Annotated in this window: 60 protein-coding genes (2 of these 60 running past the window's edge); 26 read left to right on the top strand and 34 right to left on the bottom strand. The window is 65.4% G+C overall.

Annotated features, from left to right (window positions below):
• From ACQR1H_RS07705 to ACQR1H_RS07730, 6 genes are all read right to left on the bottom strand, one after another.
• A protein-coding gene (locus ACQR1H_RS07705) for a F0F1 ATP synthase subunit A (protein ID WP_434907387.1) crosses the window boundary here: on the bottom strand, positions 1-145 show its 5' end (the start). Its footprint begins 542 nt before the window's first position; 145 of the gene's 687 nt are visible here — the first part of the coding sequence; it begins with the start codon at positions 143-145; its stop codon lies beyond the left edge, outside the window.
• Positions 145-435 carry an N-ATPase subunit AtpR gene (locus ACQR1H_RS07710; protein WP_315803753.1) on the bottom strand — a complete coding sequence of 97 codons (291 nt, stop codon included), beginning with the start codon at positions 433-435 and terminating at the stop codon, positions 145-147. Before ACQR1H_RS07710 ends, ACQR1H_RS07705 begins: the two co-directional genes overlap by 1 nt.
• On the bottom strand, positions 432-728 hold the full coding sequence (locus ACQR1H_RS07715; RefSeq protein ID WP_316217026.1) for an AtpZ/AtpI family protein: 297 nt from the start codon (positions 726-728) through the stop codon (positions 432-434). The genes ACQR1H_RS07710 and ACQR1H_RS07715 overlap by 4 nt, the downstream gene beginning before the upstream one ends.
• Complete coding sequence (locus tag ACQR1H_RS07720) at positions 728-1,150, bottom strand: F0F1 ATP synthase subunit epsilon (protein ID WP_316179884.1); 423 nt, start codon at positions 1,148-1,150, stop codon at positions 728-730. Before ACQR1H_RS07720 ends, ACQR1H_RS07715 begins: the two co-directional genes overlap by 1 nt.
• On the bottom strand, positions 1,147-2,574 hold the full coding sequence (atpD, locus tag ACQR1H_RS07725) for a F0F1 ATP synthase subunit beta (protein WP_434907370.1): 1,428 nt from the start codon (positions 2,572-2,574) through the stop codon (positions 1,147-1,149). The genes ACQR1H_RS07720 and atpD overlap by 4 nt, the downstream gene beginning before the upstream one ends.
• Positions 2,575-2,829: 255 nt before the next feature.
• On the bottom strand, positions 2,830-3,753 hold the full coding sequence (locus ACQR1H_RS07730) for a LysR substrate-binding domain-containing protein (RefSeq protein ID WP_316179886.1): 924 nt from the start codon (positions 3,751-3,753) through the stop codon (positions 2,830-2,832).
• Between the two features lie 221 nt (positions 3,754-3,974).
• Here ACQR1H_RS07730 and ACQR1H_RS07735 point away from each other — a divergent pair, with 221 nt between their 5' ends.
• From ACQR1H_RS07735 to ACQR1H_RS07780, 10 genes are all read left to right on the top strand, one after another.
• The gene (locus tag ACQR1H_RS07735) at positions 3,975-5,006 is read left to right on the top strand and encodes an ABC transporter substrate-binding protein (protein WP_434907371.1); all 1,032 of its coding nucleotides are present in this window, start codon (positions 3,975-3,977) and stop codon (positions 5,004-5,006) included.
• A gap of 117 nt (positions 5,007-5,123) precedes the next feature.
• Positions 5,124-6,167: an ABC transporter ATP-binding protein gene (locus ACQR1H_RS07740; protein ID WP_316179887.1), complete on the top strand. Its 1,044-nt coding sequence runs from the start codon at positions 5,124-5,126 to the stop codon at positions 6,165-6,167.
• Positions 6,164-7,045: an ABC transporter permease gene (locus ACQR1H_RS07745; RefSeq protein ID WP_316179888.1), complete on the top strand. Its 882-nt coding sequence runs from the start codon at positions 6,164-6,166 to the stop codon at positions 7,043-7,045. Before ACQR1H_RS07740 ends, ACQR1H_RS07745 begins: the two co-directional genes overlap by 4 nt.
• The gene (locus ACQR1H_RS07750) at positions 7,042-7,851 is read left to right on the top strand and encodes an ABC transporter permease (protein WP_315803746.1); all 810 of its coding nucleotides are present in this window, start codon (positions 7,042-7,044) and stop codon (positions 7,849-7,851) included. The genes ACQR1H_RS07745 and ACQR1H_RS07750 overlap by 4 nt, the downstream gene beginning before the upstream one ends.
• 8 nt (positions 7,852-7,859) lie before the next feature.
• Positions 7,860-8,999 (top strand): NAD(P)/FAD-dependent oxidoreductase, encoded by a 1,140-nt coding sequence (locus ACQR1H_RS07755; RefSeq protein WP_316179889.1) that lies wholly within the window; start codon positions 7,860-7,862, stop codon positions 8,997-8,999.
• 33 nt (positions 9,000-9,032) lie between these two features.
• Entirely contained in the window at positions 9,033-9,329 is a 297-nt protein-coding gene (locus ACQR1H_RS07760) for a (2Fe-2S)-binding protein (protein WP_315803744.1), read from the top strand.
• A complete protein-coding gene (locus ACQR1H_RS07765) occupies positions 9,326-10,729 on the top strand; it encodes an NAD(P)/FAD-dependent oxidoreductase (protein WP_316179890.1) in 1,404 nt (467 codons plus the stop codon). Before ACQR1H_RS07760 ends, ACQR1H_RS07765 begins: the two co-directional genes overlap by 4 nt.
• A complete protein-coding gene (locus tag ACQR1H_RS07770; RefSeq protein WP_316179891.1) occupies positions 10,726-11,859 on the top strand; it encodes an NAD(P)/FAD-dependent oxidoreductase in 1,134 nt (377 codons plus the stop codon). The genes ACQR1H_RS07765 and ACQR1H_RS07770 overlap by 4 nt, the downstream gene beginning before the upstream one ends.
• Positions 11,860-11,866: 7 nt before the next feature.
• The gene (locus ACQR1H_RS07775) at positions 11,867-12,214 is read left to right on the top strand and encodes a RidA family protein (RefSeq protein WP_316179892.1); all 348 of its coding nucleotides are present in this window, start codon (positions 11,867-11,869) and stop codon (positions 12,212-12,214) included.
• Between the two features lie 126 nt (positions 12,215-12,340).
• Positions 12,341-13,732, top strand: coding sequence for a M20/M25/M40 family metallo-hydrolase (locus ACQR1H_RS07780; protein WP_316179893.1), 1,392 nt, complete (start codon positions 12,341-12,343; stop codon positions 13,730-13,732).
• A gap of 413 nt (positions 13,733-14,145) precedes the next feature.
• Here ACQR1H_RS07780 and ACQR1H_RS07785 read toward each other — a convergent pair whose 3' ends face one another.
• Complete coding sequence (locus tag ACQR1H_RS07785; RefSeq protein WP_315803740.1) at positions 14,146-14,271, bottom strand: hypothetical protein; 126 nt, start codon at positions 14,269-14,271, stop codon at positions 14,146-14,148.
• Positions 14,272-14,659: 388 nt separating this feature from the next.
• On the opposite strand from ACQR1H_RS07785, the gene ACQR1H_RS07790 reads away from it, so the two are divergent.
• Both ACQR1H_RS07790 and ACQR1H_RS07795 read left to right on the top strand, forming a co-directional pair.
• Positions 14,660-14,905: a fumarylacetoacetate hydrolase family protein gene (locus ACQR1H_RS07790; protein ID WP_410051947.1), complete on the top strand. Its 246-nt coding sequence runs from the start codon at positions 14,660-14,662 to the stop codon at positions 14,903-14,905.
• Entirely contained in the window at positions 14,890-15,666 is a 777-nt protein-coding gene (locus ACQR1H_RS07795) for a cyclase family protein (RefSeq protein WP_316179894.1), read from the top strand. The genes ACQR1H_RS07790 and ACQR1H_RS07795 overlap by 16 nt, the downstream gene beginning before the upstream one ends.
• Before the next feature lie 218 nt (positions 15,667-15,884).
• On the opposite strand, the gene ACQR1H_RS07800 is transcribed toward ACQR1H_RS07795, so the two are convergent.
• Positions 15,885-16,496, bottom strand: a complete 612-nt coding sequence (locus ACQR1H_RS07800) for an SOUL family heme-binding protein (RefSeq protein ID WP_316179895.1) — start codon at positions 16,494-16,496, stop codon at positions 15,885-15,887.
• Positions 16,497-17,460: 964 nt separating this feature from the next.
• Here ACQR1H_RS07800 and ACQR1H_RS07805 point away from each other — a divergent pair.
• Both ACQR1H_RS07805 and ccoG read left to right on the top strand, forming a co-directional pair.
• Complete coding sequence (locus ACQR1H_RS07805) at positions 17,461-18,255, top strand: fumarylacetoacetate hydrolase family protein (RefSeq protein ID WP_316179896.1); 795 nt, start codon at positions 17,461-17,463, stop codon at positions 18,253-18,255.
• Between the two features lie 533 nt (positions 18,256-18,788).
• Positions 18,789-20,270 carry a cytochrome c oxidase accessory protein CcoG gene (gene ccoG / locus ACQR1H_RS07810; RefSeq protein WP_316179897.1) on the top strand — a complete coding sequence of 494 codons (1,482 nt, stop codon included), beginning with the start codon at positions 18,789-18,791 and terminating at the stop codon, positions 20,268-20,270.
• A gap of 7 nt (positions 20,271-20,277) precedes the next feature.
• Here ccoG and ACQR1H_RS07815 read toward each other — a convergent pair whose 3' ends face one another.
• Positions 20,278-21,216, bottom strand: coding sequence for an acetamidase/formamidase family protein (locus ACQR1H_RS07815; protein ID WP_315803735.1), 939 nt, complete (start codon positions 21,214-21,216; stop codon positions 20,278-20,280).
• 307 nt (positions 21,217-21,523) lie between these two features.
• On the opposite strand from ACQR1H_RS07815, the gene ACQR1H_RS07820 reads away from it, so the two are divergent.
• Positions 21,524-21,898 carry a transposase gene (locus tag ACQR1H_RS07820; RefSeq protein ID WP_316179899.1) on the top strand — a complete coding sequence of 125 codons (375 nt, stop codon included), beginning with the start codon at positions 21,524-21,526 and terminating at the stop codon, positions 21,896-21,898.
• 71 nt (positions 21,899-21,969) lie between these two features.
• Here ACQR1H_RS07820 and ACQR1H_RS07825 read toward each other — a convergent pair whose 3' ends face one another.
• The 6 genes from ACQR1H_RS07825 to xoxF5 all read right to left on the bottom strand — a co-directional run bounded on the left by ACQR1H_RS07825 (position 21,970) and on the right by xoxF5 (position 29,316).
• Entirely contained in the window at positions 21,970-24,303 is a 2,334-nt protein-coding gene (locus ACQR1H_RS07825; protein WP_434907372.1) for a molybdopterin cofactor-binding domain-containing protein, read from the bottom strand.
• A 2-nt stretch (positions 24,304-24,305) separates the two neighbouring features.
• On the bottom strand, positions 24,306-24,758 hold the full coding sequence (locus tag ACQR1H_RS07830) for a (2Fe-2S)-binding protein (RefSeq protein ID WP_316179901.1): 453 nt from the start codon (positions 24,756-24,758) through the stop codon (positions 24,306-24,308).
• Between the two features lie 358 nt (positions 24,759-25,116).
• Positions 25,117-25,680 carry an S-(hydroxymethyl)glutathione synthase gene (gene gfa / locus ACQR1H_RS07835; protein ID WP_315713222.1) on the bottom strand — a complete coding sequence of 188 codons (564 nt, stop codon included), beginning with the start codon at positions 25,678-25,680 and terminating at the stop codon, positions 25,117-25,119.
• A gap of 33 nt (positions 25,681-25,713) precedes the next feature.
• Positions 25,714-26,823 carry an S-(hydroxymethyl)glutathione dehydrogenase/class III alcohol dehydrogenase gene (locus ACQR1H_RS07840; protein ID WP_434848496.1) on the bottom strand — a complete coding sequence of 370 codons (1,110 nt, stop codon included), beginning with the start codon at positions 26,821-26,823 and terminating at the stop codon, positions 25,714-25,716.
• Positions 26,824-26,901: 78 nt separating this feature from the next.
• A complete protein-coding gene (locus ACQR1H_RS07845; protein ID WP_316179903.1) occupies positions 26,902-27,381 on the bottom strand; it encodes a c-type cytochrome, methanol metabolism-related in 480 nt (159 codons plus the stop codon).
• Positions 27,382-27,513: 132 nt separating this feature from the next.
• Positions 27,514-29,316 carry a lanthanide-dependent methanol dehydrogenase XoxF5 gene (gene xoxF5 / locus ACQR1H_RS07850; protein WP_316217013.1) on the bottom strand — a complete coding sequence of 601 codons (1,803 nt, stop codon included), beginning with the start codon at positions 29,314-29,316 and terminating at the stop codon, positions 27,514-27,516.
• Between the two features lie 406 nt (positions 29,317-29,722).
• Between xoxF5 and ACQR1H_RS07855 the strand changes: the two genes are divergently transcribed.
• Positions 29,723-30,670 carry a helix-turn-helix domain-containing protein gene (locus ACQR1H_RS07855; protein ID WP_315803728.1) on the top strand — a complete coding sequence of 316 codons (948 nt, stop codon included), beginning with the start codon at positions 29,723-29,725 and terminating at the stop codon, positions 30,668-30,670.
• 20 nt (positions 30,671-30,690) lie between these two features.
• On the opposite strand, the gene ACQR1H_RS07860 is transcribed toward ACQR1H_RS07855, so the two are convergent.
• The 3 genes from ACQR1H_RS07860 to ACQR1H_RS07870 are packed head-to-tail and all read right to left on the bottom strand — an operon-like array spanning position 30,691 to position 33,657.
• Entirely contained in the window at positions 30,691-31,626 is a 936-nt protein-coding gene (locus ACQR1H_RS07860; RefSeq protein ID WP_316239544.1) for a substrate-binding periplasmic protein, read from the bottom strand.
• A complete protein-coding gene (locus ACQR1H_RS07865) occupies positions 31,626-31,961 on the bottom strand; it encodes a c-type cytochrome (RefSeq protein ID WP_315803726.1) in 336 nt (111 codons plus the stop codon). Before ACQR1H_RS07865 ends, ACQR1H_RS07860 begins: the two co-directional genes overlap by 1 nt.
• 31 nt (positions 31,962-31,992) lie before the next feature.
• Entirely contained in the window at positions 31,993-33,657 is a 1,665-nt protein-coding gene (locus ACQR1H_RS07870) for a methanol/ethanol family PQQ-dependent dehydrogenase (protein WP_434883305.1), read from the bottom strand.
• A gap of 260 nt (positions 33,658-33,917) precedes the next feature.
• Here ACQR1H_RS07870 and ACQR1H_RS07875 point away from each other — a divergent pair, with 260 nt between their 5' ends.
• Both ACQR1H_RS07875 and pqqA read left to right on the top strand, forming a co-directional pair.
• Positions 33,918-34,310, top strand: coding sequence for a hypothetical protein (locus ACQR1H_RS07875; RefSeq protein ID WP_315803724.1), 393 nt, complete (start codon positions 33,918-33,920; stop codon positions 34,308-34,310).
• Between the two features lie 223 nt (positions 34,311-34,533).
• Complete coding sequence (gene pqqA, locus ACQR1H_RS07880) at positions 34,534-34,614, top strand: pyrroloquinoline quinone precursor peptide PqqA (RefSeq protein ID WP_009031067.1); 81 nt, start codon at positions 34,534-34,536, stop codon at positions 34,612-34,614.
• Positions 34,615-34,782: 168 nt separating this feature from the next.
• On the opposite strand, the gene ACQR1H_RS07885 is transcribed toward pqqA, so the two are convergent.
• The gene (locus tag ACQR1H_RS07885; RefSeq protein WP_315803723.1) at positions 34,783-35,091 is read right to left on the bottom strand and encodes an EthD family reductase; all 309 of its coding nucleotides are present in this window, start codon (positions 35,089-35,091) and stop codon (positions 34,783-34,785) included.
• Between the two features lie 214 nt (positions 35,092-35,305).
• Here ACQR1H_RS07885 and ACQR1H_RS07890 point away from each other — a divergent pair, with 214 nt between their 5' ends.
• The gene (locus ACQR1H_RS07890; RefSeq protein ID WP_315713207.1) at positions 35,306-35,518 is read left to right on the top strand and encodes a hypothetical protein; all 213 of its coding nucleotides are present in this window, start codon (positions 35,306-35,308) and stop codon (positions 35,516-35,518) included.
• A gap of 30 nt (positions 35,519-35,548) precedes the next feature.
• Here ACQR1H_RS07890 and ACQR1H_RS07895 read toward each other — a convergent pair whose 3' ends face one another.
• From ACQR1H_RS07895 to ACQR1H_RS07910, 4 genes are read right to left on the bottom strand one after another with little or no spacing between them, the layout of a single operon-like run.
• Entirely contained in the window at positions 35,549-35,896 is a 348-nt protein-coding gene (locus ACQR1H_RS07895; RefSeq protein WP_316179906.1) for a hypothetical protein, read from the bottom strand.
• Positions 35,897-35,932: 36 nt separating this feature from the next.
• A complete protein-coding gene (locus ACQR1H_RS07900) occupies positions 35,933-36,643 on the bottom strand; it encodes an ABC transporter ATP-binding protein (protein WP_315803721.1) in 711 nt (236 codons plus the stop codon).
• Positions 36,633-37,370 carry an ABC transporter permease gene (locus ACQR1H_RS07905; RefSeq protein WP_315803720.1) on the bottom strand — a complete coding sequence of 246 codons (738 nt, stop codon included), beginning with the start codon at positions 37,368-37,370 and terminating at the stop codon, positions 36,633-36,635. The genes ACQR1H_RS07900 and ACQR1H_RS07905 overlap by 11 nt, the downstream gene beginning before the upstream one ends.
• Complete coding sequence (locus tag ACQR1H_RS07910; protein ID WP_316179907.1) at positions 37,370-38,350, bottom strand: ABC transporter substrate-binding protein; 981 nt, start codon at positions 38,348-38,350, stop codon at positions 37,370-37,372. Before ACQR1H_RS07910 ends, ACQR1H_RS07905 begins: the two co-directional genes overlap by 1 nt.
• An 86-nt stretch (positions 38,351-38,436) precedes the next feature.
• On the opposite strand from ACQR1H_RS07910, the gene ACQR1H_RS07915 reads away from it, so the two are divergent.
• The gene (locus tag ACQR1H_RS07915; protein WP_316179908.1) at positions 38,437-38,796 is read left to right on the top strand and encodes a hypothetical protein; all 360 of its coding nucleotides are present in this window, start codon (positions 38,437-38,439) and stop codon (positions 38,794-38,796) included.
• A gap of 20 nt (positions 38,797-38,816) precedes the next feature.
• Here ACQR1H_RS07915 and ACQR1H_RS07920 read toward each other — a convergent pair whose 3' ends face one another.
• Together ACQR1H_RS07920 and ACQR1H_RS07925 are read right to left on the bottom strand one after the other, a co-directional pair.
• The gene (locus ACQR1H_RS07920) at positions 38,817-39,638 is read right to left on the bottom strand and encodes a quinoprotein dehydrogenase-associated SoxYZ-like carrier (protein WP_434872645.1); all 822 of its coding nucleotides are present in this window, start codon (positions 39,636-39,638) and stop codon (positions 38,817-38,819) included.
• A 56-nt stretch (positions 39,639-39,694) separates the two neighbouring features.
• Complete coding sequence (locus tag ACQR1H_RS07925; protein ID WP_434872644.1) at positions 39,695-40,621, bottom strand: quinoprotein relay system zinc metallohydrolase 2; 927 nt, start codon at positions 40,619-40,621, stop codon at positions 39,695-39,697.
• A 161-nt stretch (positions 40,622-40,782) separates the two neighbouring features.
• Here ACQR1H_RS07925 and ACQR1H_RS07930 point away from each other — a divergent pair, with 161 nt between their 5' ends.
• The gene (locus ACQR1H_RS07930; RefSeq protein ID WP_434872643.1) at positions 40,783-41,658 is read left to right on the top strand and encodes a substrate-binding domain-containing protein; all 876 of its coding nucleotides are present in this window, start codon (positions 40,783-40,785) and stop codon (positions 41,656-41,658) included.
• Positions 41,655-42,215: a PQQ-dependent catabolism-associated CXXCW motif protein gene (locus ACQR1H_RS07935; protein WP_316217005.1), complete on the top strand. Its 561-nt coding sequence runs from the start codon at positions 41,655-41,657 to the stop codon at positions 42,213-42,215. Before ACQR1H_RS07930 ends, ACQR1H_RS07935 begins: the two co-directional genes overlap by 4 nt.
• 230 nt (positions 42,216-42,445) lie before the next feature.
• Here ACQR1H_RS07935 and ACQR1H_RS07940 read toward each other — a convergent pair whose 3' ends face one another.
• The 5 genes from ACQR1H_RS07940 to ACQR1H_RS07960 all read right to left on the bottom strand — a co-directional run bounded on the left by ACQR1H_RS07940 (position 42,446) and on the right by ACQR1H_RS07960 (position 47,181).
• A complete protein-coding gene (locus ACQR1H_RS07940) occupies positions 42,446-43,057 on the bottom strand; it encodes a hypothetical protein (RefSeq protein WP_434872642.1) in 612 nt (203 codons plus the stop codon).
• Positions 43,054-43,908, bottom strand: coding sequence for an ABC transporter permease (locus ACQR1H_RS07945; RefSeq protein WP_434872641.1), 855 nt, complete (start codon positions 43,906-43,908; stop codon positions 43,054-43,056). Before ACQR1H_RS07945 ends, ACQR1H_RS07940 begins: the two co-directional genes overlap by 4 nt.
• Positions 43,905-44,720 (bottom strand): ABC transporter ATP-binding protein, encoded by an 816-nt coding sequence (locus ACQR1H_RS07950; protein WP_434872640.1) that lies wholly within the window; start codon positions 44,718-44,720, stop codon positions 43,905-43,907. Before ACQR1H_RS07950 ends, ACQR1H_RS07945 begins: the two co-directional genes overlap by 4 nt.
• Positions 44,717-45,682, bottom strand: coding sequence for a YVTN family beta-propeller repeat protein (locus ACQR1H_RS07955; protein ID WP_315803711.1), 966 nt, complete (start codon positions 45,680-45,682; stop codon positions 44,717-44,719). Before ACQR1H_RS07955 ends, ACQR1H_RS07950 begins: the two co-directional genes overlap by 4 nt.
• Before the next feature lie 317 nt (positions 45,683-45,999).
• Entirely contained in the window at positions 46,000-47,181 is a 1,182-nt protein-coding gene (locus ACQR1H_RS07960) for an ABC transporter substrate-binding protein (RefSeq protein WP_434893863.1), read from the bottom strand.
• 169 nt (positions 47,182-47,350) lie between these two features.
• Between ACQR1H_RS07960 and ACQR1H_RS07965 the strand changes: the two genes are divergently transcribed.
• Positions 47,351-47,830 carry a DUF3280 domain-containing protein gene (locus ACQR1H_RS07965; RefSeq protein WP_316239566.1) on the top strand — a complete coding sequence of 160 codons (480 nt, stop codon included), beginning with the start codon at positions 47,351-47,353 and terminating at the stop codon, positions 47,828-47,830.
• Positions 47,831-48,713: 883 nt separating this feature from the next.
• Here the strand turns inward: ACQR1H_RS07965 and fghA are convergent.
• Positions 48,714-49,559 (bottom strand): S-formylglutathione hydrolase, encoded by an 846-nt coding sequence (gene fghA / locus ACQR1H_RS07970; RefSeq protein ID WP_315803710.1) that lies wholly within the window; start codon positions 49,557-49,559, stop codon positions 48,714-48,716.
• An 85-nt stretch (positions 49,560-49,644) separates the two neighbouring features.
• On the bottom strand, positions 49,645-50,265 hold the full coding sequence (locus tag ACQR1H_RS07975) for a response regulator transcription factor (RefSeq protein ID WP_315803709.1): 621 nt from the start codon (positions 50,263-50,265) through the stop codon (positions 49,645-49,647).
• A 154-nt stretch (positions 50,266-50,419) separates the two neighbouring features.
• Between ACQR1H_RS07975 and ACQR1H_RS07980 the strand changes: the two genes are divergently transcribed.
• The gene (locus ACQR1H_RS07980) at positions 50,420-51,766 is read left to right on the top strand and encodes an ATP-binding protein (protein ID WP_434907373.1); all 1,347 of its coding nucleotides are present in this window, start codon (positions 50,420-50,422) and stop codon (positions 51,764-51,766) included.
• 200 nt (positions 51,767-51,966) lie between these two features.
• Positions 51,967-52,122 (top strand): hypothetical protein, encoded by a 156-nt coding sequence (locus tag ACQR1H_RS07985; RefSeq protein WP_315803707.1) that lies wholly within the window; start codon positions 51,967-51,969, stop codon positions 52,120-52,122.
• An 81-nt stretch (positions 52,123-52,203) separates the two neighbouring features.
• On the opposite strand, the gene ACQR1H_RS07990 is transcribed toward ACQR1H_RS07985, so the two are convergent.
• A complete protein-coding gene (locus ACQR1H_RS07990; RefSeq protein ID WP_316179915.1) occupies positions 52,204-52,446 on the bottom strand; it encodes a (2Fe-2S)-binding protein in 243 nt (80 codons plus the stop codon).
• Between the two features lie 65 nt (positions 52,447-52,511).
• The gene (locus ACQR1H_RS07995; RefSeq protein WP_315803705.1) at positions 52,512-53,378 is read right to left on the bottom strand and encodes a xanthine dehydrogenase; all 867 of its coding nucleotides are present in this window, start codon (positions 53,376-53,378) and stop codon (positions 52,512-52,514) included.
• 397 nt (positions 53,379-53,775) lie between these two features.
• Here ACQR1H_RS07995 and ACQR1H_RS08000 point away from each other — a divergent pair, with 397 nt between their 5' ends.
• Positions 53,776-53,974, top strand: the start of a protein-coding gene (locus tag ACQR1H_RS08000; protein ID WP_434837715.1) for an SDR family NAD(P)-dependent oxidoreductase. 650 nt of this gene lie beyond the right edge of the window; the window shows 199 of its 849 coding nt (coding positions 1-199); it begins with the start codon at positions 53,776-53,778; the stop codon falls past the right edge of the window.

Consider the following 53,974-nt stretch of genomic DNA (forward strand, 5'->3'; position numbering starts at 1 on the left):
CGGTGGGCCGCAGCGAGAGCGAGCGCGTGGCGAGCCAGCCACCCACGCCGAGGATGGCCATGAGCCCCCAGGTCACGACGACGGGCTCGGTGACTGCGACTGGCCCAATCGTGAACACGGCCTTTGCGGTCAGGGGTGAACCGATCATCGTCGCGTCTCCGGCCGAAGAAGTCCGTTTCGCGCGGTCAGGAGGCCGAGGGTCCCGGCAAGGAGGGGCATCGCTCCAAACGATTTGGTGACGAGCACCATGGCTCCACCTGTCGCAGCGAAACGAAGCAATTGCAGTCCGAGCGAAGAGAATGGCTGGCCACCGATGAGGAAGCGTACGTTCCATCGCAAGGAGGCGAAATGCAGCAGCCCCAGCAGGCCACCAGCACCAATCCAGCCAGCTGCCTCAGCAATGAAGAGATAGTCGTGCATGACGGCATGGCTCATTGCTGATGCATCCATCGCCAGGCCGACCAGCAGCCGGCCGCCACCCCGAGCAAAAGGAGCGGCGCGCTCCAGAAGATGCCTGTCCCGAGCCAACGGTCGATCCAGCGGCCGACGAACAGGCCAATCAGCGCAGGTGCGACGATGATCCAGCCGAGCACGCCGATCTGGCCGACAAATCGCACCACCGATGAGTCGCCATCGCTACGCCAAGACTCCCATCGCGCGCGTCGGTCGCGGACCGCCTTGGTCAATCCATCAGGAGTGGGATCGCCGTTCGGCTTCGAACCGACCATCACGAGCCGCCCTCCATCAAACTGCGCTTGTCGGGACGCAGGTAGTGGACGATCTGCCGGATGGCCTTCATCTGCAGTTGGAGATTCTCCGTTCGGGACGCGCGCTCGGTTTCGCTTCGTTTGCGAAATTCATCGAGCACGATCACTTCAAGGCGATCGAGATCGTCGCCGGCAATCGCCTCGCGTGTGGCGATGGCGATCTCGGCGCCGCCGGTCACGGAAAGCACGCCCCGCCGCACCGCACAGTAGCGTAGGCGCCTGTCGGCGCCTTGCCAACTGACCACCGAGATGTTCAGAGCAGTAAGAAGGTCGGCATGACCTGCGAGAATTCCAAAGCTGCCGCTGTCGTCCTCGGCGCGAACGCTCGAAACGTTTGCTTCGTCGATCACGATTGCAGTCGGTGTGGTGATCAGGAGCCTCATCTCGCCGGCTCCTCGGACTTTTCCTGAGGCTGCCTGGCCCTCGCGTCGTCGATGCCGCCGATCATATAGAACGAACTCTCTGTCCACTGATCGCAGTCACCGCCAAGGATCGCCTGACAGCCCTTGAGCGTCTCTGCCAGGGGAACCGAGCGGCCAGGCACACCCGTAAACGCCTCGGTCACGGAAAACGGTTGAGTGAGAAAACGCTGCAGGCGTCGGGCACGTGCAACAGCCAGCCGGTCCTGAGCGCTGAGCTCTTCGATTCCGAGCAGCGAGATGATGTCCTGAAGTTCTCGATAGTGTGCAATCGTCTCGCGCACCTCTTCGGCGATCCGATAGTGCTCGTCGCCAACCACAGTCGGATCAAGCAGGATGGAGGACGAGTTCAAGGGATCGACTGCGGGATACATGCCCTCGGCGGCCATCGTTCTCGACAGCACGATCATGCTGTCGAGATGACTTGAGATCGCGGTCACCGCCGGATCGGTGAAGTCGTCGGCCGGAACGTAGACCGCTTCGATGGCGGTCACCGAGACGCCCGAAACCGAGGCGATGCGTTCGTGCAACGCGGCGACTTCCGTGGCAAGGGTCGGCTGATAACCGACGCGCGACGGCAAGCGCCCGAGCAGGCCGGACACCTCGCTCCCGGCCTGCACGAACCGGAACACGTTGTCCATGAGAAGCAGAACGTTCTGACGCTTCGTGTCGCGGAAGTATTCGGCGATCGTCAGCGCCGTCAGCCCGACACGCCAGCGGGCACCCGGCGGCTCATTCATCTGGCCGTAAACCAGCACGCTGCGATCGAGCACCCCGGATCGGCGCATTTCCAACAGCAGCTCATGCCCCTCGCGGGAGCGCTCGCCGATCCCGGCAAACACGGAAATGCCCTGGTAACTCTGAACCATGGCGTGGATCAATTCCATCACCACCACGGTCTTGCCGACGCCGGCGCCGCCAAACATTGCGGCTTTACCACCCTGCGGAAGCGGCGCCAGAAGATCGATGACCTTGATGCCCGTTTCGAAGATCGCCGTGGCCGGGCTCCGTTCGCCGAGTGGCGGTGCGGAATTGTGAATCGGCGCGCGCGCCAGATCGTCGGGCAATGCGGGGCCGTTGTCCCGCGTGCGCCCGGTCACGTCGAGCAGGCGCCCGAGCACTGCGTCGCCGACGGGAACGCTGATCGGTCCACCTGTCGATTGCACCCGCGCACCCCGTTTCAGACCGGCAGTTGCCTGTAAGGCGACGCCGCGCACCGTCGTCTCGTCCAGGTGGGCCTGAACCTCAACGATCAGGATTTCGGGCAGGTCCCAATCCACCAGAAGCGCGTCGCCTAGCTTGGGGAGCTCGGCGGCGGGGAACTCCACGTCAACCACGGCGCCGCGGACCGCGAGTACCCGGCCTTCTGATTGTATAGAAAGCGCCATGGTGATCCGTCGGAAAATGTCAGTCTTGCACGTTGCTACCGCGCTGACGGCTCTCAGCCTTGATCAGAATCAACGAGCGACTCCCCCTTTCTTGGGCACACATGATCTTGATCGAACTGCGTCGAACAACGTCAGGGCGTACAACTAGAAGCATCATGACAGAGCTGACGAAGATTCCGATGCAATCAAATCCTGCCGTCAAACCGGCAGAACTCTCGATCACAATTAGCGGGTCCTAGGTTCGCCCACCAGACCTCACCCGGTTTCTCCAGGGATCGACGACCGGCCGAGCTCTTCCAGGGCCTGTCGCACCGACTGGACAAGGTCCAGCGCCACCGGCGAGGGGCTGCGCTGCGGCGGAAACACCGCGGCAAATTCGAAGTCGATGCGCGGCGCGAAGGGCCGCATCACCACGCCACGGCCGTCGAATTCGCGCGCGGTGAACGGATCGCAAATCGAGACGCCCAGTCCCGACGACACCATCCCGCACATGATTTCCGACAAGGTCGTCTCGACCCGCAGCACGCGCCTGACATCCTCGCGATGGAAGATCTGATCGATCAGATGCCGGCTGGTGGAGCCAGACGACAGCGAGATGAAGGTCTCCCCATCGAAGTCGCGCGGCACCAAGATCGTCTTCGCGCAAAGCCGGTGGCCTGCCGGGAGAACGGCGACGCGCGGCAGCGCCGGCAGCTTGATGCTCGGCAGCCCGGCATGGGCGATCGGCACCTCGGCAAAGCCGACGTCGCATTGCGCGTTCAGCACCCAGTCGATCACGATCGGCGAGATCACGCCGAAGAAGGCGAGGTTGAGGTTCGGGCGCTCCTGCAGGAAGTGGCCTGCGAGCCGCGGCAGATAGCCATTGGCAAGCGCGGGGAGCGCGGCAATGCGCAGCGTCCCGGTGCGCCGGCCACGGATCTCCTCAGCGGCCGCGGTGATGCGATCGAGCCCGACGAAGGAGCGCTCGACCTCCATGTAGAGCGCCGTCGCTGCCGCGGTCGGCACCAGGCCGGTGCCGCGCCGCTCGAACAGCTCCATCTTGAGCAGCGCCTGCAGGTCGCGCAGCAGCCGGCTGACCGCCGGCTGCGTCACCGCCATCAGCTTGGCTGCCTCGGTGACGCTGCCGCTCAGCATCATCGCCCGGAAGGCTTCGACCTGCCGCGAGTTGATCCGCGCCATACGTCCTTACATCCATAACATTTACGTATGAATAGGGTGCCATTATTCATTGGACGATCAAAGCCTCTGCTGCGATCTTTTTTGGCAGGGTGAGGGAAGGCTCGTTTTTTAGGCTCTTCAGCTCCGGGTTTCCTGGATCTGCGGATGCCATCGGGCAAGCCGATCTCCCTGGGGCGGTTTTTTTATACCGTCTCGTATCCAAGATGATGGAGATCGGTCCGATGAAGCACCCTAAACTCCTGATGGCGGTCAGCGTCGCCGTCCTGGCCTCGGCCTCGCAGGTCTGGGCTCAGCAGAAGACGCTCTATGTCGCCGGCTATGGCGGCTCGTTCGAGAAGACGATCCGCGAGGAGGTGATCCCGCCGTTCGAGCAGGCCAACGGCGTCAAGGTCGAATACGTCGCCGGCAACTCCACCGACACCCTCGCCAAGCTGCAGGCGCAGAAGGGCAACCAGCAGATCGACGTCGCGATCGTCGATGACGGCCCGATGTACCAGGCGATCCAACTCGGCTTCTGCGACAAGGTCACCGGAATGCCCGGCGATCTGCTCGAGGTCGCGCGCTTCAAGGACGACAAGGCGGTCGCCATCGGCCTCGTCGCCACCGGCCTGATGTACAACAAGAAGGTGTTTGCCGAGAAAGGCTGGGCCGCGCCGACGTCGTGGAACGATCTCAAGGATCCGAAATACAAGCAGCTGCTCGTCATCCCGCCGATCAACAACACCTACGGCCTCAACGTGCTCCTGATGCTGGCGAAGATGAACGGCGGCAGCGAGAGCAATGTCGATGCCGGTTTCAAGATCTTCAAGAATGACATCAATCCCAACGTGCTGGCCTACGAGCCGTCGCCCGGCAAGATGACCGAGCTGTTCCAATCGGGGCAGGCGGTCATCGCGGTGTGGGGCAGCGGTCGCGTGCAGAGCTTCGCCAACACCGGCTTTCCGGTCGATTTCGTCTATCCGAAGGAAGGCGCCGTGAGCCTGCTGACGACGGCGTGCCCGATCGCCAAGCCGTCGGTCTCGCCGCTGGCCTCGAGCTTCATCAAGCTGCTGCTCGATCCGAAGATCCAGCTCACGATGCTGAAGGAATATGGCTACGGCCCGGTCGTGAAGTCCGTCGTGGTCCCCGAGGGCGTCGGCGCGATGGCGCCGATCGGCGAGCGCGCCGCCAAGGTCTATGCGCCCGATTGGAGCGTGGTCAACGAGAAGCGCGAGGAATGGACCAAGCGCTGGAATCGCGAGGTCGAGCGCTAACCGGTTGCTTGTTGCGAGCCTCTCTCGTTGACGGCGGTGTTCTCCCTTCTCCGCAAGGGGAAGGGAAGTGCACCGTGCGCGGAGCGCCAGTATTCCTCGCCCATCTGGATCCAAAGCATGTCCCTCCTCGAGCTCGACCGCGTCGGCAAGTCCTTCGGCCCCAACACGGCCGTCGAAGAGTTCAGCCTCGGCGTCGCCAAGGGCGAGTTCATCTCGTTCCTCGGCCCCTCCGGCTGCGGCAAGACCACCACGTTGCAGATGATCGCGGGCTTCCTCGATCCCTCACATGGTGCGATCCGCCTCGAGGGCAGGGATCTCGTCGCGGTGCCACCGGCGAAGCGCGGCCTCGGCATCGTGTTCCAGAGCTACGCGCTGTTTCCTCACATGACCGCCGCCGAGAACGTCGCGTTCGGTCTGGAGATGCGCAAAGTCGCGCGCAAGGAACGCGAGGAGCGCGTACGATCGGCGCTCGCGCTGGTCGGCCTTGCCGGCTATGAGGACCGTCATCCTCGCCGCATGTCCGGCGGCCAGCAGCAGCGCGTGGCGCTCGCGCGCGCGCTGGTGATCCGGCCGAGCCTGCTGCTGCTCGATGAGCCCCTGTCCAATCTCGATGCGCGCCTGCGCGAGGACATGCAGATCGAGCTGCGCCAGATCCAGCGCGACCTCGGCACTACGACCATTCTCGTCACCCATGATCAGATCGAGGCGATGTCGCTGTCCGACCGCATCGTGGTGATGAGCAAGGGCAGGATCGAGCAGATCGGCACGCCGCAGCAGGTCTACGAGCAGCCGGCTTCCGCCTTCGTCGCGCAGTTTCTCGGCAAGACCAACGAGTTTGCCGCGATGGTGGATTGCGCCTCCGGGCAGGCCAGACTGGTCGCGGGATCGTGGAGCGTGCCGGCGCCGGCCGGCGTCGCCGGCTCCGTCGCCGTCAGCGTCCGGCCCGAGCGCATCGGCTTCGGCGACGCCGGTCTTGCGGGGCGCATCACGAGCCGCATCTTCCAGGGCAATCACTGGCTGTTCCAATGCGACACCGAATGCGGGCCGGCGATCGTGATCCGCCAGAATGACGGCCTGCCGCAGCCGGAGCAGGGCGCCGCGGTGCATCTCGTCTGGCAGGTCTCGGACATGAGCCTGCGCGCCGCGAAGGCCGCAGCATGAGCGCGACCATCGCGTCCAACCCGTCGGAGACGCGCGCCGGCCTGTCGCTGGCGCTGCCGGCCTTGATGCTGTTCCTGGGCGTCGTGGTGATCCCGCTGGCGATGACCGTGATGCTGTCGTTCCACGATTGGGGCCAGTACAAGGGCATCGAGCCGGTGTTCATCCTGAAGAACTGGCGCGAGATCGTGGACGATCCCTACTACGCTGAGATGTTCTGGCGCACCTTCCGCGTCGCGGTGCTGGCGACCTCGATCACGGCGGTGTTCGGCGTGCCGGAGGCCTACATCCTCAACCGCATGCAGGGGCCGTGGAAGGGCCTCTTCCTGCTGGTGATCATCGGCCCGCTGCTGATCTCGGTCGTCGCGCGCACCCTCGGCTGGGCACTCCTGTTCGGCGGCAACAACGGGCTTGCCAACAAGCTGCTGATGACGCTCGGCCTGATCGAGTCACCCATCAGGTTCATGTTCACCGAGACCGGCATGGTGATCGCGCTGGCGCATGCGATGATGCCGTTCATGGTGCTCGCGGTATGGACCGCGCTGCAGCGGCTCGATCCGCAGGTCGAGAACGCGGCGCTGTCGCTGGGTGCAAGCTCGCTGACGGTGGTCCGCCGCATCGTGCTGCCGCAGATCATGCCGGGCGTGCTGTCGGGCGCCATCATCGTATTCTCGCTGTCCGCAAGCGCGTTTGCGACGCCGGCGATCATCGGCGGCCGCCGGCTCAAGGTCGCGGCGACGCTCGCCTACGACGAATTCCTCAATACGCTGAACTGGCCGCTCGGCGCCGCGGTTGCCGTGCTGCTGCTGATCGCGCTCGTCCTGATCGTCGTCGGCTCCAACGCGCTGATCGAGCGCCGCTACCAGGAGGTGTTCCGATGAGCAGGAACGGCCCACTGGCGCTGATCTTCCATGCCGTCTTCGTCGTCTTCATGGTGGCGCCGATCGTCGTCGTGTGCTGGGTCGCGTTCACACCGGAAGGTTTCCTGTCGATCCCGATCACCAGCTTCTCGCTGCGCTGGTTCAGGGCGCTCGCCGACTATCCGGAATTCGTCCACGCCTTCGGCGTGAGCCTGTGGCTCGGCGCGCTGTCGTCGTGCGTGGCGCTCTTGTTCGCGGTGCCGGCGGCGCTGGCGATCAGCCGCTATCGCTTCCGCGGCCGTGACGCGCTGTCGGCGCTGTTCCTGTCACCCTTGATGATCCCGCACGTCGTGCTCGGCATCGCCTTCCTGCGCTTCTTCACCTCCGTCGGCATCGGCGGCACGTTCGTGGCGCTGGTGATCGCCCATGTCGTCGTGGTGTTTCCGTTCGCGCTGCGGCTGACGCTCGCGGCCGCGACCGGCATGGACCGGTCGATCGAGATGGCCGCGATCTCGCTCGGCGCCGACGGCTGGACCATGTTTCGCCGCGTCACCTTGCCCGCGATCCTGCCCGGCATCGTGAGCGGCTGGATGCTCGCCTTCATCCAGTCGTTCGACGATCTGACCATGACCGTGTTCCTGGCGACGCCCGGCACAGAGACCTTGCCGGTGCGCATGTTCCTCTACATCCAGGACAACATCGATCCGCTGGTGACGTCGGTGTCGGCAAGCGTCATCGCCGTCACCATGACCGTCCTGATCCTGCTCGATCGCTTCTACGGGCTCGACCGCGTGCTGACCGCCAAAGGCGGCGACGCCGGACGATAGGAGACCTTATGACGAAAGACTATGACGTCGCCGTCGTCGGCGGCGGCCTGCTCGGCTCTGCGATTGCCTGGGGATTGGGCCGGCTCGGCCAGCGCGTCGCGGTGCTCGACGAGGGCGATATCGCCAAGCGTGCCTCGCGCGCCAACTTCGCGCTGGTCTGGGTGCAGAGCAAGGGCCTGGGCATGCCGGCCTACACCGGCTGGACGGTGCGCGGCTCCAAGGCGTGGCCGAAGCTCGCCGAAGAGCTGAAGGCGCAGACCGGGCTCGACGTGGTGCTGCAGCAGAACGGCGGCTTTCATCTCACCCTCGGCGAGGCCGAGTACGAGCAGCGCACCCAGCTCGTCGCGCGCATGCACAACCAGGTCGGCGCCGCCGACTATCAGATGGAGATGCTGCCGGCGTCCGAGGTGAAGAAGATGCTGCCGCTGATCGGCCCGGAGGTCTCCGGCGGCAGCTTCTGTCCCTATGACGGTCATGTGAATTCGCTGCGCACCTTCCGCGCCCTGCACGCCGGCATGAGGCAGTTCGGCGTCGACTATCTGCCGGAGCGCGCGGTCGGTGCGATCGCGCGGGACGGCAATGAGTTCAGGCTGACGACGGCGCAAGGCGAGATCCGCGCGACCAAGGTCGTGCTCGCGGCAGGAAATGCCAACCAGACCCTGGCGCCGATGGTCGGGCTGTCCGCGCCGATGGGGCCGACGCGCGGCCAGATCGTCGTGACCGAGCGCACGATGCCGTTCCTGCCGCATCCGCTGACCACGATCCGCCAGACAGACGAGGGCACGGTGATGATCGGCGACAGCAAGGAGGACGAGCTCGACGACCGCGTGCAGAACTTTTCCGTAAACGCGGTCATGGCCGATCGCGCCCAGCGCACCTTCCCGCATCTGGCGCGCCTCAACGTCGTCAGAAGCTGGACCGGCATCCGCGTGATGCCGAAGGACGGCTTTCCGATCTACGAGCAGTCGGAGATCCACCCGGGCGCCTTCGTCGCCTGCTGCCATTCCGGCGTGACGCTCGCGGCGAACCACGCCTTCGACATCGCGCGCATGGTCAAGGACGGCGCGCTGGAGCCGGAGCTGGTCGGCGCGTTCACAGCCCGCCGCTTCGACAGCGAAGCGGGAGCGGGCGGCAGTGGCTACTACTGAGAGATGACGGCGCAGGGCGCCATGGAGACGATGATGTTCAAACGAACTGAGGGTGATGCGAGGGGATCGGTGACGATCCATGTCGAGGGCCAGCCGATTGCCGCGCGCGAGGGTGACTCCGTGTCGGCGGCGCTGCTCGCCTCCGGCCTCGACGTCCGGCGCGCCACTGCGGTGAGCGGCGCAAGGCGCCTGCCTTATTGCATGATGGGCGTGTGCTTCGACTGCCTCGTCACCATCGATGGCGTCGGCAACCGGCAAGGCTGTCTCGTGCCGGTCGCCGAGGGCATGCAGATCGAGATCCAGAAGGGCAAGCGGGAGATCGGCAAATGAGCGCGGCGCCGAAGCATGATGAATATGACGTCGTGGTGATCGGCGCCGGTCCTGCCGGGCTGGCCGCGACGGCCGCGACCGCCGGCGCCGGCCTGTCGACCTTGCTGCTCGACGAGAATGCGGGCCCGGGCGGGCAGGTCTGGCGCGCGATCCATGCGACGCCGGTGAAGCGCGAGGCGCTGCTCGGCACCGACTATTGGTCGGGCGCCGAGATCGCGAAAGCCGCGGAGACCAGCGGCGCCGAGATCATCCCTCGCGCCACGGTGTGGAGCCTCGATCGCAATCTCGAACTCGGTGTTTCCATCGGCGGCGGTTCGGCCTTCATCAAGGCGAGGCGAGTCATCATCGCGACCGGGGCGCAGGAGCGGCCGTTCCCGATTCCCGGCTGGACCCTGCCGGGCGTGATGACGGCGGGCGCAGCGCAGACGATGCTGAAATCGTCCGGGCTGGTGCCGGACGGTCCGACGGTGATCGCGGGACAGGGGCCGCTGCTGTGGCTGCTCGCCGCCCAGATCCTGCGGCTCGGAGGCCGCATCGACCGCGTGCTCGATACCACGCCGCGCGCCAACTACATGGCGGCGCTGCCGCATGCCTTCGCGTTCATGACCTCGCCCTATTTCTTGAAGGGTCTGGCGATGGTGCGGGAGGTCACGGCCAAGGTGCAGGTGATCAAGGGCGTCACTGAATTGTCCGCAAGCGGCGACGGCAAGCTCGCTTCCGTCACTTACGCCGCAGGTGGCCAGCGCGAGACGCTGCCGGCCGAGCTGCTGCTGCTGCATCAGGGCGTGGTGCCCAACGTCAACCTGGCGATGGCGGCCGGTGTCGAGCATCGCTGGAACGAGCTGCAGCTCTGCTGGACACCCGTGCTGGACGCTGACGGTAACAGCTCCATTCCCGGCATCGCCATTGCCGGGGATGGCGCCGGGATCGGCGGCGCGCAGGCGGCGCTGTGGCGGGGCCGTATCGCGGCAGCAAGCGCCATCAAGGCGCTGCGGCCCCAGGCACAGGTTCTGGACCATTCAGCGCAGTTGAAACGTGCCGAGCGCGCTCGCGCCTTCCTCGACGTTCTATTCCAGCCGGCAAAGCAGTTCCGTATTCCTCAAGGCGACACCATCGTGTGCCGCTGCGAGGAGATCACCGCCAGAGATGTGCTCGACTCCGTCGCGATCGGCGCCACCGGACCGAACCAGCTCAAGGCCTATCGCCGTACCGGCATGGGGCCGTGCCAGGGCCGGCTGTGTGGCCTCACGGTCACCGAGCTGATGGCGCAGGCGCGCGGCAAGACCCCGCAGGAGATCGGCTACTACCGGCTGCGCGCGCCGGTGAAGCCGATCATGCTGTCCGAGCTCGCAGGCCTGCCGAAGACCGAAGAGGCGACCAAGGCCGTGGTGCGCGGATGACGGTGAAGACGGATGCCATCATCGTGGGTGGCGGCATCCACGGCTGCTCCACCGCGCTGCATCTGTGTCTCGCCGGGCTGAAGCCGGTGCTGATCGAGAAGGATTATGCCGGCCGCCACGCCTCCGGTGTCAACGCCGGCGGCGTGCGGCAGCTCGCGCGCGACGTCGCGGAGATTCCGCTGTCGATCCGCTCGATGGGCATCTGGGAGACCATCAGCGACCTCGTCGACGATGATTGCGGTTTCGAGAGTTTTGGCCAGGTGCTGGTCGCCGAGAACGATTCGGAGCTCGACGCCTGCCGCGTCCGCGTCGCCGATCTCAACGCACGCGGCTTCAGCCATGAGGAGCTGATCGACGGCTCGGAATTGCGTCGCCTCGTGCCTGCCGTGGCGGAGAGCTGTCCGGGCGGCGTTGTATCTCGCCGGGACGGCGCGGCGCAGCCTGCGCGCACCACGACGGCGTTCCGCCGCAAGGCGGAGCAGCTCGGCGCGCTCATTCGCGAGGGCGTGGCTGCGGCGAACATCCGCAAGGACGGCAAGCTCTGGCTTGTCGACGTCGGCTCCGAGACGTTTGCCGCCCCGGTGCTGGTCAACGCCGCCGGCGCCTGGGCCGGACGGATCGCCGCGCAATTCGGCGAGCCGGTGCCGGTCGAGACCATCGCGCCGATGCTGATGATCACCTCGCCGGTGGCTCACTTCATCGATCCCGTCGTCATCCTGCGCGGCCGCAAGCTGTCGTTCAAGCAGTTCCCCAACGGCACGGTGTTGATCGGCGGTGGACACCTCGCCATCCCCGATCAGGACCGCAACGAGACCGTGCTCGACTGGCGCAAGCTGTCGGAGAGCGCGCGCACCGTCGCGGAGCTGTTCGCTGTCATGCGCAGCGCGACCATCGTGCGCGCCTGGGCCGGCATCGAGGCACGCATGCGCGACGACATTCCGGTGTTCGGGCCGAGCGCCGTTCACGACGGGCTGTATCACCAGTTCGGCTTCTCCGCGCACGGCTTCCAGCTCGGCCCCGGCGCCGGCGCCGTGATGGCCGAGCTGATCGCCCATGGCGGCACGCAGACGCGCATCGGCGGTCTCAGCATCGCGCGCTTTCAGACGTCCACTCTTTCATCAACGACATGAGGACATGATGACGATCACCCGCAAGATCCGCTCCGCCATTCATCACCGCATCGTCGAGGCCAACGGATTCGTCTTCATCGGCGGCACCATCGCCGACGATACCTCGGTGTCGATGAGCGAGCAGACCCGCAACATCCTCGGCAAGATCGATGGTTTCCTGAAGGAGGCCGGCACCGACAAGACGCGCGTCGTCTCCGGCCAGATCTTCGTCACCGACCTGTCGAAGAAGAAGGAGATGGATGCGGCCTGGACCGCGTTCTTCGGTGACGACCTGCCGGTCCGCGCCACGGTCGGCGTCTCCGATCTCGGCGGCGGCGCGCTGATCGAGATCGTGGTCACGGCCGTCAAGGGTTGAGCATCGCGCCGCATCGAGCGGTCAATCGATCACGCGCGGGGCTCGCTCCGCGCGTGATTTGCTTTTCGGTCCAATTCGATCGAACATGAGCCTGTCCTTCCATTGCACGCGCCGAAAGCCGACATCATGAATGAAGAGCGAAGCCTGCCGCGTCCATCCGCTGGCCTGAAGGCAGTGTTCGCTCACATCGAGAATCAAAAGCAGGATTTCCTGGCCCGCGTGATGGACTATGTCCGGCATCCCTCGATCAGCGCTCACAATGTCGGCATCGCCGAGGTCGCCGCGCTGCTGGTGAGGATGCTGCGGGAGATCGGACTCGACGCCGAGACGGTGCCGACGGCAGGACATCCGATGGTGCTCGGACGCTGGCAGAAGAAGCCGGGCGCACCGACCGTGCTGCTCTACGGCCACTACGACGTGCAGCCGCCGGATCCGCTGGGGCTGTGGCTGAGCCCGCCGTTCGAGCCGACCATCCGCGACGGCCGCATCTATGCGCGCGGCATCGGCGACAACAAGGGCCAGCATTTCGCGCAGCTCATGGCGATCGAATCCCATCTCCGAGTGCATGGCGAGCTGCCCTGCAATGTGATCTTTCTGCTCGAAGGCGAGGAGGAGATCGGCAGCCCGCGCATCGCCGATTTCGTCGCCGCCAACAGGGACCGGCTGAAAGCCGACTTCGTCGTCACCGCGGACGGGCCGATGCACCCTTCGGGGCGGCCGACCATGACCTATGGCGTGCGCGGCATGTGCTCGTTCGAGCTGCGCGCCAGGCACGCCAGCCGCGACGTGCATTCCGGCAATCTCGGCGGCATCGTGCCGAATCCGATCTGGACGTTGGTCCACCTGCTCGGGACGATGAAGAATGCCGCGGGCGAGATCACCATCGACGGTCTGCATGATGCGATCGTGCCGCCGAGCGAGCTGGACATTGCGGCCGTGAAACGCCTGCCGCTGGATATCGATGCCGCCAAGGCGAGCCTCGGTCTCAGCCATCTCGATGCGCCGCCCGATCGCGGCTACTACGAACGCCTGATGTTCCATCCGACGCTGACCATCAACGGCTTGCACGGCGGCTATGGCGGACCGGGCAGCAAGACGGTGCTGCCCTGCGAGGCGTTCGTCAAATGCGACATCCGCCTGGTCGAGGCGATGACGCCGGACGACGTGCTGGCGAAGGTGGAGGCGCATGTGAAGCGCCACGCGCCGGAGGTGGAGTTCATCCGGCGCGGCGGCATGCTGCCGTCGCGCGTGCCGCTCGATTCGCCCTTTGGCGCGATCGTGCGTGATGCCATCGCGCTCGCCCAGGGCGTCACACCGCTCGAATTTCCGTGCACCGGCGGCAGTCTGCCGGACTACGTCTTCACCAAGATCCTCGGCGTTCCCGCCTTCGTCGTTCCCTATGCGAATGCCGACGAGGCCAATCACGCGCCGAACGAGAACATGACGATCGACTGCTTCTACAATGGCATCCGCACCGGTGCGGCACTGCTCGACCGCGTCGGCGCGCGCGAGCGCTGATGCCGGCGGAACGTCCATCACGATCCCGCGTGCAGTGCGGGAGGCGTCATCGCGCGGCCACGAACGGATGGCAAGCACACGCTGGTCCGTCGCGTTGCGGGCGAATCGGCCGCACGCGGCGAGATCGCGCATGGATTAACGCAGTTGATATCGCCTAGTCTCGGAAGGGATTAGTAAACGCCGCTTCAGGGCTCGGAGCTGCCACATGCACGACCCCGTTGACCAGCCGAGTGATTCGGCAAGTTCCGCTTCGCCATGCGCGCGCGATCAGCGCAGCGCTCCGGAACACCCCGCCGCGGTTGCTGTGATCCAGCTCGACCACGCGCCCGCAATCGAACCTGAGCCCAATGTCGATCAGGCTGCACAAAGCCCTGGCGCTCTCGGTCGGAAACGGTCCGATGGCGCGCATCTTGTCACACCGACGATGTGGCGTTGAGAAGGTTCCGTTCTTGGCGGAGATCGAACTTGCGCCGTTCGGCGACGAGTTCCTGAAGAACACCTTCGCCACCGACGCATTCGATCAGTTTGAGATCGCCCACTATTTGAGATCGCCACCGACAAGTCGCTGCTCGCGTTGCGCCGCGCCGACGATGTCGAGGAGGTCCGCGCGCCGCTCGAGCAGTCGCCGCAGCTGGAGCAACGGATGGCAGAGTGGGTCCACTCCAATGTCGGGAAGGTCACGGAATTCGTGCGTGCGGGAGCGTCAGGCGGCGTAGTCTAACGGTATCTCGGTCGGGATATGGAACCCGGCAGCGCGATGACAACCTCCGGTATCATCCGGATACCCACGACTCTCCTGATCTAGTAAGTAAAACCTAGCCCTTCTTGGGGCGTTTCCTCCCTGGACTTGGGCCGCCTGCACTTCTTGTGTCGGCGGCCTCTTTCTTTCAGGGGCTGGTCGGGCGCTCTGGCCCCGCAATCGGCCCCATGGGTGTTCCGTCCAGATCGTCCCAGCCGTTCAGCAGTTTGAGCTGGCTCCGCAACGGCTCACCGCGGCCGCGCTCGGCCGGCATGCTGTTTTCGTTCGAGGAGCTGATCGCCTATACCAGCAAGGACGAGACCCTGATGCCCGGCGAGTTCATCGGCTCGGGCACGGTCGGCAATGGCTGCGGTTGCCGACGACGACAACCAATAATGACAATCAGAGAGGACCGCCCATGGCCCGCAAGCTGATCGACATCTCCGTGCCCTTGCAGAACGATGTGCCCGCCGATCCGCCCGGCAATCATCCGACCATCACCTATATCGACCATCAGCAGGGCCTGCCGCGCATGCTGCAGTTCTTCGACGGGCTGAAGGCCGAGGACCTGCCGGACGGGCAGGGTTGGGCGGTCGAGCAGGTGAATCTTTCGACCCACAACGGCACGCATCTCGATGCGCCCTGGCATTTTCATCCGACGATGAATCGCGGCGAGCGCGCCTGGACCATCGACGAGGTGCCGCTGGAGTGGTGTCTGCAGCCGGGCGTGAAGCTCGACTTCCGTCGTTTCCCGGACGGCTATGTGGTGACCGCGAGGGATGTCGAGGATGAGCTCGAGCGCATCGGCCACACGCTGTCGCCGCTCGAGATCGTCGTCGTCAATACCTCGGCCGGCGCGCGCTTCGGCCAGGCCAACTACGTCAATTCGGGCTGCGGCATGGGCTACGAGGCGACCATGTATCTGCTCGAGCGCGGCGTGCGCCTGACCGGCACCGACGGCTGGAGCTGGGACGCGCCGTTCGTGTTCACCGCGCAAAGATACGCCGAGACCCACGATGCCGCGCTGATCTGGGAAGGCCACAAGGCCGGACGCCACATCGGCTATTGCCACCTGGAGAAGCTGCACAATCTGGAGCAGCTGCCGTCGACGGGGTTCATGGTGTCGTGTTTCCCGGTCAAGATCGAGCGCGCCTCGGCCGGATGGACGCGGGCGGTGGCGATCATCGAGGGGTGAGGAGGTGATGGCATCTGACTGTCAAATTGCGCCCCTCTTCCAGGGCGTCATGGCCGGGCTTGTCCCGGCCATCCATGTCGTTCGGTATTCCGGGGACGGCGTGGATGCCCGGGACAAGCCCGGGCATGACGGTACGACTTATTAGAAGCGTCCCGGGGCAACGCAGGGAGAGATCAGTCCCCTGACACGCTGCCAAGATTGGAGGCGATAGGAATGAGCTAACAACTACACGCCAGCATCACCTCGTTCCGCCGCAGCATGGGCAAGGTCCAGGGCGGATTGTAGAAGGCGAGCAGCGGTGCGCCGGACACGGCCAGTCCCTTCCGTTGCGCGTAGTCGCGCAGCACGCGGGTTTTCTCGGCCAGGATGCCGTCGGAATAGGAGCCCGAGAAGGTCAACGCGACCATGCGCTGTGCCGGGACGGGCGTCAGCTTGATCCTGCGGTCGGCCGGCGGCGGCAGCGTTTCCAGCGACCAACTCGACGGCATCACGAAGCTGACGCTCCACCGGTCGTTGTTCCCGCCATCCGTCGGTGGTGTGCCGCTGGCCTGCTGCTGCACCGGCGCCGTCATCGCGATCTTCGCCTTCGCACGGTTGGCGCCGAAGATGTAGCCGGCGATGATGCGAAAGCCTTCCTCGATCGCCGGCCTGCGCGCGCCCTGCACCTCCGCCTGCGCGATGATCATCGGCGCATAGGCGCGGATCTCGAACTCGCCGTCGCGCTTCACCACGTCATACTTGGGATGTTCGACCCGGCTCATGATCGGCCCCGCGGCAATGGCGGCGCCGGCCAGGACGAGCACGAGGAGGCTGGTGAGCCCAATCAGCATGCGGCGCCTCCTTGGTGGTGTCGTTTCGGTCATGGCGGTTGCGCCGTCAGGTTTGAGTAACGAGGGAACGCGAGCAAAGGTTCGGTAGATCACGTGCCGGGTGCTTGCCTGCGGGCGATCCTTCGCGACCCCTGCCTGCGGATCCGGATCAGCGATATCTGGGATCACACGCGTTGTGGGGGAGCGCCCCGGGTGACGCTGCGCTCGTCCGTGCTGCGCCTGGGCTGCCGGCAATGCGTGCCCGTCGGGCGACTCGGACCCGGGCGCCGCCAAGAGCGCTGCCCGCAACGCCTCTCATGATCGAAGATCGCGTGTGCGCCCAAAACGAAAAATCGCCCGCGCGTTCAACACGATCACCTCTGTCCAGATCTCGGCGTAAAAATTTCCTTCTTTCGTTTTATCGGAATACATGCTCTCCTCCCTCTATCCCGTCCTCATGCTGAGGGGCGTACGCGTCGTCACGATACGTTGAGGCGGGGAGCGGTGGCCGCGAGCTTGTCAGGTGCTGTTGCGCTGGACGATTGGCAACTCGCGGACGTTCAAGCCGTGTGGTCCTGGCGCCCCGATGCTGGCGCCAAGCTCGTTTGTGACGCGAGCCGTGACAGGCCGTGTCGCGCGGGCGATGGGGGCAATCAAGCCGGTCCCCAGGGAGAGCGCGGAGCAGACGTTAAGACTGCCGCGCAGGGAAGGCCGGGTCTGTCCGGCTGAACCTGTGGTACCTGCCGCCTGCATTTTTTTGAGCAGGCGGGCCACGGGCCTCAGCCGAGGCCCGGCCTTCCCTGCGCCCTCGCGATTCCAGCGAGGGTCTCGAGCATCGCTTCGGGCGCGTGTTGCGCCGCGAGAGCGACGGCGCGTGCGCGCATGGTGGCGCTGGCATACTGGATATGCTTATCAGTTGGGGCGCCCGACAGCGCTCAAGAACAACAGGCCGCCGGTCGCGACGGCTGACCCCAGGAGGACCCCAATGGCAGACACCTCACGCCGCCATCTTCTCGTTGCCGGCAGCGCCGCTGCAGCGGCCGCGATCATGACGGATACTCATCCGGCTGCGGCTCAGGCCGGACCGAAGCCGATCTTCGCCGTTCCGGCGACCACCATTCCGATCGCCGGCGAGCAGGGCGTGTTCCCGGTCCGCCGCATCTATTGCATCGGCCGCAACTACGCAGCGCATGCGATCGAGCGCGGCTCCGATCCGAACCGCGAGCCGCCGTTCTTCTTCCAGAAGCCGACGGATGCAATCCAGAACGTCGCGGTCGGCGAGATCGCCGATCATCCCTATCCGTCCCTGACCAAGAACTATCATCACGAGGTCGAGCTGGTGGCGGCGCTGAAATCCGGCGGCACCAACATTCCCGCCGAGTCCGCGCTCGATCATGTCTATGGCTACGCGCTCGGCCTCGACATGACCCGCCGCGACCTGCAGAACGGCATGGCCGCCGAGAAGAAGCCATGGGAGATCGGCAAGAGCTTTGATCATGCTGCCGTGCTCGGCCCGATCCATCCGGTCTCGAAGGTCGGCCACTTCACCAAGGGCGCGATCTCGCTCGCGGTCAACGGCACGGTCCGGCAGAACTCCGATCTCAACAAGATGATCTGGAGCGTCGCCGAGCAGATCGCGAAACTGTCCGAGGCGTTCGAGCTCAAGGCCGGCGACATCATCTATTCCGGCACGCCGGAGAATGTCGGCCCGGTGGTGAAGGGCGACGTGCTCTTGTGCAAGCTCGAAGGCCTGCCGGACATGTCGATCAAGATCGTCTGAGGATCGTGGATCTTGTTTACGAAGACGAACTTCTCCGCAGTTCGCTTCCCGCCTGTGGCTCATGGTTCGAGACGCGCCGCGAGCGGCGCTCCTCACCATGAGGCGCAAGCGGCGGGGCGGCCGCTGCATACGGGACTATGAACACGCTGTTGGCGTGTTCATGGAGAGGATCACGACTGTGACATGAGGCTCAAGCCTTTGACCGAGCATCCCGCCCTCATCCTGAGGAGCGCGCCGAAGGCGCGCGTCTCGAAGGATGGGCCGAGCAAAGAATGCCGATGTGGCGGCAATACGCTGTCCTCCTGCGGACCGCCGCCCAAAGAGCGGCGGCCGCCATCGTCGTCCCTCCGGATGCTGCGCCCGCCTCCATCGCGCTCGCTGCGCCGCGCCTCTCGTCGCCTGCTGGACGGGAACTATCGTTGTTCCCGCGCAAACAGTCGCTGCCACCCGTTCGCAAGTTTGTGGCCCGACAAAGAGCGTCCCGGCCTCGCCGCCTATCGTCGCCTGCAACAGGCAAGCGAACGAGGGCAGCCGTGGCCATCACCATCGAGATCGATCACGCCAGGACGCGGCGCATGGCGGAGGGACGGGGACAAAGCCAGTCCCAGGCACCAGCGCGCAGCCCGGCACGATCGCCGCGCAAGGCGGGTGGTCCTGTGGTTCCGCAGGGCGTCAAGGGCCCGATCCGCCGGCTCAAATGGCTGATCCTGGTGTTCACCCTGTCGGTCTACTACGTCACGCCGTTCATTCGCTGGAACCGCGGGCCGAATGCGCCCGGCCAGGCCGTGCTGCTCGATTTCGCCCACGGAAAGCTCTATCTCGGCCCAGCCGAGATCTGGCCGCAGGACCTCTACCTCATCACCGCGGCGATGCTGCTGGCGACCTTGATCCTGGTTCTGGTCAATGCGCTGGCCGGCCGTCTCTGGTGCGGCTTCGCCTGTCCGCAGACGGTGTGGACCGACCTGTTCCTGCTGGTCGAGCGCCTGGTCGAGGGCGACCGGCGGCAGCGGCTGAAGAACATCGGCGCGCCGCTGACGGCGAAACGCATCGCGCAGATCGCGGCCAAGCACGCGCTTTGGATGGCGATCGCGCTCGGCACCGGCGGCACCCTGATCTTCTACTTCACCGACGCGCCGGAGCTGGTGCGCGATGTCATCCATGGCGAGATGTCGGCGACGGCGCTGACCTGGACGCTGGTGTTCGCGGGCACGACCTACGGCCTCGCCGGCTTCGCGCGCGAGCAGGTCTGCACCTTCATGTGTCCGTGGCCGCGGCTGCAGGGCGCGATCTGGGATCCCGAAGCCTTCACCGTCAACTACCGTGACTATCGCGGCGAGACCCGGATGTCCGCCAAGAAGGCCGCCGAGGCGAGGTCGCAGGGGCTGCCGGCCGGCGACTGCGTCGATTGCGGCGCCTGCGTCGCGGTCTGCCCGATCGGCATCGACATCCGGCAGGGTCCGAGCTTCGCCTGCATCAATTGCGGCCTCTGCGTCGACGCCTGCGACGGGGTGATGGCCAAGCTCGATCGTCCGCGCGGCCTCATCGACTACGAGAGCTGGCGCAACATCGAGCGCGGCCGCGTCGGCGAGCCGCGTGTGTCGCGGCTGGTGCGGCCGAAGACGATCGGACTCGCGCTGGCCTGCGTCGCGCTGGCCGGCGTCATCGCGGTGTCGTTCGTGACCAAGACCACGGCCGTGCTGTCGGTGCAGCACGATCGTGATCCCCTTGCCGTGCGGCTGTCGGATGGTTCGGTGCGCAACGCCTACACCGTCAAGCTGCTCAACAAGTCCTCGGCCGTGCAGAGCTTCAAGCTCGGGATCAGCGGCGTCGACGCGGCGCTCGCCATCGTCGGCCATGCGGCGGCGGATGCGATCGAGGTCGAGCCCGACGGCTCGGAAACGCTGCGGGTGACGCTGACCATGCCAGAGCCCGAGGATGCCGACGTCACCTTCGAGGCGGTCGATCCGAGCGGGCAGGTCGTGCTGACCGCGCACGACCGCTTCGTCAACCGGTAGAGGAGGCTCAGAGATACGCCTTCGGCAGCAGCATGTGGATGCCCTTGTTGCCGTCGACCAGCTGGGTGACGCGCAGATTGCCGGCCAGCGAGCACAGCATGTAGGCCTGGTTGCGCGACAAATTGGTGCGGGCGCAGACGTGCTTGACCATCTCGCGCACCGCCTGCTTGGCGGCGTCGTCGAGATCCTCGTCGAGGCCGATCGACATCAGGTGGGTGGCGTTCTCGGCGAACGGCCAGGTGATGTCCATGTCCTTGCGCACGGTGAGGCGGAAGCTGCCGGTGACGCCGGTCTCGAGCGCGGTGATGCAGACCTCGCCGTCGCCCTGCACGCCATGGCCGTCGCCGGCAAAGAACAGCGCGCCCTCGTTGAAGACGGGCAGATACAGCGTGGTGCCGGGCCGCAGCTCCTTGTTGTCCATGTTGCCGCCAAAACTGCGCGGCACCGGCGAGCCGCACCGCCCCCAGGCCGGCGGCGGCGCAGTGGCGATGATGCCGAAGAACGGATCGAGCGCGATCTCGGTGCCCCAGGGCATGATGCAGACCTGGCGGTCGTGGTCGACCTTGGGGTGGATGGTCTCGTAGTCCGTGAACTCGTCGGGCAGGGTGCCGAGCAGCGGCAGGATCGAGACGAAGCCCCAGTCCTGGCTGACCTTGACGTTGAGAATGTCGACCTGAAGCGTATCGCCGGGCTGCGCGCCCTTCACATAGACCGGACCGGTGATGAAATGCGGTCCGGGCCCCTGGATCATGGTGTCGAGCGCGGTGAGGTAGTTGGCGGGAACGATCCTACGGTCCTCGGGCAAGGTCTCCTTCCCGCCGGCCGGAAAGGAATGCAGCGTCACGGTGTCGCCGGAGGCGACCTCGAGCACCGGCGGCGTCGTGCTGTCGAGATAGCCCCAGACCATGCTCTCATGCGTCGCGGGAATCTCGTGGCGTTTGGACATGGCAGGGCTCCTCGGGTCTCGGTCTTTGCAGCTGATATCAAGGCAGGATGTCGCGGTCGGCAACGCCAAAAACTGTTCAGCCTTGCTCACACGACCGGCAGCGGGCGACGTGTCTGGCGACGCGCGTCAATTTTGCCAATTGGCGGCGAGGCGCCGGCGGCCCGCGATGAGCCCGCATCGCCGCGCTTGACCTCGATCGCGGTGCGCCCACGCGGAGCGCGGTTGCGAGACCCATGCGTTGCCGCACTACCAAGCTCATGGAATTCATGCGAGATTGACCGCGTTGGCCGCGTAGGGGTACCTGATCATGCGACGTTCCCTGCACACCGAGCACGAAATTCTGGTTCTGCTTGGCGAGGCGGAGTCGGGCGTTCCGATTGCCGAAATTTGCAGCACGGCCGGCGTGTCGCTGCGCACCTTTTATCGTTGGCGTCAGCGCTATGGCGGTCTCAGCAGTCCTGCTCTGCGTCATCTGAAAGAGCTGGAGATCGAGAATCAGCGGCTGCGCTCGCTGGTGACGAAGCTCGTCGAGGGGCAGCCGAATGCAAACACGGCTATCAAGGCTGCGCCGGTGCCGCAGCGCCAGGACTGCGGCAGCACGCCTCACGGCGTGGCCGGCGCGCCGGGGCAGGGACGTGGCGCCGTCATTGGCCGCTATGCCTCGGTGCGCTATGGGCGCTGACTGATCCTGCGTCTTCCGGTAGGATCATCGGCCGGATCGCTCCGGCCGATGATCTGCTGATTGCTGCAAGCTTACGTCGCGAGCTGATTGCCGATCGGCAGCGCGCGCAGGCGCTTGCCGGTGGCGGCAAAGATCGCGTTGGCGAGCGCCGGCGCGAACGGTGGTACGCCCGGCTCGCCGACGCCGCTCGGCGGCGTGTCGGCATCGGCAGGGACGATGTGCACGTTCGTGATCAGCGGGGCCTCGTCGATCCGGACCACCGGATGGTCGTCGAAGTTGCGCTGCTGCACCCGGCCGTTTTTGAAGCTCACCTCGCCATATTTGGCGAGGCTCAGCCCCATGATCGCGGCACCTTCGAGCTGCGAGGCGATACGCTCGGGGTTGACGAAGGTGCCGCAGTCGATCGCGGTGTCGACCTGATGCACGGTCAGCTTGCCCTTGTCGTCGACCGACACCTCCACGATGGTGGCGATGTAGCTGACGAAGCTGCGATGCGCGGCGATGCCGAGACCGTGGCCCTTGGGCACCGACCGGCCCCAATTGCCTTTCTCGGCGACGAACTCGACGACGCGGCGCAGCCGTCCGGTATCGATCGGGTAGCTCTCGTAGGGCTCGCCGTAGTTCCAGAGGTCCTTCACCGAGGTGAGCTTGAGCACGCGCGGGCTGCCGATCAGATCGAGCAGCGTGTCCTTCTGGTCGCGGCCGGTGGCGTGCGCGATCTCGCCGACCATCGACTGCACGGCGAAGGCGCGCGGGATGTTCGAGACCGACCGGAACCAGCCGATGCGGGTCATCGCCTTGGCGGCCGGATTCTCGCATTGGATGTTGGCGATCTCGAACGGCATGTCGACGAGGCCCATGCCGAGCTCGAACGGCGCGGCATGGTCGGCGCCGGCGGCGAAGGTCGACAGGATGGTCGGCGCGACGCTGCGGTGACGCCACGCCACCACCTTGCCGCTCTTGTCGAGGCCGGCCTCGATGCGCTCCACCGACACCGTGTGCAGGAAATCGTGATGGATGTCGTCATCACGCGTCCACTGCACCTTGACCGGCGCGCCCACCGTCTTCGACAGCAGGGCGGCCTCGAGCGCGAAGTCGCATTTGGACTTCCGCCCGAACCCGCCGCCGAGCAGGGTGACGTTGACGGTCACGTTCTCCGGCGGAATCTGCAGCGTCTTGGCGACATCCTCGTGCGTGCCGCCGGGGCTCTGCACCGGCGCCCAGATATCGGCCTTGTCGCCCTTGACGTCGGCGACCGCGACCGGCGGCTCCATGCTGGCATGAGCGACGTGCGGCAGATAGTACTCACCGATGACGACCTTGTCGGCCGACTTCAGCGCGGCCTCGACGTCGCCTTCCTGTCGCACGACGAGGCCCGGCTGGCGCGCGGCGGCCTCGAGCTCGGCCCGATAGGCGACAGAGTCGTAGCTCGCATTGGCGCCGTCGTCCCACTCGACCTTGAGCACGTCGCGGCCCTTGATCGCGGCACCGGTGTTGCGTGCGATCACGGCGACGCCACCGAGCGGCTGGAACTTCGACGGCCACGGCCAGCCCTTGACCTCGATCACCTGCTCGACGCCGGGCACCTTCAGTGCCTCGGCCGGATCGAACGACTTGACCTTGCCGCCGGTCACCGGCGGCCGGGCGATGACCGCGTATTTCATGCCGGGCAGGCGGACGTCGGCGCCGTAGCGCGCCTTGCCGACGGTGATGTCGTGCAGATCGACGATGCTGACCTGACCCTTGCCGAGATAACGGAAATCCGCAGGCGACTTCAGCTTGATGGTGTCGACCGCAGGCACCGGCAGACCGGCGGCATCGGCCGCGAGCTCGCCGAAGCCGAGGCGGCGGCCGCTGGCGCTGTGCACGACCTCATGATTGACGGCCTTCACTTCGCTCGGCGGCACGCCGAGGCGCTTGGCCGCCGCGGCTTCGAGCATCGCCCGCGCCAGCGCGCCGATCTGTCGCATCGGCAGCAGATAGTGCCGCGTGCTGCGCGAGCCGTCGGTATCCTGGTTGCCGAACTTCACCTCGTCGCCGGGGGCCTGCACGACGCGCACGCGCGACCAGTCGGCTTCCATCTCCTCGGCCACGATCAGCGGCAGGCTGGTCCGCACGCCCGTGCCCATCTCGGACCGGTGGGCGACGATCGACACGATGCCGTCGGGGGCGATCGAAACGAAGACCTTGGGATCGACCACGGTGCCGTGCGGCATCTTGCCGGCGCCGGTCTCATAGGCGGCAAACGCCGGGCGCGACAGCAAGGGAGCCGCGAGCACGAACCCGCCGGCGAGCCCCAGCGTCTGCAGGATGGCGCGGCGCGAGACGTTCTCGACCTTGAGATGCCGCTCGAAGCCGCGGCGAGAAGCAGACTTTGCGATGTCGGGATTTGCGATGATGCTCATGATCACACCCCCGTCGAGGCCAGATGGACCGCATTCTCGATGCGCTGATAGCAGCCACAGCGGCAGATGTTGCCGGACATCGCGTCCCGGATCTGGTCATGCGACGGCTTGGGATTCTGGTTGAGCAGCGCCGCCGCCTGCATGATCTGACCGGCCTGGCAGAAGCCGCACTGCGGCACGTTGACCTGCCGCCACGCCTTCTGCACCGGATGATCCCCGGTCGGATGCAGACCTTCGATGGTGGTGACCTCGCGTCCCGCGACATCGGAAATCGCCGTGATGCAGGAGCGCGCGGCTTCCTTGTCGACCATCACGGTGCAGGCGCCGCACAGCGCCGCGCCGCAACCGTATTTCGAGCCGGTCAGGCCCAGCTCATCGCGCAGATACCACAGCAGCGGCAGGCTCGGATCGCCATCCCAGCTCTGCTCCTGTCCGTTGATTTTCACCTTGATCATGCTCGCCCTCGTTTTGTCGGACCAATGGTCGCCGGTTCTGATCGTTGGTGGACGCGCGCGGGACCACATGTCCTGAGTACACGCGCCGGATCAATTGGGAGTTGTCGGAAACGATCCATGATAGCAGACCGGGACAGACATCGGTCTACACAGGCGCGTGTGTTGTCAGAGCAGACGAGCGCAGCGCGTGCAGCCCACTGCAATGCAAACGCGGAACAATGGACGATGCGCCGACGACAATGGCGGCCACCAGGCGATAACGACGGCAAAAAAGAATGCCTCGCCAGCGTGGGGCAGGCGAGGCACCAAGTCTTCAGGAAGGAACGCTTCAGTTGTACGCTTGGTTACGTTGCGGCCGTCAGGCCGCCTTTGCTTTCGCCACGTGGGTGGCAATCGCATCCATCAGGGCCGGCGACAGGCAGTCATAGGGCTCGAGCCCCAGCTCCTTCAATCGCGCCCGAATCTCGCCCATCTGTTCCGGCTTCACGCCCGACTCGATCACCGAGGAGACGAAGGCCGCAAAGCCCGGCGCGGCCGAACCCTGCTCCTGGAACAGCTCGGGGTGAATGAAGTCGAGGCCGTAGAACGGGTGGCCCGTGTTCTCGATGCGGCCATACATATGCGTGCCGCAGCCGGTGCAGGCGTAGCGCTGGATGACGGCGGAGGGATCGACGATCTTGAGCTTGTCGCCGTTCTCCAGCACCGTGACGTTCTGCCGCGGCACCACTGCAACGACCGAGAAGGTCGCGCCGGAGGGCTTCCAGCATTTGGTGCAGCCGCACGCGTGGTTATGCGCGACATCGCCCTTGATGCCGACCTTGACCGGCCGGTCGTGGCATTTGCAGACCAGCGTGCCGCCGGCGAAATGGCCGCTTCCCTGTTTGACGCCGTTATCGACGGACGGATGGATGTGGACAGTCATGGCGCAATCCTCCTCAGTTTTGCGTGCTTGGGGTCAGAACACGACGACGGAACGGATCGATTTGCCCTCATGCATCAGGTCGAAGCCCTTGTTGATGTCTTCGAGCTTGAGCGTGTGGGTGATCATCGGGTCGATTTCGATCTTCCCGTTCATGTACCAGTCGACGATCTTGGGAACGTCGGTGCGCCCGCGCGCGCCGCCGAACGCCGTGCCCTTCCAGACGCGTCCGGTGACGAGCTGGAACGGGCGGGTCGCGATCTCCTTGCCGGCCTCGGCGACACCAATGATGATCGATTCGCCCCAGCCGCGATGGCAGGCTTCCAGCGCCTGGCGCATCACCGTGGTATTGCCGGTGCAGTCGAAGGTGTAGTCGGCACCGCCGTCGGTGAGCGCGACCAGGTGCTGGACGATGTCGCCGGTCACCTTCTTCGGGTTGACGAAATGGGTCATGCCGAAGCGGCGGCCCCATTCCTCCTTGCCGTCATTGAGGTCGACGCCGATGATCTTGTCGGCCCCCGCCATCCTGGCGCCCTGAATGACGTTGAGGCCGATGCCGCCGAGGCCGAACACCACGACGTTCGCGCCGGGCGTGACCTTCGCCGTGTTGACGACCGCGCCGACGCCGGTGGTGACGCCGCAGCCGATATAGCAGCTCTTGTCGAAGGGCGCGTCCTCGCGAATCTTCGCGACCGCGATCTCCGGCAGCACGGTGAAGTTAGAGAAGGTCGAGCAGCCCATGTAGTGATAGATGGCCTGGCCCTTGTAGCTGAAGCGCGACGTGCCGTCGGGCATCAGGCCCTTGCCCTGCGTGGCGCGGATCGCGGTGCAGAGATTGGTCTTGCGGCTGAGGCAGCTCTTGCACTGGCGGCATTCCGGTGTGTAGAGCGGAATGACGTGGTCGCCGGGCTTGACCGAGGTCACGCCAGGGCCGACTTCGCGCACGATGCCGGCGCCCTCATGGCCGAGGATCGAGGGGAAGATGCCCTCGCTGTCGAGACCGTCGAGCGTATAGGCATCGGTGTGGCAGATGCCGGTAGCCTTGATCTCGACCAGCACCTCGCCGGCCTTCGGCCCTTCGAGGTCAACCTCGACGATCTCCAGCGGCTTCTTGGCTTCGAAAGCGACCGCGGCGCGCGTCTTCATGTCTCAAACTCCTGTTTCAGTCTGTCAGGCCCGCGACCCTGTCCAGGGAAACTGTCCAGGCGCGGTCCTCGTCGTCAGTCATTTCTTGCCCATGCAGGAGTTCTCCGCTTCCGTATAGGCTGGCGGCTTGTCCTCATGCTTGGCGGGGCGAACGCGGCCCACCGCATCATCGCCGCGGGCGCGCAGGTAGACGTAGAGATCGTCCATGTAGCAGGCCACGTTCGGATTGTCGCCGAAGGCCGGCATGACGTTCTCCTGGGACGTGCTGACATTCTTGCGGCCGCTGGCGATGGTCCCGATGAAGTCGCCGTAGCTCATGTTCTTGACCGAGTCCTTGAGCGCCGGCGCGTAAGTCGATCCCATGCCGTCGGGGCCATGGCAGACGTGGCATTCGGAATGATAGCGGCGGTATCCGGAGTAGGTGTACCAGTCGACCGTTCCGTCGGCGGCCACCTTGTAGGTCGGAATGCCATCCTTATCGAAGTACTTCCCGTCCTCGGATTTGACGGCCTTGGCATCGCCGGGACCTTCGGCCCAGGCATTTTCGGCGACAGTCATCCCGCCGGTTGCCAGGCTCAGAGCCGTGGCGACCGCAAACCAGATTCTACGCAAGGGCGTTTTCCCATAATTTTTTGGAACAGGCGAACCGGCGCATGGATGAGATCCATGCGCCGGAGGCAGGTACCTGGCTTACTGCGGCAGCGAGAACACGGTGAGCGCGCCGCCGAGAGCGGTGTAGTTGCTCAGCGCGGCGTAGCCGCCGACGGCACCGAGACCGGCGGTCGGATCGGTCAGACCCGCCGCGAGACCAATGCCGGCCCAGCCACCGACACCCGAGAGAACGGCGACGTACTGCTTGCCGTTGGCCTCGTAGGTCGTGACGTTGCCGATGATGCCGGACGGGGTCTTGAACTTGTAGAGCTCCTTGCCCGTCTTGGCATCGACCGCCTTGAGGTAGCCTTCGAGCGTTCCGTAGAACACCACGCCGCCGGCCGTCGCGAGCGCACCGGACCACACCGAGAACGGCTCCTTGTTCGACCAGGCGATCTTGCCGGTCTTGCCGTCCCAGGCGATGAAGTTGCCCATATGGGTGTCACCCGCCGGCGGATACATCGACAGGGTCGCGCCGACATAGGGTTGACCTGCGGTGTAGCTCACCTTGAAGGGCTCGTAGTCCATGCAGACATGGTTGGTCGGCACGTAGAACAACTGCGTGTCCGGCGAGTAGGCGGCAGGCTGTTCGTCCTTGGTGCCGAGCGCCGCCGGGCAGATGCCCTTGGTGTTGACGTCCTCACCCTGCTTGTCCGTCGAGTATTGATCGACGACCTTCGGACGGCCGTAGGTCGCAGAGTTCTTGTCCATGTCGACGCCGGTGGTCCAGTTCACCTTCGGGTCGTACTTCTCGGCAACCAGCAGCTCGCCGGTGGCACGGTCGAGCGTGTAGCCGAGGCCGTTACGATCGAAGTGCGTGAGCAGCTTGCGCGGCTGGCCGTTGATGGACTGGTCGGACAGGATCATCTCGTTGACACCGTCATAGTCCCACTCGTCGTGGGGCGTCATCTGATAGACCCACTTCGCGACGCCGGTGTCGGCATGGCGGGCGAAGATCGTCATCGACCACTTGTTGTCGCCGGGACGCTGCTTCGGATTCCAGGTCGAGGGATTGCCCGACCCGTAATAGACCATGTCGAGCTGCGGGTCGTAGGAAATCCAGCCCCAGGTGCAGCCGCCGCCGGTCTTCCACTGATCGCCTTGCCAGGTCTTCAAGCTCGAGTCCTTGCCGACCGGCTTGCCGAGCGCGGTGGTGTTGGCGTCGAACAGGATCTGGTCATCCGGACCTTCGGAGTACGCCTTCCAGACCTGCTTGCCGCTCTTGATGTCGTAAGCGGTCATGCTGCACTGGACGCCGAACTCGCCGCCGGACGTGCCGACCAGCACCTTGTCCTTCACCACGAGCGGAGCCGAGGTTCCGGTCTGTCCCTTGGTCGGATCGCCATTGACGGCGGTCCAGACGTGCTGGCCGGTCTTGGCGTCGATCGCCACCAGCTTGTCGTCGGCCTGATGCAGGAAGATCTTGCCGTCACCATAGGCGACGCCGCGGTTGACGGTGTCGCAGCACATCACCGGAATGACGTTCGGATCCTGCTTGGGCTCGTACTTCCAGACGATCTTGTTGTCCTGCGCGAGATCGAGCGCATAGACCTTGTTCGGGAACGGCGTGTGCACATACATCATGTTGCCGATGATGAGCGGTCCGCCTTCGTGGCCGCGCAGCACGCCGGTGGAGAAGGTCCACGCGACCTGCAGCTTGCCGACGTTCTGGGCGTTGATCTGGTTGAGCTTGGAGTAACGCGTATTGGCGTAGTCTCCCGCCGGCATCACCCAGTCCTTCGGGTTGGCCGACATCTTGGCCAGCTCATCGCTGGCCCATGCGCCACCCGCGGCGAGCGCCGCGACTGACGTCAGACATGTTGCGAGTAGCACTCTTCGCATCGTCTTTCCTCCCGGGTTCAACTGAGGTTCCGCAGCACGCGGCCCAGTATTCGTTTTCGGCATCATTGAATATCCACTTCCCAACCGGGAAACTTGCCCAAAAGAGAAAAGAGCTTGCTCAAGAGTGAAGCGAATAGAAGTTTTTGAAGGAGATTTTGCTTTGCTGGTCCGCAACATGAGCGCCATTCTTGCTGCGCAGCATCAATTTGCAGCACCATGGTTCCACCGAAGGTTGACGTTCCCCTTGACCTTACAGAGACGAAGGCGGAGGATCACGCGGGGCGCGTTATGGAACGAAGTGCGCCGCGAAAGCCGCGGCCTTAAAATGGGAGCAATCTTGCTGCAGTCTCGTTCGCCGTCCTGCGGCGGACCCGTTGCGTTTCGATCATGAATCGGTGGATGAAACATGTCCGACACGATCCGCTCGCTTAATACTTCGGGATTCTCACCGAAGAGCCAGATCCAGCGTTGGTCAGATGCACTGACCGACCTGTGCGGACGTTTCGATGTCGATCCGCTGGAGGGGGCCTCATTCGAGGGGCGCATCAATTTCACGACGGTGTCACGTCTGAAGCTCTGCCAGATCGAGGCCAGCCAGCACCGTATTGCGCATACCTATGCGCGTGCGCAAAAGGCGGCACATCCCTACATCAAGATCTTGTTCCAGACCTATGGGACGTCCTATTTCGAGCAGGATGGCCGCCAGATCGAGATCGGCCCGGGCGATTGTCTCGCCTATGACGTCTCGTCGCCGCACACCATCATCAGCCCCGCGCTGACCCGCCATGACGTCGTGATCGTGCCGAAGGAGCTACTGCAGGAGCGCGGCTTCCGGTCGGAAAAGATGCCCGCGTACAAGCTGTCTGCGCGGAGCGGGACCGGTCGGATTGCGCATGACGTCACCCACGCCGCGTTCGATGAGGCGACCCGGCTTTCGCCCAACTCGGCCGTCAGCGTCGCCGAATCGCTGATCGATCTGTTGCTCCTGCCGCTGCGTGAGGCCGATCGCATGCTGGACCGCGCGGGACCCGAGGCGGTCTATATCCGCGCTCAAGCCTTCATCCGCGAGCATCTGCGCGATCCAGATCTTTGCATCGATCAGATTTCGGCGGCGCTCGGGTGCACCAAGCGCTACCTTCACATGGTCTTCAGCGATCGCGGCATGACGGTCAGCGACTACATCTGGCGGGCTCGGCTTCAGCATTGCCGGCAGGAGCTGGAGACGCAGAGCGGCAAGACCATCACCGATGTCGCGTTCTCGTGGGGCTTTTCGAGCTCGTCGCACTTCAGCCGCGTCTTCCGCAAATATTTCGGCGTCGTGCCGTCGTCGGTTCACAAGACGGCGGCGCGCTGAGCGCTCCTGCAGCGGCCGCGCTAGCGTGTGCCGCTCCGGATGATCCTCTGGAACGCGTCGCCCAGAATCACCGGCTGACGCGGCGGAAGGTAGGTCAGTCCGGCGGATCGGCCGAGAGTCGCAAGAGTCCCTGAGGCCTCGAGCTCCGTCAAGGCCTTGTCGACCGATGCGATGAGCTCGGCAGAGCTGGCCAGCCCGACATAACCTCGATTTGCACCGATCGGATAGCTGTACCCCGACGCGCTCAGCTTGGTGTCGGGATGAGCGGCCCGATACGCATCGAAACGTCTGCCATCGAGCAGGGTCGCGTCGAACTTGCCCTGTTCGAGCGCCCCGAGCAGATCATCCCGCGCCGGAATCAAATGCGTGATGTCGTCGATCAGCCGCCCCTTGTCGAACGTCATCAGGATTGCATCTGCCAACGTGCCGCTCTCGATTGCCAGCCGCAGCCCGGCCAGATCGCCGATGTCGGTAATCGGGCGCTGTTTCGCGGAAGGTCCGAGAACGACGGTCAGGGTCGAAAACATGTAGGGCTTGCTCGGCGTCAGCGTGCCGAGGGCAACACGGCGGCGGCGGTCGTCGCGCGTGGCGCCATCGAAGTCCGGCAGCTTGGCCGTCTTGACGCCAGGCGCGACCAGTCCGTCCTGGGTGAACGCGTAGCTGCCGAGCAGCGAGCAGCGTCCGTCCGATAGCAGCGCATTCGCCTCCAGCGCCGGACTGGAATCTTCGTCCAATTTGCTTTCGTACCACTGGATCTCGAGCTTCCTGCCAAGGCGGTCGGCGATCGCCTGACCCAGCAGGACATCGAAGCCGCCGCCGGGCTTGCCGCGATGATGGACCGAGAGCGGCGGAAGATTTTCGTCGAGACAGATGCGCAGCACGTCGTCAGCGGCTAAGGCCGCCGACGACATTGCCGACATTATCAAGGCAGCCAGCCAACAGCAGAGATGACGCATCACTGCGCTCTCCGGCTCGAGACGTAGGCCCACAGTGCGGTGATCTCGTCATCGCTGAGAATGTCGCCCCAGGGCGGCATACGGCCGTTCTTGCCCTGCTTCACCGTGGTGACGAAACGAGGCTGATCATCGGGAAACCGGCGCAGGTCTGGCGTTATAGTCCCGGAGTTCACCATGTTGGGCCCGTGGCAATGCGAGCATTTCTGGGCGAACGTCGTCTTGCCGAGGTCCACCTGGCTGTGTGCCGCGCTGTCATCTTGTTGTTGGGCGAGGGCGGCCGTCGACAGGACGGCCAACGTCGCCACGACGGCGGCGAAGGCCGCCGCCGCTTTCATGAACGTATTCTGTCTCACGGGCGATCCGCACTCAATTCTTGACCGCGAAGACCCACAACGAGCCGCCTGCCGGAACGTTGGCGAGGCGCTCGTCACCGGAGAACAGCGAGTAGACGCCGCCGTAGCCGGAGGTGACAGCGACATACTGGACGCCATCCTGCTGCCAGGTGACGGGCTGGCCCTCGATGCCGGAGCCGGTCTGAAACTGCCACAGCTTCTTGCCGCTGTCGGCGTCGAAAGCCTCGAACTCGCCAGTCAGCTTGCCCGAAAACACCACGCCGCCTGCCGTGGACAGCACGCCGGAGAAGCGCGGGATGTCGCTCGGCTGCTCCCACTTGGTCTTGCCGGTCATCGGATCGATGGCCTTGAGCTGACCACGCGGCCCTTCCGGCCAATCCCACAGATCCGTCAGATCCATGCCGAGGTACCACTCGCCGGCCTTGTAGGTCGCAGGCTCGGTCTTGTAGTGGCCGCCGAATACGAGCGTGTTGGCGTAGGCCAATCCGGTTTGCGGATTGAACGACATCGGCTCCCAGTTCTTGCCGCCGAGAATCGACGGATAGACCGTGACCTTCTTGCCCTCGCGCGCATCACGCGTGACATCGGTCTCGACCGGCTTGCCCGTCTTCAGGTCGATGCTGGAGGCCCAGTTCACCTTCACATAGGGGTTGGCCGCGAGCAGCTTCCCATTGGTGCGATCGAGCACATAGAAGAAGCCATTGCGGTTGGCGTTCATCAGCACCTTGGTCTGCTTGCCCTCGACGTTCATGTCGGCGAGCACCATCTCCGCGACCGCGTCGTAGTCGAACGGATTGTTCGGCGAGAACTGGAAGTGCCACTTCATCTTGCCGGTCTTCGGATCGAGCGCGAGCACCGAGCAGGTGTAGAGGTTGTCGCCCGGGCGCACCGCCGCGTTGAACGGTCCGGGATTGCCGACGCCCCAGAACACGGTGTTCTGCTCGGGATCGTACGATCCTGTGATCCAGGTCGAGCCGCCGCCGAGCTTCCAGGTGTCGCCCTTCCACGTGTCGCCGCCGGGTTCATCCGGGGTTGGCACCGTGTGCGTGCGCCACAAATGCTTGCCGGTCGCCGGGTCCCAGCCATCGATGAAGCCGCGTGTGCCGAACTCGGCGCCGGAGATGCCGGTCAGCACGACGCCGTCGGCGACCAGCGGCGCCACCGTCATCGAGTAGCCTTCCTTGATGTCGGCAGCCTTCTGGCGCCACAGCTCCTTGCCGGTCTTGGCATCGAGCGCAATGACGTTGGCATCGAGCGTCGTGCGGAACAGCTTGCCGTCGTACAGCGCGGCGCCGCGATTGATGATGCCGCAGCAGACCACGCGCGGCGTCTCGGCAGGATAGTCGATCTTGCTTTTCCAGATCTGCTTGCCGGTCTTGGCGTCGACGGCCATCGTCGCGTTGTGGGTCGTGACGTAGAGCACGCCCTGGTAAACCAGCGGCTGCGACTCCTCGCTGCGGTCATCGGCGAAACTGTAGTTCCAGACCGGAACCAGGTTCTTGGCGTTGTCCTTGTTGATCTGGTTGAGCGGGCTGAACCGCTGCAGATTGTAGCCCATGCCGTAGTTGAGAACGTTCGCCGTATCAGTTGCACCCTTGACCAACTGATCGGCGCTCTGCGCGCTTGCACCATGTGATGCAAAAAGGGCGAGGCCTGCGGCCAGCGCGATCCGCTTCATTCATTTCCTCCGAGATTTTTATGCGCGCCTATCCTGACGCTGCGGGAACAACACTCCGCTCGAAATCGGGAACCGTCAATACGAAAAGCTGGCAACCGCCCTCGGCGTATCGGGAAGCCGTCCTCGCTCGATTCGGGCATAGCGCCAAGCCGTTGCGCCGCTCACCGATCGGGATCGGCAAAATGGCACCGCCGTCATGCTGCATTGCGGCACGAACATTGCTTCACTGCATCATGCCGGGATAACAGAGGAGTAGGCGGATGAGACGAACCATCCTTTGGCTCGGCATGCTTTGTTGCCTTTGGGTGAGTGCGAGTGCGCGTGATCTCGGTCAGTGGGGAGCGGTCGATCCGGCGTTGCGCCAATGGTACGAGGCGCTGATGCAGCCTGACGTGCCGACGGCATCGTGCTGCGGCGAGGCCGACGCCTACTTTGCCGATGAGATCCATGTTCGCGACGGCAAGACCTATGCGATCATCACCGACGACCGTCCCGATGAGCCGCGTGGCCGTCCGCATGTCGATGTCGGCACGGAAATCGAGGTCCCGGATCACAAGCTGAAGTGGGATAAGGGAAATCCGACGGGGCACGGCATCATTTTCCTGAGCCGCAATCGGTATGTGTTCTGCTATGTGCAGCCGGGCGGTGCGTGAGCGGATGCTGCGGGCGCTCGTCCTCGGCGGATGATGCCTGCGTCGAGCAGCCGGAGACGGGCGGGCGGCGATTGCGGCGGAACGTTGTCGGGTCAACTACGCGACATCTGCATAGGGATCCGCCGGCGACGGTCGAGCCTTGCGTTCTTCCGAACGCGATCCTAGCTTCGGCCTTGGCGCGAGCAATGCGCCAGTCAATGATAGTCGAACTTGGGAGCTTGAAATGGCCTGGAAGACACCGAAGATCGTCGAAGTGCCGGTTGGCATGGAAATCAACATGTACGCCTGTGCGGCGCGCAAGTAACGCGTAGCGATCTGCCAAGCCACGAGGAGCGCCATTCGCTTCTGACTGGCTTGGCGGATCCATTCGATGGACGATCCGCGAGATCGTCCCGGCGACCGGCCTGTCGGCCGATCGGATATGACGGGCACGCCGCCGAACGTTGGTGACGGCCTGAGGACCGTCCAAGGGTCAGACGTCCTGCGTGTCGAAGATATACAGATCGACGCCGCCATCGGCGAAGTTGGGCAGATCGCCCGCCGCCGCCTTGCCTTCGGCAGAGCTCATCCCTGCCTGCAGTGCCGACATCGAATCGAATACCAGGGTGGCGACGAGGTGGAGGTTGGTGGGCCCCCCCGGCCCATTCACCGGGCCGCGGCTGATATCGTAGCTCTTCAGACCGGGAATCTTCTTCGCCAGCGGCACATGGACGTTCATATAGTGTTTGTCGAACGCCTCGGCGCTCTTGGGGGTCTTGTAGAGTACGAGAACCTTGGGCATCTGCTTCCTCCGCATTCGCTCTTTTTGAGGTCGATCGACCGATGCCATTGCAGCCGATCTGCCGGTTCGGATCAAGCGTCAGGGCGGCTTCGCCCAGGGATCGTCGCTCCAGCCTCGGTTCCGCTGCATAATTTGTTGCGGGCGGAGAAACTGATGCAGCCGGATGTCGTAGTTTCAGATAAGCTGTTTCAGGCTTATCGAAGGACAACGAGCCATGAGCTCCATCGATCTCGTCATCACCGTCTGCGCAGTCCTGTCTCCGGCCACCTGCGAGGAGCAGCATCTCGTTTTCGCCGATGGCGGCGCCTCGCTGCAGCAATGCGCGATGAAGGCGCCGCCCTACATCGCCCAGTGGATCGGCGAGCACCCGAAATGGACTGCAGTGCGATGGCGCTGCGAATATCCGCACAGCAACGACAAGGCCTGAGGCCGGCTTTGCCGCAGGCGTGTCAGCCGCCTATTTCGTGCATTCCTTGAGGTCCTTGTCCGCCACCGAGACCACGGCGTCGGCCGTGATGTCGAGGTCGCGAACGACGCATTGGCGCTCGCCGGCATAGCTCACCTTGGCGTCGTAGCGCCCAGGCTCGACTCCGGTCAGCTTCAGCCGTTCGTCGTGATCGAGCTCCTTGTCCTTGTCGTTCAGCGTCTGATTCGGTCCCCAGTTGTTCTGGCCGGCCGGAGAGAGCTGAAAGCCGGTCATCGTTGCGGTGGTCAGATTCCAGAGCCGGATGCCCTTGCTTTGTGCGGCGGTCGCGAGCGGGATGCCGAACAGAATGATCGCCGTCACGGCGAATGCGCGTCTCATGGCGTTTTCCCTGGAGTCCGATGTCCTTTGCCGTGACTATGACACGGAAAAATCCAGTCGCGCCACATCGGCCTTGATTGCCGCGACCGCGTCGTTGTTGCGCTGCGCGCGCGGCAGGTCGATCGGGACTGAATGAAGCAGACGGGCGGGGCGCGAGGACAGCAGGAAGATCCGGTCGCCGAGCCGTGCCGCGTCGTCCATGCTGTGCGTGACCAGCAGCGTGATCATCGGGCGCGAGGCCACGAGCGTCGCGATCTCCTCGCGCAGCCGCGCGGCGAGCGCGTCGTCGAGCGAAGCCAGCGGCTCGTCGAGAATCAGGAAGTCCGGCTCCACTGCAAACGCCCGCGCCAGCGCGACGCGGCGGGCGAGGCCAAGCGACAGCTCACCCGGGAAATGGCTGCGATGTCCCTCGAGCTCGAGCACGCCGAAGATGGCGGCCAGCCTGTCCTCGGCGACACCGGGCGCTGCCAGCCGGACATTGTCCTCGACGGAGCGCCACGGCAGCAGCCGCGGCTCCTGGAACACCATCGCCAGCCGGGCGCCGGCGGGTTGTGCGACGTGGCCCTCATAGTCGTTGTCCAGACCGGCGAGGATCCGCAGCATCGTGCTCTTGCCGCAGCCCGAGGGACCGACGACGACGCCGACCTCGCCCCGCTGCAGTGCAAAGGCAATGCCCGCAATCACCTCCTGGCGCTTGCCATTGGCGCTGGTGTAGCTCTTGGACCTGATATCGACCTCAAGCCGCACGGAGCCGCCACCTCGATGCGCGCAGCTCGAACGGCTGGACGATGACGGCCTCGATCACCAGCACCACGGCGGCAAAGCTGAGCGAGTAGGCGAGCAGCAGCGGAATGTCGAACAGCTGGAAGGCGACGCCGATCTCGAAGCCGATGCCGTTGGGCCTCCCGAGCAGCTCGGCGACCAGCACGATCTTCCAGACCAATGACAGGCCGGAGCGCGCGGCCGCCGCAATATAAGGCGCAAGTTGCGGCAGCAGGACATGGCGGAGGATGCGTCCGCGCGGGAAGGCGAACACCTTGGCCATCTCGTCGAGCGATGGATCGAGCGCGCGGGCGCCTTCGCGCAAGGTGACGACGGCGGTCGGCAGCTTGTTGATCGCGATCGCCGCGATCGCTGCGACCTCGGTGAGACCGGCCCAGATATAGGCGAGCACGATCACCACCAGCGCGGGCAGATTGAGCAGCAGGATCAGCCAGGGATCGCCCAGGCGGTTGGCGAGCTGGCTGCGCCCCATTAAAAAGCCGATCGCCGAGCCGAGTGCCATCGACAGCGTGAAAGCGAGGGCGACGCGGGCGAGCGTGGCGCCGAGATGCAGAAACAGCGCGCCGGACCGCGCTTCCGCCACCGCAACCGCAAGCACCGCCGATGGCAATGGCAGCTTGGCGCTGCCGGCGACAGCCGCGGCAATCCACCACGTGGCCAGCAGGAGCGCAAAGGACAACAAGCGCAGCACTAATCCCTCGCATCCGCCCTGTAATAGGTGCCGGGACTGAGCTCCGGAGACGGGCCGACCAGATCGCGGCCGCCGATCGAAGCGAGCACGCCATAGAGGATGCGCGCGTCGGCCTCTTCCTCGGCGATCGGCCGGCGCGGAATGCCCTCGCGATAGCGGTCGCGATAGGCGCGCAAGGTAGCGTCGTCCTGCGCGCCGGTCAGCGGGGCGATCGTCTGCCAGTCGGCGTCGGATGTCGCCAGGATCTCCTTGGCCTTGGCCGTGACGGACAGGAAGCGTGCCACGAGATCGCGGTGCTTGGCGGCCCAGTCCTCGTCGAAGACGTAGCCGATCATCGCGGTGCGGCCCTTGGCACCGAACGGCGGCAGCAGGTCCTCGACCCCGGCGAGACGGCGGAAGCCCTTGGCCTCCAGCGCCGCGCAGAAATTCCAGTAGTTCAAGCCCGCATCCATCTCGCCGTCGGCCAGCTTGGCGGCCAGCAGCGGCGGCGCGCCGTAGGTAATGGTCGCCTGCGATTTCAGGTCGACGCCGTCGCGCTTGAGCGTGGCCTGCAGCAGCAACCAGCTCTTGTCGAGCGGGCCGCCGGCCACCGCCAGCTTGCGTCCCTTCAGATCGGCAAGCGTCTTGATCGGCGAGGCCGCCGGCACCATCACGGCGCCGAGCGCGCTCGAATAGGGATAGAAGGTCAGCTTGGCGCCGAGCGCACGCTCGCGCGACACCCAGAGCCAATCCGATACCATGATGTCGGCGTTGCCGGCACGCAGCGCGATCTTGCCGGCCTCCGGGCTCGCCAGCTCGACCGCATCGATCGCGATATCCGCCTGCTTGTCGAGCTGGTGGGCGCGGATCACCCCCAGCTCCCAGGCGAAGGTCCCGGTCTTCTGCACCGCAACCTTGACGGTCTCGGCGGCGCAGCATGCCGTGACCGGCAGCAGGGCGCAGGCGACAATCGCCATCAACAAACGACCGATCTGCGTCATGAGCCCGTCTGCAATTCCTCGAGATGTGTTCTTTTCAGCCTCATTCCCTTAGCATAGCTTCGGCTGCGATGCCGTGGAGGACTGTGATGCGTAGTGCTGTTCCGGTAGGACCGATTGTCGCCGCCCTCGTTGCCATGATCGCGGTCGCCGGGCCGGCTCGTGCCGAGGAGCTCAACGACTATCCGACCTCGGCGCGGGCCGAATATGTGTTCGGCTGCATGAAGGCGAATGGCGAGACCCGTGAGGCGATCGCGCAATGCTCCTGCTCGATCGACGTGATCGCCTCGATCATCCCCTATGAGCGCTACGTCACGGCCGAGACCGTCCTCAGCATGTCCCAGGTGCACAGCAATCTCGGCACCCAGTTCCGCACGTCCGAGCAGGCCGCCAACGCGCTGAACGATCTTCGCCGGGCGCAGGCCGAAGCCGAAGTGAGATGCTTCTGAAGCGCTGCCGCTCTGCCGCATCAGGTTCCTGAACCGTCGGCCGGCCAATCGTGCTCGAACACGTGGCCCTGCGTATCCTTCGCTTCCGCATGGAATTGCTTGGCGCCGTTCGAGACGTAGGTGAAGCGGATATTGGGATCCTCCGAGATCGAGATGCCGCCTTCGACCGACAGCACCAGGCTGCCATCCTGCGACAGCGTCAGCCGGTCGATGAAGAAGGCCGGGATGTAGAGCTGCGTCACCTGGTCCATCTGGAGGCCGGAATTGTTGGGATGCCCGACCATGACCTGCGCTTCGCGGATGCCGCTCGTGGCGCCGTCGCTGCTTTGCGTGAACTGCCGATAGCGCATCTGGCCGATGCGCGCCTTGGCCTCGTCCGGATTCTTCGCCGCCGGCGCCGAGCAGCCTCCGGACGCCTTGACGAAGGTCTTGACCACATAGAGCTGACCATCCGTCAGCTCGGCCACGGCATGCACGTCCGTGTAGTTGTTGACGCGCACCCGCGTCGAGATCGCAGTCACATTGGCGTCCGCGCCGAGCGTGAACTTGGCGGCCATCGGCGCAGGATTCTGGTCGATCACCAGCGTGATGGTCTTGATGCGGCGCTCGTCGGCGGGCGACAGCTTGCTACGCAGGGTGACCGGGACCACCGAGGCATCCTCGGCGCGCGTCGGCATCTCGATCGACAGCACATTGGTGCCGTCCTGCATCGCCTTGTTGTTGAAGATGTCCTGGACGAGTCCCGGCCATGGATCATAACCATCAGCGGCTTTCGCAGGTGCGAAGGCAAACGCGAGGCATACCCCGAGAAGCAATGTGGACGGCAAGCGGAGCCCGATCATGGCGCAGTCCTCCCAAGGCAGTCTGGTGGATTAACGATCATAGCGCGTCACCCGCCTCATTCCCATTCCATTTCCGAGAATGCTGCAGTTGCGTTGCGGGCATTGTAGTCGTCGAACAGCTCCCATTTGCCGCGCTCCGATCCAGCGGCCCCAGCGGCGTCGGCGATCGGCCTGCCCGCCTTGATCAGCCGGCGAACGTCGTGGGCCAATGTGTCGAGGTAGCGACGCTCGTCACTGAGCGCCAGTGGCCAGGGGCTGACAGGTCCATGGCCCGGGACGACGCGCTCGGCCGGAATGGCCGCGAGTGCGGCCATGTCGGCGATCCAGCCGCGCAGGCTGCCATCCATCACTGGGATGTGACGCAGGAATACGAGATCGCCGGCGAACAAGGTCCGGCTCCGGTCATCATAGACGGACAGGTCGCAGTCGCTATGCGCGGTGCTCCAGGCCTTCAGCGTGAGGGTGCGGCCGCCCAGGTCGAGCGCCATCTCGTCATCGACGTGGATCGACGGAGCGACGAGGCGGACCTCGTCGATCAGTTCGGCGCCCATCAGGCGCCGGAACGCCTCGATGTAGTGCGGCCCGCGCAGGGCGAGCGCCCGGGGCAGGTTCTTGGCGCCGACGAAGCGGGTGCCGTCCGCCTCGAAGGCGGCATTGCCGAACAGATGGTCGGGATGAGCATGGGTGTTGACGACGTAGCGCACGGGCTTGTCGGTACGGGCGCGGATCGCGGCCAGCAGCGCGCGGCCTTCGCGGACGCTGCCGCCGGTGTCGATCACTGCGACCGCGTCACCGCCGACGATGAAACCGACATTGGCGATGGCGCCTTCGTTCGCCGCGTTCATCAGCGCGGTCTGGCCGATGTGAACGAACACGCCGGGCGCGATCTCGCTCACCTCGAGTTCCGGGGGCATGGCAAGAGCGGCGCCGCCGAGCGCCAGCGCACACCAGGCGATGATCGCAATGATCGGATGCCTCACCATCGGCTTGCCTTGCTCGCGTGGGACCTGTGCATCAGGCCATGGACGCTGCGGCGCAGCACTGGGTCAACTCTTCGCGATGACGGCGACTGTTGCACCCGCGCGGCCGGCGGCCTAGCATTTTCAAAAATACCGCGATGCGTTCGATAGGGATGGAAATACGGATGACGAAGCGTCACAAACTTGCTTGCTCGCTGGCTGTTGCCGCGGGGCTCACTCTGCTCGGACCGGCCGCCGCTTTCGCGCAGAGCAACGACGGCCTGGACCTGTCGATCGAGCTGGTCGATCCCAAGGTGCTCAGGGTCTGCGCCGATCCGCGCAACCTGCCGTTCTCGAACGAGAAGGGCGACGGCTTCGAGAACAAGCTGGCCGAGCTCTTTGCCGCCAAGCTGCAGAAGAAGGTGGACTACACATTCTTCCCGCAGGCCACCGGCTTCGTGCGCATGACGCTCGGCTCGCACCGCTGCGACGTGATCATGGGCTTTCCGCAAGGGGACGACCTGGTGCAGAGCACCAGCCCCTATTACCGGACGGCCTATGCGATCGTGACCAAGCCGGGCTCCGATCTCGCCGATGTGGCGACGCTGGAGGACGCCAAGCTCAAGGGCAAGCACATCGGCATCGTGGCGGGCACGCCGCCGGCGACCAACATGGCGCTGGCCGGCCTGATGCCGACCGCAAAGCCCTATCCGCTGATGATCGACACCCGCGTCGATTCCTCGGCGGAGGCGATGATCAATGATCTGAAATCCGGCGAGATCGATGCCGGGGTGCTGTGGGGGCCGATGGCCGGGTACTATGCCAAGCAGGCGAGCCCGCAACTGCACGTCACGCCGCTGGTGAAAGAGACCAGCGGGCCGAAGCTGATCTATCGCATCGCCATGGGCGTCCGTGGCGCGGACCAGAACTGGCGCCGTCAGCTCAACAAGCTGATCCAGGAGAACCAGGGTGAGATCAACAAGATCCTGCTGGACTTCGGGGTGCCGCTGCTGGACGAGAGCAATCATCTGATCACCGCCGAGGCTGCGGCGAAGCCATGATCGGTCGGCTCACCGCTGCGGCATTGGCAGGCGTGCTGCTGATCGCCGTGGCGGTGCGGGCCGATGATCTCGTGCCGGAGCCGGACAGCTATCGCACCGAGAACTACCGCGCGCCGGTGCCGACGACGCTCGCTGGTGCACGCGTGCTGTCGACGCGGGAGACCGAGGCGATCTGGCGCGCAAAATCGGCCGCCTTCGTCGATGTGCTGCCGCGGCCGCCCAAGCCGAAGAACCTGCCGGCCGGGACGGTATGGCGCGAGCAGCCGCGGCTCGACATTCCCGGCAGCATCTGGCTGCCCGACACCGGCTACGGCATCCTTGCCGCCGCCACCGAAGATTATCTCAAGCGTGGCCTCGCCCATGCATCGGGTGGCGATTTCGGTCGTCTGCTCGTGTTCTATTGCCTCGAAGATTGCTGGATGTCGTGGAATGCCGCGCGGCGCGCGCTGACTTACGGCTATCGCAACATCGCCTGGTACCCCGACGGGACCGACGGCTGGAGCCGCGCCGACCTGCCGCTGCAGCAGACGCAGCCCGAGCCGCGGCCTGAGGAGTGATTGCACCGGCCCGCTACCGCGCGCGACGTCGCCAGTTGTTTTGCTCGTCATGCCCGGGCTTGACCCGCCTGCGCGGCCGAAGCCGCTTCGGCGCGGCGAAGGCCCGGGCATCCACGTGGTGCGGCGTGGAAAGACGTGGATGGCCGGGACGAGTCCGGCCATGACGTCGTGGAGGCACTGGTGTGCTCGCTCTCTGCGTCGTTGGTCGGGAGCGAACGGCATCCGCGGATCTACTCCATGTCCTGCAGGATCTCGCGGGCCAGGGCGAACAGGCGCTGGTCGATCGCGGTCGGGACCTCGCAGACGAACTTCATCACGCGACGCCGGTCCTCGAAGATGCGCGTCTCCCAGTTCAACTGGTTGGTCATCTCCTCGACCTTGGCCTGATCCGGGTTGGGCCCGCTGTGCATCTCCTGCAACGCGATGGTGTCGCCGCGCACCTTCTCGACCGCTTCGCGCTGCTTGCGCATGACGCGCTCGAGGCCGTTCATGACCGACGTCCGCTGGGCGTTCAGCGTATCGAACAGGCCGGCAAACAGCAGCTTGCCCTTGCGGGTCTTCTCCTCAGGCGTACCGGTCAGGAAATCGGCGACGTCCTTCTGCGCCTGCTCCAGCGGGATGCGGCGCGCCGCCAGCCTGGCGACCAGCTCCGCGATCTTGGCGTCGTCCTTCCAGCTCGCGCCGACATCGTCGATCGCAGGGCCGGACCACACGGCCGCGATGGAGATTTCCGGCACCTTGGCCTGCGGGCAGGGCCAATCCGGATAGCGCGGATCGGCGGCCATCGCAGCGCCTGCTGACGCTGCGATGGCGACGGCCGCCAGGATCGTTCTCAACCTCATGCCTCGCCTCCGGGACCACGCCTGACAAGACCCCGCGACGGATCGTAGGCCAGGATCGCGCCGATCATGAACACGGCGGTACAGCCGCCGACCACCGCGAGCGAAACCCAGTTCAGCTTGCCATAGAGCGCGAAGCGGATGAGCTCGACCGCGTGGGTGAAGGGGTTGGCCTCGCAGAGATAAGCGAGCCACGGGCTGCCTTCCTCGACGCGCCACAGCGGGTAGAGCGCCGACGAGGCGAAGAACATCGGGAAGATCACGAAGTTCATGACGCCGGCAAAGTTCTCGAGCTGCTTGATGCCGGAGGAGATCAGCATGCCCAGCGCGCCGAGCATCAGCCCGGAGAGGACCAGCGCCGGCAGCACGGTGAGATAGCCCATCGGCGGCGGGGTGATGTCCCAGAACCAGGCGATCGCGAGAAACGCGTAGACCTGCAGCACCGAGACGGCGGTGCCGGCGAGCAGCTTGCAGAACAGGAGATAGCCGCGCGGCAGCGGGCTCACCAGCAAAGTGCGCATGTTGCCCATCTCGCGGTCGTAGACCATCGACAGCGACGACTGCATGCCGTTGAACAGCTGGATCATCGCCATCAGGCCGGGCGCGATATAGACCTCGTAGGGGATGTAGGTCTCGTAGGGCGGGATGATCGAGATGCCCAGCACCTGGCGGAAGCCGGCGGCGAAGATGAACAGCCAGACCAGCGGCCGCACCAGCGCCGAGACGAAGCGCTCGCGCTGGTGCAGGAAGCGCAGCCCCTCGCGCCAGACGATGCCGGTGAGGCAGGTGATGTATTCGCCGGCCGAGAAGCCGCTGCGTGTGGGGGCGGGTGAGTGGACGGTCGTGACGGTCATGACTCTGCACTCCGCGCCGGGCTGGCCTGCGTCGTCAGCCGCGCGAACGCGGCGTTGACATCGGACGCGCCGGCCTCGGTGATCACCTGCGGCACCGGCCCGCGCGCCAGCACGCGGCCTTGATGCAGCACCACGAGATCGTCGGTCGGCGCGATCTCGTCGAACAGATGCGTGGCCCAGAGCACGCCGATGCCCTGCTCGGTGACGAGCTGACGGACATGACCGACGATGTCGGCGCGAGCCTTGACGTCGAGACCGACGGTGGCCTCGTCGAGCAGCAGGAGGCGCGGCCGGTGCAGCAGGGCACGGGCGATTTCAAGGCGGCGCATCTGGCCGCCGGAGAGGTCACGCACCTTGTTGCCGGCGCGGTCGGCGAGGCCGATCCGTGTCAGCAGCTCCTCGCTGCGGGCGCGGGCCTCGCGGCGCGAGATGCCGTGCAGCGCGGCGTGGTAGAGCAGGTTCTGCGTCAGCGACAGATCGAGATCGAGTGTGCGCGGCTGGAACACGACGCCGAGCAGCCGCAGCGCCTCGCCCGGCGTGCGGCCGATGTCATGGCCGAAAATGCCGATCCGGCCGGTCTGCACCGCGAACAGCCGCGTGATCAGCGAGAACAAGGTGCTCTTGCCGGCGCCGTTGAGGCCGAGCAGGGCGGTGAAGCTCGCAGGCCTCACGGCGAAGCTGACGTCGTTGAGCGCCTTGCGTGCGCCGTAGGAATGGCTGACGCCGGCGACCGACAGTGCCGGTACCTGGTCGGGAGCCGTTTGCGGCGTGGCGCCTGTCGCGTCGAGAGCGGGTGCGTTCTGCGTCGTCATGGCTGTGCGATCGTGATGCCCCAGGGCAGCTCGCCGACCTGGATGGTCTTGATCACCTTCTGCGCCGCGACGTCGATCACCGAGACGTCGTTGGAGACGCCGTTGGTGACCAGAAGATATTTCTCATCCGGCGTGAATTCCATGTGCCAGACGCGCTGGCCGACCAGGAGATATTTCTTCACCTCGTGGGTGGTGCCGTCGACGACCGCGACGCGGTTGGCGGGGCCGAGTGCGACGAAGCCGGTCTTGCCATCCTTGGTCAGGGCGATGCCGACCGGCTGGATGGCCTCGCTGCGCAGGCCGGGCACGGCGAACTTGATCTTGCCGGTGACCTCGCGCTTGGCGGGATCGATGATCGACACCGTGCCGCCGATCTCCGCCGACACCCACAGTTCCGAGCCGTCGCTCTTGAACTCGGCATAGCGTGGCCGCGCATCGACCAGCACGTTGGCGACGATCTGGCGCGTCGACGTGTCGATGAAATGCGCCATGTTGGTGGTCTCGGAGGTGCAGATCAGGATCTTGCCGTCCGGGCTGAGCATCATGCCCTCGGGCTCGACGCCGACCTGGACATCGCCGATGCGCACGCGCTTTTCGAGGTCGAGCACGGTGACGGTGTTGTCATTCTCGTTGGCGACATAGAGCGTCTTGCCGGCGGCGTCCTGCGCGAACAGCTCGGGATCCGGGCCGGAGGGCAGGGTGTCCACCACCTCCATCTTCCTGGCGTCGATCACCTGGATGGTGTCGTCATCGCCGACGGCGACCATCACGAACTTGCCGTCGCGCGTGAACGCGATGCCGCGCGGCCGCTGGCCGACCTTGATGGTCTTGGTGACGGTCCATGTGTCGGTATCGATGACGGAGACGGTGTTGCCTTTTTCGTTGGAGACGAAGGCGACGTAGGCGGAGGCGGGCGACGCGTGGGCCAGCCACAGCGCGGCGGTGAGCAGGCTGGCTGCCATGCCGACATACCTGCGAAGCCGTGGCCGTCCTTCGAGACGCCCGCCTCCGGCGGGCTCCTCAGGACGAGGCCGGTGTGCGCGGTTAGATCCAAGCCATGCGCGCTCGAGACCTTGCTGCTGAACCTCCCCGTGATCTCGCCCCTCTCCATGAACACGCCTCTCGGCGTGTTCATGGTCGGTGTGCAGTGCCGCCCTCGGCTCTTGACCCTCATGGTGAGGAGCGCCGTCTTGGGCGCGTCTCGAACCATGAGGCCCCAGACCGATAGCCACATTGGTTGTCGGACTGCGCATCGTCATCAACATCTTCCAATCCGACATCATTGCAGCTTGCACTTGGTTTCGGGGCGGTCGACACCGAGGGTGTCGAGCTCGGAGACTTGATGCAGGAAACCCTCCTGCGGCGAGACCGAGACGATCATGCGGCCGTCAGCCAGCAGGATCGGCTGGCGCAGTTGCAGGTTCCAGTCGCGCAGCGAGAGCCTCGTGCCCTTGAAGGCGGCGATGGTGAAGTTCGGGCCCTTGAGATAGTCGGTCAACGTCTTTGCGTCGCCGGAGTTGGTGCGCGAGGCAGCCTCGCCGATCATGCGCACGGCCATCCAGGCCTGCATGTCCAACGCGTCCATGCGGCGTGATGCCAGCTTCATGAAGCGGTTCTGCAATTGCGTCGCGCCCCACTGGTCCTGCGCCGGATCCCAGCTGGTCGGACGCAGGCCGGCGGAGCCCGCGACGGGGCGCGGATCCCAGGTGCGATAGGGCAGGTAGTTGGCGAACACCTCGCTCTCGTCGGCGGCGACCAGCACGTCATAGGCCGGCGCCTTCTGCGTGAACACCGGCATCTGGCGCTGGATCAGGGTCACGCCAGAGTCAGTGCGCCGCGCGCCGCCGGTGTCCTCGAAGGTGCGCTCCTCGACGATTCTAGCGCCGAAACGGGTGGCGGCGCGACGCAGCGCGTCGGCGAACAGCTTGTCGTTGTCGTGCGAGCCGGTGACCAGAAGCCAGCGCTTCCACTGCTTCCATACCAGATACTGCCCAAGCCCATCGGCCAGCATCGAGCGTGTCGGGGCGACATGGATGACGTTGGCGCGGCAGTCCTGCTCGCGCAGGCGGTCGTCCGTGGCGCCGACATTGAGCAGGGTGGTGCCACGTCCGCGCAGGGCGTCTGCGACCTTCAGCAGCGCATCCGCCGGAAGGTCGGCGAGAATGAAGCCGGCCTTTCCCGCGAGCTCATTGACGGCCTGCGCCGCGTCCTCGTCGTCCTTGATGCGGCGCTCGATCAAAGTGAAGCGCTGGTTGAGGAACTTGCCGGTGGTATTGTTGTCCTCGATCGCGAGCTTCGCGCCGGCCACGCCATCATCGGCCGCTGGCTGGTCGAGCGGCGACAACGTCTGCGGCACGCCGCTACGGCCGAGATAACCGATCGCGATGTCGACCGGCTCCGCCGCGCTGGCGGCGGTTGCGGCGGCGATGAGGCCGATCGCGCCGATCAGAGATCGGGCCAGAACTCCCAGGACCACATGTCCTCCCACTGTTCCCTCGTCCTTTTCCGGCGAGGTTTCGTCTTGCAAGATGAACGAATTGGCCTAGCTTTCAACCCCACTTTTGGCCGCTGTCGCGTCATTTCGGATCACGACCTTGAAACCTGCCGTTCTCTTCGCGTTCCTGATCCTGATGTCTGCGACATCAGTGCATGCCGAGCCGACCAAGGTGGCGGTGTTCGACTTCGAGCTGATCGACACCAGCCTGCAGGGCGAGGTGCAGGGCCCGCGCCAGGACGAGCAGACCAGGCTGGCGCACGCCGCCGAGCAGTTGCGATCGGCGCTGCAGGATTCCGGACGTTTTCGCGTCCTTGACATCGCCCCCGTCAACGATGCGGCGCACCACAGCAATCTGCAGGCCTGCGGCGGCTGCGACGTCAAGCTCGCGGGCGACATCGGTGCCGATCTCGCCATCACCGGGACGGTGCAGAAGGTCTCCAATCTCATCCTCAACATGAACATCTATCTGCGCGACGCGCATACCGGGAAGCCGGTCGCGGCTGTTACCGCCGACATGCGCGGCAACACCGACGAATCCTGGACCCGCACCATGGCCTGGCTGATCCGCAACCGCCTGCTGGCGCCGAACTACGGCGCGCCGCAGGCGCAGTAGGCAGTGATCGCGTTGAGCGTGGCGCCTGCCGCGCCCGCCGCCATCCTTCGAGACGCCCGCCTGCGGCGGGCTTCTCAGGATGAGGGCGAAGCGCGTGGTGACATCCAAGACTCTCCTCGCCGAGACTGCTGCTCGCGCCCCTCATGGTGAGGAGCGCCGTGCGCTGAAGCCAGCCACGTCATCGATGCATCCGAAGGCGCGTCTCGAACCATGAGGCCCCGATGCCGCGTCGATTTGATCAACCAAGGCCATTGTTGGACATGATGGCGTATCCTCGCGGCCCGCTGAGGCCCGAGCTGTGCATGTCGATCGCCCCTCGAAAAGCAGAGAGGCGCAGGGAAGGCCGGGAGCCTGCCGCCCCCATGGCCCGCCTGCAGAAGAAAATGCAGGCGGCAGGTACCACAGGTTCGGCTGGGACATCCCGGCCCTCCCTGCGCGGATGGTCTTAACGGTTGCTTCGCGTTCTCCCCGGTGCGCCGGGCTTTCTGGTCACCGTGCGCGACGACACGCTTCTCACGCGCCGCCACGGGGGCATCGGCATCGGGATGCCAGGACCACGCGACTTGGCCGTACGCCGCGGCGCGTTCGTCCGCATGCTCTCGCGAGCATGCTGCGCGCCGCCGGCGTCCACCGCATCCCGCCTCCACGTTCGTGACGACCGCGATACGCCCTCTCGACGAGGCGGGATGGCGCGATACAATCATGTTTTCTGGAAAAGCGAAAGCAGAATCTTTTTCCCCGACGCACTGGACACGGTGATCGCCTTGCGCGGCCTGCGGAAATCGGCCTGCGCGCGCAGGAGATGATCGGACGGTGAAGATCATGACATTGCCTCGACGGCGCGCGATCGCGCCCGTCGGGCAAATCAAGGCCGCGGCTGATGTCAGCGGCCGAGCCGCGCGGCGTGCCAGCGCAGATGATCGGCCATGTAGGTCGAGATGAAGTAGTAGCTGTGGTCGTAGCCCTCCTGCTTGCGCAGCAGCAGCGGGATGTGGGCCTTGTCGCAAGCGGCCTTGAGCAACTCCGGGCGCAACTGCTGGGTCAGGAACTGATCGGCGGTGCCGACATCGACCAGCAGGTCGGAGACGCGCGCGCCGTCCTCGATCAGCGCCACCGCATCGTGCTTGCGCCACGCCGCCTTGTCGGCGCCGAGATAGCCGCCCAGGGCCTTCTCGCCCCACGGCACCTGCGACGGCGCGACGATCGGCGAGAACGCGCTTGCCGCGCGGTAGCGGTCGGGGTTGCGCAACGCCACCGTGAGCGCGCCATGGCCGCCCATCGAGTGGCCCATCACCGACTGCCGGCGCGGATCGACCGGGAAGTTCGCCGCGACCACGCTCGGCAGCTCCTCGGTGACGTAGCTCCACATCCGGTAGTTCTTCGCGAAAGGTGCCTCGGTCGCATCGACATAGAAGCCGGCGCCGAGGCCGAAATCATAGGCGTTGTTGGGATCGCCGGGCACGCCGTCGCCGCGCGGCGAAGTGTCGGGCGCCACGAAGACCAGGCCGAGCTCGGCGCAGGCGGCGCGAAACTCGCCCTTCTCGGTGACGTTGGCGTGGGTGCAGGTCAGGCCGGAGAGATACCAGACGACCGGCAGCTTCGCGCCGTCGGCATGCGGCGGCACGAACACCGAGAACGTCATCTCGGTCCTGGTCTCCTGGCTGGCGTGGCGGTAGACGCCCTGGACGCCGCCATGGGATTTGTTCTGGGAGACGGTCGTGAGCGTCATGGGATCACCTGTTCGGCAATGATGTCGGGCTGTTGGCGTGGCTATCGCCAACGCGTGTCAGGCTGCGTCGTTCAATCGGGACGAGTCAAGCAACGCCGTTCTCGATCGCCAAACGCACCAGCTCGCCGGATGTTCGCACGCCGAGCTTCTGGCGGATGATCGAGGAGGTGTTGGCGACGGTCTTGTAGGACGAGTGGATCAGCCAGGCAATCTCGGACAGGCTCTTGCCGGCGCTGAGCAGGCGCAGGATCTCGAGCTCGCGCGAGGTCAGTTTCGCCAGCGGGCTCTGCGCGACGGCGGCGCCCGCGAACGCGATGCTGCGCGCGATCGCCGGCGGCAGATAGCTGCCGCCGCGGGCGACCTCGCGGATCGCCTCGGCGAGATCGTTCGGATCGCCGCTCTTGGAGACGTAGCCCTTGGCGCCGATGTCGATGGCGCGCGCCGCGAACACCGGATCGTCGTTCATGCTGAACATGATCAGCCGGGCATTGCCGTCGTGGGCGAGGATGCGCCGCGCCAGCTCGAAGCCGGAGACGGTCGGCAGGTTGATGTCGACGACGCAGACGTCCGGCCGGCGCGCGATGAAGCCGGCTTCGCCGCTCTCGGCGTCCGCGGCTTCGATCAGCTCGAGCTCCGGATCGGTCGAGAGCAGGGCCCGGCAGCCTGATGCCACAATGGGATGGTCATCGACGATCAGTACGCGCATGGCCTTGGGGTCCCGGACTTCCAACTCGCGTCATTGTTGCGATGCATCATTAATGCATGCTGCGCGGTATTGCATGATGTTGCAATTAGATCGCCGGCGGATTTGTCTGTCAATGTGAGTGCGCATGAAACCCGGTGGCGGTGAGGCGGAGAGAATGTGGCAGAATTGGTCGTTGCGGACCCGCATCAACGTGCTGCTGGCGCTGCTGCTGACGCTGGGCCTCGCCATCAACATCGGCCGTCTCGTGCTGGAGGCGGCGCCGCGCGTGCTGGCGGAGGACCAGAGCGTCATCCGCCTGACGCGGGCCTTCGTCGAGACCATCATGGACGAGGTCAACGACGCGCCGGATCCGAACGCGCGGCTGGACCGGATCGTCGGCGATCTCCGACAGCTTCGTCACGTCAGCGTGAGACGGCAGGGAATGCCGGCGCAGACTCCGCCCTCTCCCGGCGTCGGCCGCGCGGCACCGGCGTGGTTCATCGCACTGGTGCATCCCGACAAGACCTCGGTCAGCATGCCGGTCATCGTCGCCGGCCAGAGTGACTCGCTGGTGATCACCTCGCATCCCGACGACGAGATCGCGGAGATCTGGGACGGCATCGTCACCCAGCTCGTCGTCGGCTCGCTGGTCGGGCTGGCGTTGTTCGCGATCACCATGCTCGTGGTCGGCCGCGCGCTGGCGCCGCTTTCGGATCTGTCGGACGCGATGAGCCGGATCGAGGCCGGCGCCTACGATACCCGCGTCAAGCCGGGCGGCGCGCCCGAGCTCGCGGCGCTCTGCGCCAAGCTCAACCATCTCGCCGGCGCGCTCGGCGAGGCGGTGGAGGAGAAGCGCCGCCTCGCCGAGCGCACGGTGTCGCTGCAGGACCACGAGCGCAAGGAAATCGCGCGCGAGCTGCATGACGAGTTCGGGCCGCATTTGTTCGCGCTGCGCGCCCATGCCAGCGCGCTGATGCGATTGCCGGAGGCTGCGACGCTCGACGTCGCCGCGATGCGTCGGCACGGCCAGGCGATCCTCGACCAGGTCAACGCCGTGCAGCAGTTCAACCGCCGCATCCTGGAGCGGCTGCGGCCCGTCGGCCTCGCCGAGCTTGGCTTACGCGAGGCGCTCGGCGCTTTGGTGCGGCTGTGGCGGGAGTCGCGCCCGGAGGTCGCGATCGAGACCAGCTTCACCGACACGGTCGTGCGCAGCAACGAGACGGCGGAGCTGACGATCTACCGGGTGGTGCAGGAGGCGCTGACCAACGTGTTCCGCCACGCCGAGGCCACCGCGGTCGACGTCACCATCGAGCCGCTGCAGCAGACGACGGCCGGCCATCGCCGCAGCTATACGCGGGTGCGCGTCCGCGACGACGGCCGCGGGTTCAGCCCGGAGCACAAGCTCGGCTTCGGCCTCACCGGCATGCGCGAGCGGCTGCTGGCGCTGGGGGGCACCCTGACGGTGGCCACCACCGGCGCCGGCGTCACGATCGAGGCGATGGTGCCGGCCGACGCGGCGTGAGTCCGGCCGCAACGAACCATCCGACCGGCTATTCGCAATTTGCAGCGCGGAGCACGCGGCGGCAGCTCCGCGGCAGATCGCCTATGGCGAGCATGCCTTGGAACTTCGTCTCGTCCCGATGATTGCCACGCAGGTCACACCGTCGAGGCGTGCCACCGAGGATCCCGCCGGGTGAGCGCGAGCGGACAAGGAGCGAGCTGATGAGCAAGGAAACGCCGAAGGACGATCCGCGCCAGAAAAGCGACTGGGGCTCGATGAAGCAGACCGACAAGCCCTGGGCCGAGAAGCCGGAGAAGGAGCAGCGCTCGGAGGCGGCCAAGGACCTGGAGACGTGGAGCGAGAGCAACACGCATTGAGGTGACGGACTGCGATGCGGATAGACGTGTGCAGCTCGGCGTTGTCGCCTTTGTCCGACATCCGACAAATCCGTGTCGGAGCTACGCGGCGGACATCATCGCGCACGGCGCCGGCTCGGGCTGCACCGGCCACACCGCCGCGACGGCCGTGTCAGCCTGCCGCTCGTCGAGAATCCGTTTCACCGAGCGCGAGCAGAGGCCGCATTGGACCGTGCAGCCGAGACAATCATACACTTGCGCCGGCGAGCCGAAGGTGATGTCGGCCGCCGTGACGACGTCGCGAATGGCCGTGTCGCTGATGACGTTGCAGGAACAGATGATCATGGCTGTTGCTCGCTCCTGCAAACGATAAGCAACCGGGATGCCAAGGCCGGCGCGCAGGGCGCGGGCTAATCAGAATCGTTCGAAACGATCTGATCCGCGGGCAGGTCCGCGGGCAGGCTCGCGCTCGTCCTGATGCAGTGCGCGACATGCAGCCGCATGGCGGCCAGCGTCGCCTGGGCGAGTGCCTGTCCCTGCGCATCGATCCCGGTCCACTGCGCATGACGGCCGCGTGGATCGATCTCGGCGAGCGCGATGCCGGCCGGCAGGTCGCTGCCGTCGCGGACGATGCCGCGCAGGATGCCGTCATGGGGGGCCGTGACCGGCGCGCCGGAGAGATGGCCGATCACGAAGCCCTTGTAGATGCGCGTGCCGATCTCGATCGGAGTATGCCATCGGCCCTCATGCGGCGAATGCACCAGGCACTCGACGCCGACGAGCGCGCCGACATCATCCGTTGCCAGCGTCCAGCCCTGGCGTACGATCTGGCCGACCCGGTCCGGCCGGGTCTCGATCGCGATATCGCAATTGGCCGACGGCGAGAAACCCGGACCGATGCCGATCGAGAGCCGCGTCATGCCGCGCAGGTCCGGGGTCACTTCGCGCCTCTGCATCCGCGCGTCGATCAGGACGTCGATGGTACGGACCGGCAGGAGATCGAGCAATCCGAGTGGGGTGACGAGGACGTGCCGGGGATTGCCGAGCGCCTTGAACACCTCCATCGTGCTCTCGATGCGCTCGCCGGTCACGTTCTCGACGCGGACCGTGTCGCCGAACAGGGCGTCGTGAAACGCCATCTTGCGGCGCATGACCGGCGGATTGGGATCATGCGACAGCACCACGCAGAAGCCGGCACGATGCAGATGCACGCCGATCGCCGACGCGACGTCGTTGGTCCCGAGGACCACGGCGAAGCGCACTGCATTCGTCCCCATGTCCTGGTCCATACGCTGTTGGCGTCTCGTGGCTGTCCATCGTTCGACTGACAAGCGGTCTTCCAGTTCGAATGATCGGTTCCGTCGAGCAAGAGTTGGACCATCGGCCATCGTTCTGAAAACGATCGCGCTTTGACGGTCTTGCGAAGGACGCGGTCCAAAGCCGACGCGGGATGTGTCCAGAACCCGCCAATCTGTCGCGAACCCGACAGGAAAAGGCTGCTTTGCCCGCTGTTTTCGCTGGCCCGGAATCTGCACAACCGGAGCATGGCGATACCACTGGTATTTCCGATCGTCGCGGAGCCTGCGCCCAGACCACGTCTGAGGCAAAGGCAGCAGCCGAAGCTCGGTAGCCGGCGTCCTGGTGGCGTTGCGGCGCAGGATCAGGACGGATGAGGTGAGCCTCGATCTCGACCAGGACGTCCGCGAACCCGTCATCGAGGCGGCCGGGACCATCACGGCGTGCCCGTTCCATCGAGACATGGCCGCCGCCGAGCGGCCCGCGCGCACCGAGCAGAAAACGCTCGTGCTGACCGGCGGCTCGCGCGGCATCGGTCATGCGACCGCAAAGCTGTTCTCCGACGCCGGCTGGCGCA

This window comes from Bradyrhizobium sp. HKCCYLRH2015 (genome assembly GCF_051168215.1).
In the GTDB taxonomy this organism is placed as follows: domain Bacteria; phylum Pseudomonadota; class Alphaproteobacteria; order Rhizobiales; family Xanthobacteraceae; genus Bradyrhizobium.

Coding starts and splice junctions, on each gene's coding strand:
- ACQR1H_RS07805 (WP_316179896.1), top strand. CDS start 17,461: ATGGCAGACACCTCACGCCGCCATCTTCTCGTTGCCGGCAGCGCCGCT.
- ACQR1H_RS07710 (WP_315803753.1), bottom strand. CDS start 435: ATGAGCCATGCCGTCATGCACGACTATCTCTTCATTGCTGAGGCAGCT.
- ACQR1H_RS07750 (WP_315803746.1), top strand. CDS start 7,042: ATGAGCAGGAACGGCCCACTGGCGCTGATCTTCCATGCCGTCTTCGTC.
- atpD (WP_434907370.1), bottom strand. CDS start 2,574: ATGGCGCTTTCTATACAATCAGAAGGCCGGGTACTCGCGGTCCGCGGC.
- ACQR1H_RS07830 (WP_316179901.1), bottom strand. CDS start 24,758: ATGATCAAGGTGAAAATCAACGGACAGGAGCAGAGCTGGGATGGCGAT.
- ACQR1H_RS07955 (WP_315803711.1), bottom strand. CDS start 45,682: ATGGCAGCCAGCCTGCTCACCGCCGCGCTGTGGCTGGCCCACGCGTCG.
- ACQR1H_RS07990 (WP_316179915.1), bottom strand. CDS start 52,446: ATGATCATCTGTTCCTGCAACGTCATCAGCGACACGGCCATTCGCGAC.
- ACQR1H_RS07775 (WP_316179892.1), top strand. CDS start 11,867: ATGACGATCACCCGCAAGATCCGCTCCGCCATTCATCACCGCATCGTC.
- ACQR1H_RS07935 (WP_316217005.1), top strand. CDS start 41,655: ATGATCGGTCGGCTCACCGCTGCGGCATTGGCAGGCGTGCTGCTGATC.
- ACQR1H_RS07855 (WP_315803728.1), top strand. CDS start 29,723: ATGTCCGACACGATCCGCTCGCTTAATACTTCGGGATTCTCACCGAAG.
- ACQR1H_RS07795 (WP_316179894.1), top strand. CDS start 14,890: ATGGCCCGCAAGCTGATCGACATCTCCGTGCCCTTGCAGAACGATGTG.
- ACQR1H_RS07735 (WP_434907371.1), top strand. CDS start 3,975: ATGAAGCACCCTAAACTCCTGATGGCGGTCAGCGTCGCCGTCCTGGCC.
- ACQR1H_RS07780 (WP_316179893.1), top strand. CDS start 12,341: ATGAATGAAGAGCGAAGCCTGCCGCGTCCATCCGCTGGCCTGAAGGCA.
- xoxF5 (WP_316217013.1), bottom strand. CDS start 29,316: ATGCGAAGAGTGCTACTCGCAACATGTCTGACGTCAGTCGCGGCGCTC.
- ACQR1H_RS07925 (WP_434872644.1), bottom strand. CDS start 40,621: ATGGTGAGGCATCCGATCATTGCGATCATCGCCTGGTGTGCGCTGGCG.
- ACQR1H_RS07745 (WP_316179888.1), top strand. CDS start 6,164: ATGAGCGCGACCATCGCGTCCAACCCGTCGGAGACGCGCGCCGGCCTG.
- ACQR1H_RS07815 (WP_315803735.1), bottom strand. CDS start 21,216: ATGTCCAAACGCCACGAGATTCCCGCGACGCATGAGAGCATGGTCTGG.
- ACQR1H_RS07885 (WP_315803723.1), bottom strand. CDS start 35,091: ATGCCCAAGGTTCTCGTACTCTACAAGACCCCCAAGAGCGCCGAGGCG.
- ACQR1H_RS07715 (WP_316217026.1), bottom strand. CDS start 728: ATGGTCGGTTCGAAGCCGAACGGCGATCCCACTCCTGATGGATTGACC.
- ACQR1H_RS07930 (WP_434872643.1), top strand. CDS start 40,783: ATGACGAAGCGTCACAAACTTGCTTGCTCGCTGGCTGTTGCCGCGGGG.
- ACQR1H_RS07770 (WP_316179891.1), top strand. CDS start 10,726: ATGACGGTGAAGACGGATGCCATCATCGTGGGTGGCGGCATCCACGGC.
- ACQR1H_RS07975 (WP_315803709.1), bottom strand. CDS start 50,265: ATGCGCGTACTGATCGTCGATGACCATCCCATTGTGGCATCAGGCTGC.
- ACQR1H_RS07790 (WP_410051947.1), top strand. CDS start 14,660: ATGGGTGTTCCGTCCAGATCGTCCCAGCCGTTCAGCAGTTTGAGCTGG.
- ACQR1H_RS07730 (WP_316179886.1), bottom strand. CDS start 3,753: ATGGCGCGGATCAACTCGCGGCAGGTCGAAGCCTTCCGGGCGATGATG.
- ACQR1H_RS07870 (WP_434883305.1), bottom strand. CDS start 33,657: ATGAAGCGGATCGCGCTGGCCGCAGGCCTCGCCCTTTTTGCATCACAT.
- ACQR1H_RS07945 (WP_434872641.1), bottom strand. CDS start 43,908: ATGACCGTCACGACCGTCCACTCACCCGCCCCCACACGCAGCGGCTTC.
- ACQR1H_RS07865 (WP_315803726.1), bottom strand. CDS start 31,961: ATGAAAGCGGCGGCGGCCTTCGCCGCCGTCGTGGCGACGTTGGCCGTC.
- ACQR1H_RS07965 (WP_316239566.1), top strand. CDS start 47,351: ATGTCTGCGACATCAGTGCATGCCGAGCCGACCAAGGTGGCGGTGTTC.
- ACQR1H_RS07755 (WP_316179889.1), top strand. CDS start 7,860: ATGACGAAAGACTATGACGTCGCCGTCGTCGGCGGCGGCCTGCTCGGC.
- ACQR1H_RS07940 (WP_434872642.1), bottom strand. CDS start 43,057: ATGAGGTTGAGAACGATCCTGGCGGCCGTCGCCATCGCAGCGTCAGCA.
- ACQR1H_RS07760 (WP_315803744.1), top strand. CDS start 9,033: ATGTTCAAACGAACTGAGGGTGATGCGAGGGGATCGGTGACGATCCAT.
- fghA (WP_315803710.1), bottom strand. CDS start 49,559: ATGACGCTCACGACCGTCTCCCAGAACAAATCCCATGGCGGCGTCCAG.
- ACQR1H_RS07950 (WP_434872640.1), bottom strand. CDS start 44,720: ATGACGACGCAGAACGCACCCGCTCTCGACGCGACAGGCGCCACGCCG.
- ACQR1H_RS07845 (WP_316179903.1), bottom strand. CDS start 27,381: ATGACTGTCGCCGAAAATGCCTGGGCCGAAGGTCCCGGCGATGCCAAG.
- ACQR1H_RS07890 (WP_315713207.1), top strand. CDS start 35,306: ATGAGCTCCATCGATCTCGTCATCACCGTCTGCGCAGTCCTGTCTCCG.
- ACQR1H_RS07765 (WP_316179890.1), top strand. CDS start 9,326: ATGAGCGCGGCGCCGAAGCATGATGAATATGACGTCGTGGTGATCGGC.
- ACQR1H_RS07895 (WP_316179906.1), bottom strand. CDS start 35,896: ATGAGACGCGCATTCGCCGTGACGGCGATCATTCTGTTCGGCATCCCG.
- ACQR1H_RS07740 (WP_316179887.1), top strand. CDS start 5,124: ATGTCCCTCCTCGAGCTCGACCGCGTCGGCAAGTCCTTCGGCCCCAAC.
- ACQR1H_RS07920 (WP_434872645.1), bottom strand. CDS start 39,638: ATGATCGGGCTCCGCTTGCCGTCCACATTGCTTCTCGGGGTATGCCTC.
- pqqA (WP_009031067.1), top strand. CDS start 34,534: ATGGCCTGGAAGACACCGAAGATCGTCGAAGTGCCGGTTGGCATGGAA.
- ACQR1H_RS07875 (WP_315803724.1), top strand. CDS start 33,918: ATGAGACGAACCATCCTTTGGCTCGGCATGCTTTGTTGCCTTTGGGTG.
- ACQR1H_RS07985 (WP_315803707.1), top strand. CDS start 51,967: ATGAGCAAGGAAACGCCGAAGGACGATCCGCGCCAGAAAAGCGACTGG.
- gfa (WP_315713222.1), bottom strand. CDS start 25,680: ATGACTGTCCACATCCATCCGTCCGTCGATAACGGCGTCAAACAGGGA.
- ACQR1H_RS07995 (WP_315803705.1), bottom strand. CDS start 53,378: ATGGGGACGAATGCAGTGCGCTTCGCCGTGGTCCTCGGGACCAACGAC.
- ACQR1H_RS07800 (WP_316179895.1), bottom strand. CDS start 16,496: ATGCTGATTGGGCTCACCAGCCTCCTCGTGCTCGTCCTGGCCGGCGCC.
- ACQR1H_RS07860 (WP_316239544.1), bottom strand. CDS start 31,626: ATGCGTCATCTCTGCTGTTGGCTGGCTGCCTTGATAATGTCGGCAATG.
- ACQR1H_RS07980 (WP_434907373.1), top strand. CDS start 50,420: ATGTGGCAGAATTGGTCGTTGCGGACCCGCATCAACGTGCTGCTGGCG.
- ACQR1H_RS07720 (WP_316179884.1), bottom strand. CDS start 1,150: ATGAGGCTCCTGATCACCACACCGACTGCAATCGTGATCGACGAAGCA.
- ACQR1H_RS07840 (WP_434848496.1), bottom strand. CDS start 26,823: ATGAAGACGCGCGCCGCGGTCGCTTTCGAAGCCAAGAAGCCGCTGGAG.
- ACQR1H_RS07910 (WP_316179907.1), bottom strand. CDS start 38,350: ATGACGCAGATCGGTCGTTTGTTGATGGCGATTGTCGCCTGCGCCCTG.
- ACQR1H_RS07825 (WP_434907372.1), bottom strand. CDS start 24,303: ATGAGCATCATCGCAAATCCCGACATCGCAAAGTCTGCTTCTCGCCGC.
- ACQR1H_RS07915 (WP_316179908.1), top strand. CDS start 38,437: ATGCGTAGTGCTGTTCCGGTAGGACCGATTGTCGCCGCCCTCGTTGCC.
- ACQR1H_RS07820 (WP_316179899.1), top strand. CDS start 21,524: ATGCGACGTTCCCTGCACACCGAGCACGAAATTCTGGTTCTGCTTGGC.